Source organism: Pseudonocardia kongjuensis, from assembly GCF_039526905.1.
GTDB classification, from domain to species: domain Bacteria; phylum Actinomycetota; class Actinomycetes; order Mycobacteriales; family Pseudonocardiaceae; genus Pseudonocardia; species Pseudonocardia kongjuensis.
Genome location: NZ_BAAAJK010000034.1, coordinates 1 through 53315 on the forward strand (window position 1 = coordinate 1; position 53315 = coordinate 53315).

Here is a 53315-nt window from a genome sequence, read left to right on the forward strand (position 1 = left end):
GCCGGGCGGCCGGGCGGGCCGGCGGAGCGCTCAGCTCAGCAGGGCGGCCACGACGAGCAGCACCGGCACCGCGACGACGGTCGTGGCCAGCGCGGTGTCCCGGGCCAGGGTGACGCCGCGCTCGTAGCGCACCGCGTAGCCGAAGACGTTCTGCGCGGTCGGCAGCGCGGCCAGCACGACGACCGCCAGCAGGGCCGGGCCGGTCAGTCCGAGCACGCCGGCGGCGAACGCCCAGGCGATCGCCGGATGCACCACGTTCTTGATCAGCACGGCGGTCCACACCGAGAGCGCGGTGTCGCCCACGCCGGGGCGGCGGGCGCCGTGCAGGGACAGCCCGAAGGCCAGCAGCATCGCCGGGACCGCGAGCGCGGCCAGCAGCTCCACCGGCGCCATCACCGGCTCCGGCAGCTGCACCCCGGCCCCGGAGACCGTGAGGCCGGCGGCGGTGGCGATCGCGATCGGGTTCCGCAGCGGCGCGAGTGCGACGCGGAGCGGGCCCGGCCGCTCGCCCCGGCCGTCGCCGGGCAGGACGTCGAGCAGCGTCGTGAACAGCGGCGTCAGCACCGCGAGCTGGAACAGCAGCACCGGTGCGACGGCCGCGGGATCGCCGAGCACGTAGGTCGCGATCGGGATGCCGAGGTTGCCCGCGTTGACATAGCCCGACGCCATCGACCCGACGACGGTCTCGCCGGCCGGCCGGCGGCGCAGCAGCGCCACCGGCACGAAGAGCAGGCAGGCCAGCGAGCTGGTCACCGCCGTCACCAGGAGGCCCGACGAGAAGACCGCGGCGATGTCGGCCCGGGCCAGTGTGGTGAACAGCAGCGCGGGCGTCCCGACGAAGAACGCGGCGCGGGCCAGCACCCGGGAACCCTGGTCGCCGAGCAGGTGGTAGCGCCCGAGGACGTATCCGACACCGACGACCACGCCGATGACCAGGAATCCCTCGAACACACCCGTCACACGCCGTCACCTTACGTAGGACAACGCTCCTGCGGCGTGCCGAGCGCGCGGGCTCACACGCAGAACACGCCGGTCAGGCGGCGCCGGGCATCGCGGCCAGGATCCGTGCGACGGCGTCGTCCATGTGTGCGGCCAGCCGGTCGAGCAGCAGCTCGGTCCGGCCGTCGCGCAGCGCGTCCCGCAGCAGCTCGTGCTCGGCGACGAGATCGGGGGCCGGCGGCGCCGTCTGCTGGAACGCGGCCAGGCACATCCGGGTCTCCACCAGGAGCCCGTCGGTCATCCGGCGCAGCCGGGGACTGCCGGACGCGGCGACCAGCGCGGCATGGAAGTCGTGGTCGGCGTCGGCCAGCCCCACCGCGTCCCCGGCAGCCGCGGCCGCCCGCATCGCGCCCAGCGGGATCTCCAGCGCGACGACGGCGGCGGCCCGGTCCGCGGCCAGGACCTGCAGCGCGGCCGCCCGCTCGACGGCGGTCCGGGCCAGGTAGACGTCCCGCACGTCGTCCGGGCCGAGCTCGCGCACGAACAGCCCGCGATGCCGCTCGCTGCGCAGCAGTCCCTCCGCGACCAGGCGTTGCATCGCCTCGCGCAGCGGGCCGCGGCTCACCCCGAGCCGCCCGGCGAGGTCCACCTCGCCGAGCTGGGCCCCGGGCGCGAAGGTGCCGCGCATGATCGCCGTGCGGATCCGGTCCGCGACGATCTCCGCGGTGGACCGCCTGCTGACCGGCTCCAGTTCCGGGACCTCGATGCTCACCGTGTCATCCCTTCCGGAACAGCGTCCCCAGGCCGGGGCGGACGATGTCGGCACCGGCCAGGCGCAGGCCCTGCCAGATGCTGACCTGGTTCGCCGTCAGCACCGGCTTGCCCACCCGGGCGTCGAGCGCGTCGAGCAGTTCGACGGTGTGCAGCGCGGTGTCGGGCAGCAGCACCGCGTCGGCCTCCGGGGCGTCCGCCGAGACCGCCGAGGCGAAGTCCAGCACGGTCTGTGCGGGCAGCGTCCCGACCTCGGCGGCGGTGATGATGTCGCGCGCCGAGACGGTCAGCACCGTGATGCCGTGATGGGCGAGGAAGGCGACGAACGCGTCCGCCACGTCGGGCGGGTAGGTCGCGCCGAGCGCGACGGTCGAGATCCCGAGCCGTCGGCAGGCGTCCACGAACGCGAACGACGTGCTCGACGCCGGCACCCCGGCGACGCCCTCCAGCGCCGCGACCTGACGCGCAGCACCCTCCGGACCGAAGATGAAGCTGCCCGACGTGCAGGCCCAGACGATCGCGTCCAACGGCCCCGCCTCGGCCGCGACCCGCCGGGCGCCGTCGGCCAGCACCTCGTCACCGCCGATGTCGAGCAGCGCGTCCGGCCGGTGCGCGTCGACCTTCATCTCGGTGTGCACCAGCGGGAGCAGGCTGCCGTCGTCCAGCCGCTTCTCGGCGCGCGGGTAGTCGTCCTCGGCCGAGTGACCGGGATACAGGATTCCGACCGTGCTCATGTTGTCGACAATCCTACAGAGGCCCCCGGGCCCGCAAGGGTCACCCGATCCGCGAGTAGACGAGCCGCTCGCCGACGCTGCCCGAGCGCCACACGTCGTGGCAGGCCGTCGCCATCGCGTCCAGGCCGTCCACGATGGTGGCGAAGACGTTGCCCGGGACCCAGCCGACGTCGCCGTTGAGCAGCAGGTTGTTGCGTCCGTAGAAGATCGCGAGATCGATGCCGCCCGCCTCGGCGTCGATGCCCTGGTCGTCCTTGAACGACGCGTCGAGCATGCCGCCGTGGAAGTCGAAGTAGCACACGTCACCCGGGATCGGGGTGACCGTCGGGTTCTCCTGCCCGATCCGCGGCCCGAACCGCGGGACGATCGTGTAGACCTCGTTGCGCGCGTACTTGGCGTGCTGCGCGTCGCCACCCACCGGGCCGCCGGCGAGCGACTCCCAGACGGCGGCCGCCGTCCGCGGCGCGTCCTTCTCCAGCAGCTCCGCGGTGCAGGCGACGCCGCGCTTCGCGAGCTCGATCCTGATCAGCTTGGTCACGGTTCCCCCAGGAACGATCGTGGGTGCGGGGAGACCTCCGCCGAATCGGCGGATTGTTGACAATCGTAGGTGCGCTTCCTAGCGTGTCAACGCCGCCCGACCTCACCACCGACAGGATCTTGCTTTGCCGGTTTCCGCTGGTCAGGACCCCATTACCGTTGCCGTGCTGCACGCCGGCGAGACCCCGCCCGGGCTGGAGGCCCGCGCGGGTGACGCACGTCTCCGGTTCGCCGCGGACGCCGACGAGCTGGTCGGTGCCCTCCCCGGCAGCGACGTGCTGCTGACCTGGGACTTCACCTCCGACGCCGTCAAGAAGGTGTGGCACGACGACCTGGCACGGTCCCTGCGCTGGGTGCACACCGCCAGCGCCGGCGTCGACCGGGTCGCCTTCCCGGAGCTGCTCGCGGCCCCGCTCACCCTCACCAACTCGCGCGGCGTCTTCGACCGGCCGATCGCCGAGTTCGTGCTCGGCGCCGTGCTGGCGTTCGCGAAGGACACCGCCCGGTCGCTCGCCCTGCAGCGGGACCGGACCTGGCGGCACCGGGAGACCGAGACGATCGCGGGCCGGATCGCCACCGTCGTCGGCAGCGGGCCGATCGGGCAGGCGATCGCGCAGCTGCTCGCCGCCGCCGGGCTCGACGTGCGGCTGGTCGGCCGGCGGGCCGCGGACGGCGTGCACGCCTTCGACGAGCTCCCCGGCCTGCTCCCGGACTCCGACTTCCTGGTGCTGGCGGCGCCGCTCACCGGCGCGACCCGCGGCATGCTGCACAGCGGGACGATCGCGCTGCTCCCGGAGCGCGCCCGCGTGATCAACATCGGCCGGGGGCCGCTCGTCGTGCAGGACGACCTCACCGCCGCGCTCGCCTCGGGCCGGATCGCCGGGGCCGCGCTGGACGTGTTCGAGGTCGAGCCGCTGCCCGCCGACTCGCCGCTGTGGACGATGGAGAACGTGCTGATCTCCCCGCACATGTCCGGCGACGTCGTCGGCTGGAAGGACATGCTCGTCGAGCTGTTCGTGGACAACCTGGAGCGCTACCGGACGGGCCGGGAGCTGCGCAACGTGGTGGACAAGGAACGTGGGTACGTGAGCTCCTCCGGGGGAAGGGCGTGACGTCAGTGAGCAGGGACAGGGACACCACCGGGGACACCACCGGCACGGCGGACCTCAGCGCGACCGAGCTGCTGGCCGGTTACCGCAGCGGGGAGATCTCCCCGGTGCAGGCGACCCGGGACGCGCTGGAGCGGATCGAGGAGCACGACGGCGCGGTGAACGCGTTCTGCCTCGTCGACGCCGACTCGGCGCTGGCGGCGGCGAAGGACTCCGAGGCGCGCTGGCAGGCCGGCGAGCCGATCGGCCCGCTCGACGGCGTCCCCACCTCGATCAAGGACATGCTGCTCACCATCGGCTGGCCGACCCGGCGCGGCTCGACCACCACCCCGTCCGAGGGGCCGTTCGAGGTGGACGGCCCGCCGGTGGCCAGGGTCCGGGAGGCCGGGGCGGTGCTGCTCGGCAAGAACACCACCCCCGAGCTGGCCTGGAAGGGCGTGACCGACTCGCCGCTGACCGGCGTCACCACCAACCCGTGGGACCCGTCGCGCACCGCGGGCGGCTCGTCCGGCGGGAGCGCCTCCGCGGTCGGGCTGGGCATGGGCCCGCTGTCGCTGGGCACCGACGCCGGCGGCTCGGTCCGCATCCCGGCCGCGTTCACCGGGACCGTCGCGCACAAGCCCACCTACGGCCGGATCGCGCACTACCCCGGCTCGGCGTTCGGCACGCTCGCCAACGTCGGCCCGATGACCCGCACCGTCGCCGACGCGGCCCTGCTGTTCGACGTCGTCGCCCGTCCCGACACCCGCGACCCGTGGGTGCTCGACGTGCCCCGCGAGTCCGCCGTCGACCGGCTCGCCGGCGGCGCGCAGGGACTGCGGATCGCCTTCTCCCCGACCCTCGGGTTCGTCGACGTCGATCCCGAGGTCGCCGCACTGGTCGCCGCCGCGGTCGAGGTCTTCAGCTCGCTGGGGGCGACCGTGCAGAGCGCCGATCCCGGGTTCGCCGATCCGGTCGAGCCGTTCCACACCCTGTGGTTCGCGGCGGCGGCGAAGTCCCTCGAGCCGATCGACGCCCGGGCCCGCGAGCGGATGGACCCGGCGCTGGTCGAGATCGCCGAGCAGGGCACGTCGGTGACGGCGCTCGACTACCTGGGTGCGATGGCCGTCCGCAACGAGCTCGGCACCCTGATGAGCGCCTTCCACGACGAGTACGACCTGCTGCTCACCCCGACGCTGCCGATCACCGCGTTCGAGGGCGGCCGGGAGGTCCCGGAGGGCTGGCCGGACCCGCGCTGGACGTCCTGGACGCCGTTCACCTACCCGTTCAACATGACCCAGCAGCCGGCGACCAGCGTGCCGTGCGGGTTCACCTCGGCCGGGCTGCCGGTCGGGCTGCAGGTGGTCGGGCCGCGGCACGCCGACGCGACGGTGCTCGCCGCCGCGCACGCGTACCAGCAGGCGACCGACCACCACCTCCGGCGCCCGCCGCTGCTGGGCTGATCCGGCACCCGGTGTGCGGGCCCGCGGGTCCGCGCACCGGGTCACGTGCCGGTCGGCCGTGCCGGGTCGGCCGTGCTGGTCGGCGGAGCGGCGTGCCTAGGTGGCGTCGGGATCGACCGGGGGACGCTCGTCCGCCGCGAGCGGCTGCTGCGGGACCGGTCCGGCCGGTGCGGTGGCCGTCGTGCCGGTCTGCGGGGTGCCGGCCGCGGTCGTGCCGCCGGACGCAGAACTCTGGGACGCCGTGCCACCGGACGTGCTGGCACCGGACGTGCTGCCGGGTGCGGTGCTCCCGGACGTCGCGGCGCCACCCGCCGCGGCGGCCGCCGCACCACCCGCGGCGGCGGCGCCGAGCCCGCCGGCCGTGCCGCGGGCGCCGGGGCTGTGCCCGTTGCGCTTCACCGGCTCGTCGTCGGAGAACAGGCTGCGGGTGATAGCGGTCCGCGGGTTGAACGACCGCAGGCTGCGCAGGTCGTTCAGCGGCTGCTGGATCTTGTCGAACTCCGGGCCGAGCTCACGCTTCAGATGGTCCTGGGCACCGGTGGCGTACTCCTTGACCTGGCGCACGGCGCTGCCCAGCCAGCGGGCAGCCTCGGGGAGCCGCTCCGGGCCGAGGATGAACAACCCCGCGACCACCAGGATGAGGATCTCCCACATGCCGATGTTCTCGAACACCCCACCAGGGTACGGACACCGGCTGTGTGCCGGGTGTGCAGGCCGGTGATCAGCGCCGGGACGTCGCCCGGGATCAGCGCTCGCCGAGCGTCGCCGTCACCGTGAGCGGCCTGCCCTGACGCACCAGCTCGATCGGCACCTGCTCCCCCGGCGCGTGCTCCCGCACCGCGACGACGAGCTCGTCGGCCCCGGCGATCGAGCGTCCACCCACCCGCACGACGACGTCCCCCTCGAGCAGTCCGGCCGCCGACGCCGGTCCGCCGGCGGTGACGTTCTGGACCTGGGCGCCGTCGGTGGCGCCGTCGGTGACCGAGCGCGCGTTCACCCCCAGATCGGCGTGCGCGACCCGGCCGGTGCGGATCAGCTCCTCGGCGATCGTCCGGGCGTCGTCGATCGGCACCGCGAAACCCAGCCCGATCGACCCGCCCTGTCCGCCGGCCTCGGTCCCGGCACTGCGGATCGCGGTGTTGATCCCGACGACGGCGCCGGTCGCGTCGACCAGCGGGCCGCCCGAGTTGCCCGGGTTGATCGCGGCGTCGGTCTGCACGGCGTCGATCACCGCGTCCCCGGCGCTGCCCTCCGGATCGAGCCGCAGCGGCCGGTCCACCGCCGACACGATGCCGGTGGTGACGGTGCCCGCCAGCCCGAACGGCGAGCCGATCGCGATCACCGCGTCACCGACCGCGAGCTCCGACGAACGGCCGATCGCGGCCACCGTCGGGTTCGCGACCGGGACCCGGAGCACCGCCAGGTCGGTCAGCGGGTCGGTGCCGACGACCGCCGCCGGGACCCGGGACCCGTCGGAGAAGACCGCCTCGATCGAGCCCTCGCCGGGCCCGGTGGCCGGGGCGACGACGTGGTCGTTGGTGAGCACGTAGCCGTCCGGGTCGATGACCACCCCGGAACCGTTGCCCGCCTGGTTGCCGACCGTCACCTCCAGCGAGACGACCGACGGCAGCACCCGGGCCGCGACGTCCGGCACCGAGCCGGGCGGGCGCTCCTTCGCCTCCTCGGCGGTCGCGAGCACCGCGCCCGGGCTGGTCAGCGCGCTCGCCCCGGACGCCGTCCAGTGCCCGGCGAGCCCCCCGATCGCACCGATGCCGAGCGCCAGCACCCCGAGCAGCGCCAGCGCCCGCGGCTGGACGCGGTCGCCGAAGAGCACCTCGCGCACACTCAGCCGGGGCCCGTCCGGGCGGTCCGGGGCCGGTTCCGGATCGGCGTCGCCGTGCGGGGGCGCGGCGACCACCGGCGCACCGGGGTTGCGCCACGGGTCGTCGGCGGAGCCACCGGGCCAGAACGCGTCCTTGCTCTGCTCACCATCGCCGCCGGGGGTGCCGGGAGCCGCACCCGACGGCGGCCGCTGCAGACCGGTCCCACCACCGTCCGGCCTGCCGAACGCGCGGGCGACGGCCGCGGTCGGCGGCGGCGCGACCGGGACCGACCCGTTCGAGACGGCGTGCGCAGGCGGCGCGAACGACGACCCGACACCGTCCGGTCTGCCGAACGCCGCGCGGTCCGCCGGATCGGGGTCCGGCCGCTCCAGCGGCCTCGGCTCCAGCCGTGGCGGGGCCGAACCGTCGCCGACCGGCGTCCCGGGGCCTCCGGACGGACCGGGGTCCGGGGTCTCGCTCATCGGCGGTCCATCACGGTCGGCACCGGGCCAGCCTGCCGGTCAGCCGGTGAAGTTCCTGTTTCGGGTACCTGCCCGGGCCCGGCCTCAGCCGGACGGGGGCAGGCCCGCGTTCCGCATCGGCGCCCCGGGATCCGGAGCACGCGTGACACCGGTCACCTCCGGCGCGCCGGAGCCGCCCGGAGCGGGCGTCGCCGACGCCGAACGCTGCCGCGGCGCCTGCGTGGGGGTGGTCGCGAACCGGGCCACCGCGGCCGTCGCCGGGCCCTGTCCACCCTGGCCGGGGGCCGGCGCCGAGGTCGTCGCCGCGGGCATCCCGAAGGCCAGCGCGCCGAGCGCGATCCCGGAGACGGCGGCGCCGGTACCCAGCTTCACCCGCCGGGAACGGCTGGACCGGCGCGGCGGCTCGGCCAGCGGCGCCGGACGCAGGACCGCCACCAGCTCGCCCTCGGGGGTGAGCGACAGCCCGGCCGGCGGCGGGGGCAGCTCGGTGTCCTGCGGGATCGACCGCAACGCACTCATCAACGACGGCGGCAGGGTCGGCGCGTCCGCACCGCGCAGCGCGGACCGGGCCCGCCGCTGCTCCGCGACCTCGGCCGCACAGTCGGCGCACCGCTGCAGATGCCGGGTGGCCCGCTCGTGCGGACCGGAGGCCAGCTCGTCGTCCACGTAGGCGACGACGGCCTCCAGCGTCAGGTGGGCCTCCCCCCAGTTCGGGGGGACGACCTGGAAACGCCGCCGATCGGTCACGGCACCAACTCTGCCACCGGGCCGCGGTCGGGTGCCACCGCCTCCTGCATGTCGGTTCCGGTGCGCCGCTCCGCAGGCTCCGCGTCGGCTGCCCGGTGGCGCTCCAGCGACGCCCGCAGCGCCGTCCGCCCACGGTGGATCCGGCTGCGGACGGTGCCGAGCTTCACCCCGAGCGTCGCGCCGATCTCCTCGTAGGACAGTCCCTCGACGTCGCACAGGACGACCGCGACCCGGAAGTCCGGCGGCAGCTCGTCGAGCGCGGCCTGCAGGTGCGGGTCCAGGTGGTTGATCGCGAACACCGTCTCCGGCTCCGGGCCGCCACCGGGGAGCCGGTCGGTGTCGTCGGGCAGCCCCTCCATCCGCAGCCGGGCGCGGCGGCGGACCATGTCGAGGAACAGGTTCGTGGTGATGCGGTGCAGCCACCCCTCGAACGTCCCCGGCTTGTAGGACGCCAGCGACCGGAACACCCGGATGAACGTCTCCTGGGTGAGGTCCTCGGCGTCGTGCTGGTTGCCGGACAGCCGGTAGGCGAGACGGTAGACACGGTCGGCGTGCTCCCGGACGACCTCGTCCCAGCTGGGCGGGGTCCAGTCGGCACCCTCGCCGGGGCGGGTGCCGTCGGCGGCGTCCCGGACCGGGGCGTCGTCGTGATCACGAGGAGCGGGCATCGGGGCGGGGCACCTCCGGTGTGGCGAGCTCACACGATCCCGTCCGTGTCCGTGCGACGGATGCGTGCGACCAGCGCGGTGTCGTTCGTTGCGATACAGAGTGCCCTCGCCCGATGAGGAAGATGTGAAACCCGTCTGAGAGAAGTCTGTGAAATCTCGCCCGCGGGGTCGCACCGATAATCTTGCGCCATGAGCACACCCGCGGGCGCGACCGCGTACGCCGAGGGCTACCTCGCCGAGGACGACGCGCTCGGCGCCGCGCGCTCGCTCGGCGCCACCGCCGGGGCACACCCGATCAGCCCGGCCGGTGGTGCGGCGCTGTCCGTGCTGGCCGCGACGATCTCCGCGCGGGCGGTCGTCGAGGTCGGGACCGGGGCCGGGGTCAGCGGGCTGTACCTGTTGCGCGGCATGGCCGGCGACGGCGTGCTGACCACCATCGACGTCGATCCGGAACTGCAACGATCGGCCCGTCGCACGTTCCTGGACGCCGGGTACGGGCCGGGCCGGCTGCGGCTGATCAACGGGATGGCGCTGGACGTGCTCCCCCGGCTCACCGACGGCGGGTACGACCTGGTCGTCGCCGACGCCGTCCCCGGTGAGTACCCGGGCTACCTCGCGGAGGCGATCCGGCTGCTGCGGCCCGGTGGCGTGCTCGTCCTGGAGGGGGTGCTCGACGGCGGCCGGGTCGCCGGCGACGGCAGCGGCGACGGGCCGGGCACGGCGGCGCTGCGCGAGACCGCCGGGCTGGTCCGCGACGACGAGCGGCTGCTCTCGGCGCTCCTGCCGGTCGCCGACGGCATGCTGTGCGCGGTCCGGCGCTGAGCCCGGTCCGCCCTGCGGAAGGCCCCGCGCCTAGTGGGCGGTGACGCCCTTGCCGAGCACGACCACGCCGCCGTTGGAGACCGTGTAGCGGCTGCGGTCCAGGTTCATGTCGACGCCGATCAGCGCACCGTCCGGGACGACGACGTTCTTGTCCAGGATCGCCCGGCGCACCACCGCGCCGCGGCCAATCCGGGCCCCCGGGAGCACCACCGAGTCCGAGACCTCGGCGCCGCCCTGGACGCTCACGTTCGGGCTGATCACCGACCGCCGGACGATCGCCCCCGAGATGATCGTCCCGGCGCCGACCACCGAGTCCTGGGCGATCCCGCCCTCGACGAACTTCGCGGGCGGCAGCGCCGGCGTCGCGCTGCGGATCGGCCAGCGCGCGTTGTACAGGTTGAAGATCGGGTGCACCGAGACGAGATCGGTGTGCGCGTCGTAGTACGCGTCGATCGTCCCGACGTCGCGCCAGTAGCCGGCGTCCCGGTCGGTCGCGCCCGGGACGATGTTGTCGGCGAAGTCGTAGACGTTCGCCTCGCCGCGCTCGACCAGCGCCGGGATGATGTCGCCGCCCATGTCGTGGTCGGAGTCCGCGTTCGAGGCGTCGGCCCGCAGCGCGTCGAGCAGGGCCTGGGTGGTGAAGACGTAGTTTCCCATCGAGGCGAACGTCACGTCCGGGTCGTCCGGCACGTGCGGCGGGTCGGACGGCTTCTCCAGGAACTCGGTGATCCGCCCGGTCTCGTCGGAGGCGATGCAGCCGAACGCCTTCGCCTCGGCCCGCGGCACCCGGATCCCGGCGACCGTGACCCCGGCACCGGACTCGGCGTGCTCGGCGATCATCTGCGCCGGGTCCATCCGGTAGACGTGGTCCGCGCCGAACACCGCGATGTACTCGGGCTCGTCGTCGTAGACGAGATTGAGGCTCTGGAAGATCGCGTCGGCGCTGCCGGTGTACCAGCGGCGGCCGAGCCGCTGCTGGGCCGGGACGGTGGTGATGTACTGGTCGAGGACGCTGGACAGCCGCCAGGTCGTCGAGATGTGCCGGTCCAGCGAGTGCGACTTGTACTGGGTCAGCACGCACAGCCGGTCCATACCGGCGTTGACCAGGTTCGACAGCACGAAGTCGATCAGCCGGTAGTTCCCGCCGAACGGGACGGCCGGCTTCGCACGGTCCGCGGTGAGCGGCCACAGACGCTTGCCCTCGCCACCCGCCAGCACGATTCCCAAGACCCTGCCGGGCAGCCGTCCGGACGACGTCGGTCGCATGGGGTGAACCCTAGTGCCCGCACGGTGAAGGGGCCATACGTCCGGCGCGCCCTGCGGCCGCGGGCCGGGGAGCACTCGATCACTGCTCGCGACGCCCGGCCCGGATCCCGTACGGTCAGCCGCCGTGCGCGTCGGCCTCCTCACCCGTGAGTACCCCCCTGCCGTCTACGGCGGTGCCGGGGTCCATGTCGGACACCTCGTACCCGCCCTGCGGGAGCTCGTCGACGTCGACGTGCACTGCTTCGCCGAGCCGGGGAGCGACGCCCCGCCGGACGCCCGCACCCACTCCGCGCCGCCGCTGCCGGACGGGGCGAACGCGGCGCTGTCCACGCTCGGGGTGGACCTGTCGATGGCGGCCGAGCTGGAACGCTGCGACATCCTGCACTCGCACACCTGGTACGCGAACATGGCCGGGCACCTCGGCGGGCTGCTGCACGGCCGCCCGCACGTGGTCACGGCGCACTCGCTGGAGCCGCTGCGGCCGTGGAAGGCCGAGCAGCTGGGCGGCGGGTACCGGCTGTCGTCCTGGGTCGAGCGGACCGCCTACGAGGCCGCGGACGCCGTCATCGCCGTCTCGCACGGCATGCGCCGCGACGTGCTGGCCGCCTACCCGGCGATCGACCCCGAGCTGGTGCACGTGGTGCACAACGGGATCGACACCGAGTTCTACCGGCCCGACCCGGCCCGCGACGCGCTCGTCGAGAACGGGATCGACCCGGACCGGCCGAGCGTGGTGTTCGTCGGGCGGATCACCCGGCAGAAGGGGCTCGCCCACCTGATCGCCGCCGCGCACCGGTTCGACCCGTCGGCCCAGGTCGTGCTGTGCGCCGGCGCACCGGACACGCCGGAGATCGCCGCCGAGACCGAACGGGCGGTGGCCGAGCTGTCGGCGTCCCGGTCCGGGGTGGTGTGGATCCAGCGGATGCTGCGCACCACCGAGGTCCGCCAGCTGCTGTCCGCCGCGACCGTGTTCGTGTGCCCGTCGGTGTACGAGCCGCTCGGCATCGTCAACCTGGAGGCGATGGCCTGCGGGACGGCCGTGGTCGCCTCGGACGTCGGGGGCATCCCGGAGGTCGTCGCGGACGGCGAGACGGGACTGCTGGCGCACTACGACGCGGGCGACACCGCGGCCTTCGAGACCGCGGTCGCGGACCGGGTGAACGAGCTCGTCGCGGACCCGGAACGGGCGGCCCGGATGGGAGAGCGTGGGCGGGAGCGCGCGGTCGGCGACTTCGCCTGGGCCGAGATGGCCCGGCGGACGCTGGACGTCTACGAGAGCGTGGTGTGACGGGCGGGTGGCGGCACCGCGCACGGTGCCGCCACCCGGAGGGGTCAGCCGACGGTCGCCTTCAGCGCCTCGCTGAGGTCGGCGGCCTCGTCGGGGGTCATCTCGACCACCAGGCGGCCACCACCCTCGAGCGGGACGCGCATCACGATGCCCCGGCCCTCCTTGGTCACTTCCAGGGGCCCGTCGCCGGTGCGGGGCTTCATCGCGGCCATTCGTCCGTCCTCCGTCAAGGTCCACACACACTGTCGTCCCGCGTGGACGCGTTCGGGGCACGCGCCGCGGCGGGAACACCATTGTCCCTCATCACCGGTGCCGGGGTGCAACCGAGGCGATCACGGCGCGGCGGCGGCCGTCCGGAGCCGATCCGGCATCGACGCAGCGCAACGGCCCGGCGACGTTCCGGTCAGCTCATCCGGGCCGCCCGGAGGGCTCCGCGCCGCCGCCGGCCCGCCAGCAGTACGCCACGTGATCGTCGACCAGTCCGGTCGCCTGCATGAGTGCGTAGCAGGTGGTCGGCCCGACGAACCGGAACCCGCGCTTCTTCAGCGCCCGCGACAGCGCGGTGGATCCGGGCGTGCTCGCCGGGACGTCGGCGAGGGTCGCCGGCCGGGGCCGGGTCGCCGGATCGGGTGCGAACGACGCCAGGAACCCGCCGAGATCGTCACCGGCGTCGATCAGGTCGAGCACCGCGCGGGCGTTCGACACCGTCGCCTCGATCTTCTGCCGGTTGCGGACGATCCGGGCGTCGGTGAGCAGCCGGGCCACGTCGTCGTCGCCGAAGCGCGCCACCCGCTCCGGGTCGAACCCGGCGAACACCTCGCGGAACGCCGGACGCTTGCGCAGGATGACGATCCAGGACAGCCCGGACTGGAAGCCCTCCAGCGTCATCCGCTCGAACCACGCGGCGGTGCCGTGCACCGGCCTGCCCCACTCGTCGTCGTGGTAGGCGACGTAGTCGGGCGCGGAGAGCGCCCAGTCGCAGCGGCCGCGACCGTCCGGCCCGGTCGTCGGCCCGGTCGTCGGCCCGCTCACCGGCCCGCCCGGTAGCGGTCCTCGGTGCGTTCGGCCATCGTGCGCAGCGAACGGGCGACGCCGGCCCGCAGTGCCGGGCGCACCACCGGCCAGCCGGTCCGGCCGAGCGCCCCCAGCGGCAGGTCGAGCAGCTCGGTCCACAGGAACCGGCTGCGGCGCGGACCGAGCTCCTCGACGGCGAAGATCCCGTCGCCACGGATCAGCCTGCCGGTGTGGGTGACGACGATCCGCCGGACACCCGGTTCGCCCGCCGGTGGCTCGGTCCACCCGGTGACGCGCATCGTGTCGGCGACGCCCAGCGGGCCGAACCCGGTGACGGCGCGCAGCTCGGTGCCCACCGAGCGGCCGTCGCCGGCGACGACCTCGACGGTGGTGGCGAGCATCCAGTCGGACTGGCCCTCGAGATCGGAGACGACCTCCCAGAGCAGGTCGGCGGGGACGTTCACGTCGACGGTGACGGTCAGCTCCGCCGCTCTGCTCTGCTCACCGGTACTGCTCTGCTCACCGGTACTGCTCTGCTCACTGTTCCGGCCGGTTCCCGTCATCCGGACCCTCCTCGGCGCGCATCCGCGCGATCGTCGCCTCCAGCCGGACGACCCGCTCGGCCAGCTCGTGCCGCTCGACCCGGATCCGGTCCAGCTCCCCCGCCAGCCGGTCCAGCGCCCAGTCGACCTCGGCCATCCGGTACCCGCGCAGGACCTGCTGGAACCGCAGGTCACGCACATCGGCGCCGGACACCTCGCGGGCGGGCAATCTCGTCGGCGTCGCGTCCGGGGCGAGCGGGGCGAGCTCCTCGCCACGGCCGAACACCGCGGCGGCCAGCACGAACACCAGCCCCGCCACGACCGCGAGGACGAGCACGTACACCAGCGCGGTCCCCATGGCGCCATCTCATCACGTGCCGGCGATACCGACATCCCGCCCCGCTGGGCCGTTCGCCACCGCGCGCCGGGCGGCCGAACGGCTAGCTGACGGGACGGGCGCAGGCCGCGAGCGCCTCCTCGACCGGGTCGGCCACGGACACCGCGACGGCCGCCGAGCCCGGGTCCGCGGCGGATCCGCCACCACGCACGACCTGCAACCGCTCCATCGGCGCCGACGAGGTGAAGCCGCCCGCGGCGAGACCGGCGACCCAGGTGAGCAGTCCGTCCCAGTGCCCACCCGGGTCGAGCAGCACGACGGGCTTGCCGTGCAGTCCGAGGACCGCCGAGGACCACACCTCGAACAGCTCCTCACAGGTGCCGATGCCGCCGGGCAGTGCGAGGAATGCGTCGGACCGTTCCTCCATCAGCTGCTTGCGTTCCCGCATGCTGCCGGTGATGACGAGCTCGTCGCTGTCGTGGTCGGCCCACTCCCGCTCGACCATCGACCGCGGGATGATCCCGACGGTGCGACCGCCCGCGGCGCGCGCACCGGCCGCGACCGCGCCCATCATCGACTTCCGGCCGCCCCCGGAGACCAGCGTCCACCCCCGTGCCGCGATGCCGCGGCCGACGGCCTCGGCGAGATCGAGGTGGTGCGCGGCGACGCCGTCCGAGCTGGCGCAGTAGACGCAGACCGCGAAACCCCGTTCGCCGCCGTCCATCAGTGCGTCTCCTCCCAGGCGTGGTACGCCTCGTTCACCACATCGACGGCGTCGTCGATGTCGTCGGTGACGTGCAGCAGGTCGAGATCCCGCGGCGAGATCTTGCCGTCACGCTGGACGGTCGTCGCGATCCAGTCGTAGAGGCCGCCCCAGTACTCGGTGCCGAGCAGGACGACCGGGAACTTCGTGACCTTCTTCGTCTGGACCAGCACGAGGGCCTCGAACAGCTCGTCCAGGGTGCCGAACCCGCCGGGCAGGCAGACGAACGCCTGCGAGTACTTCACGAACATCGTCTTGCGCGCGAAGAAGTACCGGAAGTTGATCCCGAGATCGACCCAGGGGTTGAGGCCCTGCTCGAAAGGCAGCTCGATCCCCAGGCCGACCGACAGCCCGCCGGCCTCGGAGGCCCCGCGGTTGGCGGCCTCCATCGCACCCGGTCCGCCCCCGGTGATCACCGCGAACCCGGCTCCTGCGAGCCGGGCGCCGAGCTCGCGTCCCAGCTCGTACTCGGCCGAACCGGGGGGCGTCCGCGCCGAACCGAACACGGTCGCGGCGCGCGGCAGCTCGGCGAGCATGCCGAAGCCCTCGACGAACTCGGCCTGGATCCGCAGCACCCGCCACGGGTCGGTGTGCACCCAGTCCGCCGGGCCCCGCGAGTCGAGCAGCCGCTGGTCGGTGGTCGTGGGCTCGATGCTGCGGCTGCGGCGGAGCACCACGGGGCCGCGCTGCTTCTCCGGCAGCCTCTGGGGGTCGGCGTTCTGGTCGGCCATGCGGAGCACGGTATTCCGGGGTCCGGACGGCCGATCGGCCGGATGGCTCAGGGCGCGAGATACCGCCGCAGCACGGCCGTGCAGGCCGTGATCGCGGCCTCGGCGACGTGCTCGTCGCGGGTGTGCGCGAGGTTCGGGTCGCCCGGGCCGTAGTTGACGGCCGGGATCCCCAGCGCGGCGAAGCGCGACACGTCGGTCCAGCCGTACTTCGCACGCGGCACGGCGCCACTGACCTCGACGAACTCGGCTGCGGCCGGCGCCGACAGTCCCGGCAGTGCACCCGGCGAGAGATCGGTGACGGTCAGCGGGAAGCCGTCGAACACCTCACGGACGTGCTCGACGGCCTGGTCCGCGGACCGGTCGGGCGCGAACCGGAAGTTCACGGTGACGGTGCACTCGTCGGGGACGACGTTGCCCGCGACCCCGCCGGAGATCCGGACGGCCTGCAGGCCCTCGCGGTACCGGCAGCCGTCGATGTCGACGTCGCGGGCCTGGTACGACGCCAGCCGGGAGAGGATCTCCCCGGCCCGGTGGATCGCGTTGTCACCGAGCCAGGAGCGCGCCGAATGTGCGCGCCGGCCGCCGGTGCGGAGCTCGACCCGCAGTGTGCCCTGGCATCCGGCCTCCAGCGCGCCGTCGGTCGGCTCGCCGAGGATCGCGAGATCGGCGTCGAGCCACTCGCGGTGCTCCCGCTCGATCCGGCCGAGCCCGTTGCGCTCGGCCTCGATCTCCTCGCAGTCGTAGAAGACGTAGGTGACGTCGTGCCGCGGCTCGGGCAACGTCGCCGCGAGATGGGCGAAGACGGCATCGCCTGCCTTCATGTCCGAGGTGCCGCAGCCGTGCACGATCCCGCCGGACCGCCGGGACGGCACGTTGTCCGCGATCGGCACCGTGTCGAGGTGGCCCGCGAGCAGCACCCGGTGCGGCCGGCCGAGCCGGGTGCGCGCCAGGACCGCGTTCCCGGACCGCAGCACCTCCAGATGCGGGGCCTGGTCCCGCAGGGCCCGCTCGAGCAGGTCGGCGAGCTGCTGTTCCTCGCCGGACACGCTCGCGACGTCGACCATCGCCGCGGTCAGCGCGACCGGATCGGCGGTCAGGTCCAGGGCGGGGATCGTGCTCGTCACCGCGACGACGGTACCGACCCCGCGGAGGTCTCCCGCCGCCGACCGCGCTCCGGACCCGAAGGCGTCCGTGGAGCGGGGCCGGACCGGCGGCCGGGGCCCGGAGGGGTGGGGACCCTGCGTGTCGCTTTGCTCTGCTCACCTCGGCTGTCCGCCGGCTCCACACCGGCCCGGAGCCCTGCCGGGGGCTACCGCCCGTGCCCGTCGCGGTGCCGCGTACCGCGGGCCACCGCCGTAGGCCGCGGCCCCATCGCCACCTGCCCCGGACACGGGCCGGCGCCTGCCTCCCGGCTCGGCCGGTCGGCTCGGTGGTGGCCGGGCGCCACCGCTCCGCTCGCGCACCGACCCCGGCCGGGTGAGCAGAGCAAAGCGGGACACACCCCCACCCACCTCCCGTCCGGTGCCGCCCGGCAGGGCGCGCCCGTACCGGCGGCCGGGCAGGCAGTTGTCCACAGGGGGTCGAACGATCCACAGGCACGGAGATCGCCGGTCCGTCCGGCCGGATCCCGCTCACGATCGAGGCATGAACAGGCCGGCGGACGACGATCGTCCACCCGAGGATCCGCGACCCCCCACCCCGGTCGGGGTGGTGCCCGACGTCTCCGGGATCGTGCGCTCGGTGCGGCGCCGGGCCGATCTCTCCCAGCGGGAGCTGGCGGAGCGCACGGGCCTGTCACCGGCCACGATCGGCCGGATCGAGAGCCGGTCGCTGGTCCCCGCCCTCACCACGCTCGCGGCCATCCTCGCCGTCGGCGGCATCCGGCTGGTCGCGGTCGACGAGGAGAACCGGCGGGTCACGCCGATGGAGGATCCGTCCGGCGACGAGCTCCGCGACGGCGCAGGCCGGCGTTTCCCGTCCCATCTCGACGTCATCCTCGATCCGGAGCCCGGCGAGTGGTGGGCCGACCGCTACGGCTTCGCCCGGCCACCGGAGACGTTCCGGCGGGATCGGACGATGCGCGACGTGATGCGCCGTCGCAGCGTCTGGGAGGTCCGGGTGAAGGACTACCAGTGGGCGGATCCGCCGCCCACGATCGAGCGGTGGATCCAGCTGCAGGCTCGGTGCGAACAGTGCGGGCGGATCCCACCGCCGGTTCCGCCGCCGTTCACCGTCGAGCGGGTCCATCGCTACCTCGACGCGGCCGCCCGCATCGCGAGCGCTCAGGTGGCGGGCACGAGGGTGGCCGGGCGCACCCACGGCGGCGCGCCGCGACCGTCACCGGACCGGTAGGTTCGTGGTCCGTGAGTACCGAGTACCGCCGCGAAGGCGCTTCCGGCACCGGCCTGGCCACCGTCACGACCGATGGCACCGTCCTGGACGTGTGGTACCCGGCCCCGGCGCTCGCCGGGACCGAGGTGACCGATCCCGCTGACGATCTCGCCGCGCTCGTCACCTCCGACGAGCTGCGCGGGGTCCGCTCCGAGGTCGTCCGCACCGAGATCGCGTCACTGGCCGACGCTCCCGCCGACGCCGCCGACGTCTACCTGCGCCTGCACCTGCTCAGCCACCGTCTCGTCCAGCCGCACCAGGTGAACCTGGAGGGCCAGTTCGGCCTCCTGGCCAACGTCGTCTGGACCAACCACGGACCGTGCCCGGTCGCCGGTTTCGAGCTGACCCGCGCGAAGCTGCGGGCGCGCGGCCCGGTGACCGTCAGCCACGTCGACAAGTTCCCGCGGATGGTCGACTACGTGGTGCCCTCCGGTGTCCGCATCGGTGACGCCGACCGCGTCCGCCTGGGAGCGCACCTGGCCGAGGGCACGACCGTGATGCACGAGGGGTTCGTCAACTTCAACGCCGGCACCCTGGGCACCTCGATGGTGGAGGGGCGGATCTCGGCCGGCGTCGTCGTCGGCGACGGGTCCGACCTCGGCGGGTCCGCCTCGGTCATGGGCACCCTGTCCGGCGGCGGCAAGGAGGTCATCTCGATCGGGCGGCGCTGCCTGCTCGGCGCCAACGCGGGCCTCGGCATCTCGCTCGGCGACGACTGCGTGGTCGAGGCCGGCCTCTATGTCACCGCCGGAACGAAGGTGACGCTTCCCGACGGGACGACGGCCGCCGCGCACACCCTGTCCGGGCAGGACGGGGTGCTGTTCCGCCGCAACTCCGTGACCGGTGCGGTCGAGGCGCTGCCGCGCACCGGCGACGGCATCGCCCTCAACGCCGCGCTGCACGCCAACTAGGCCGTGAGCATGGACGGGGCCCCGCAGCCTCCCTCGAACCTGTACGGCGCCGCGGATCTCGGTGAGCCGTTGGCGGCCGGCCCCGGGGAGCCGGCGGTGAACCACGTGCGGGCGCTGCTGGACAAGCGACTGCGCGCGATGCTGCACCACGAACCGGGCGTCCGGGACGGCTCCGATCCCGAGGAGCTGCACCAGATGCGGGTCGCCGTCCGGCGGATGCGCGCCGCGCTGAAGTCCGCGCGGCCGCTCCTCGACGGCGCCTGGGCCGACGAGCTGCGTGCCGAGCTGGGCAGGCTCGGCCGGGCGCTGGGCCCCGTCCGCGATCTCGACGTGATGATCGAACGGCTGCGCGGTGCGGTGGCGACGCTGCCGCCCGCCGAGCAGGCCGCCGGGCAGCGCCTGGTGTCGGTGCTGGAGGCCGACCGGATCGGGGCGCGGTCGGAGATGCTCGACGAGCTCGACGCCGACCGGCACGCCGCGCTGCGCCGCCGTCTCGTGGAGGCGGTGTCGGCGCCGCTGCCGGAGCCGCCCGACGACGGGTCGCGACCGGCGCTGATCGACCTGGTCCGGACCGAGACCCGCAAGCTGACCAGGGCGGTGCGCCGGGCCGGGCCGAACCCGCCGGACATGATCCTGCACGACCTGCGGATCCGGACGAAGCGGCTGCGCTACACCGGCGAGCTCGTCGAACCGGCGATGCGCACGTCGAAGGGCAAGCGCACCTCGGACGCCAAGCGGGTCCGGAAGATGCTCAAGGCCGCGGAGGGCCTGCAGGAGGTCCTCGGCGACCATCAGGACGCCTGCGTCGCCGAGCACCGCATCCGTGTGCTGCTCGACGAGCTGGGCGACTCCCCGGACGCCCACGAGGTCTTCGTCGGTGGCCGGCTCGTGGAACGTGAGCGGGCGCGCGCCGAGCAGCTCCGCGGCTGCTGGTGGGAGGCGTGGGAGTCGCTCTCCGCGCGGGCCGACCGGCTCTGAGCTGCGCCGTTCCCGCTACGCCGGGCGATCGCCGATCCGGACGACGGCGATCCCCTGGACCAGCCCGGCCGCGACGAGCAGGCCGATGGCCGGTCCGAAGCCGCCCACGTCGATGAGCAGGCCCATCACCAGGGGGCCGAGGCCGGCCGCGAGGTAGCCGATCCCCATCGCGAACCCGCTGATCCCCGCGCTCCGGGCCGGGGTCGGGGTGCGCCAGGCGATCACGGTCAGCCCCAGCGGGAGACCGGACCCGACGCCGAAGCCGATCAGCACCGTCCACAGCCACGGCAGGGCCGTCTCCGGCGCCGGTGCCAGCAGGGCCCCGGCGGTCCCGGCGACGGTGCTCAGCACGGACAGCGAGGCCCAGAACCGCCAGCGCCGCCGTCGTTCCGCCGCGGCGGGCACCAGCAACGCGACCGGGATCTGCGCGACGCTCCAGACCGCCAGGAGCAGCCCCGCCGCCTGCGGGCTCCAGCCCTGCGACTCGTAGTACGGCGACAGCCAGGTCAGCCAGCCGTAGAACGCGGTCGACGAGCCGGCGAGGTAGCAGGCGGTCCAGCGGGCGAACGGGTCCCGCCAGGTGCGCACCTCCGGCGTACCGGCACCAGCCGGCTCGGAACCGGCGGTCACCGAACCGGCAGTCACGGAACCAGCAGTCACCGAACCGGCGGTCACGGGCCGGGACCGGCTGATCCGGGCGGCGACCGGCAGCCACACGGTGAGGGCCAGCAGCGCGGGGACGGTCCACAGGGCCAGCGAGAGCGACCAGCCGCCGAGCAGCACCGCCAGCGGGACCGCGACCGCGGACGCGACCGTCGCCCCCACCATCATCGCGACGACGTAGGCGCCGGTCACCGCACCGGCCCGGTCGGCGAGGTGCTCCTTCACCACCCCGGTCAGCTGGGCACCGGCGATGCCGATCCCCAGCCCGACCAGCACGCTGCCGCCGACGAGGGCGGGCAGTGCGGCGACCGACCGCAGCGCGCTGCCGAGCGCGATCGTCGCCACGGCGATCCCGAGCAGCCGCTCCCGCCCGATGCGGGCGGTCAGCGCCGCCGCACCGAACGATCCGGCCGACATCATCAGCACCGAACCGGCCTGGACCAGGCCGGCCACACCGGAGCCGACGCCGAGATCGGCCCGGATCGTCTCCAGCAGCGGCGGATAGCCGGCCAGCGCGGCACGCAGGTTCACCGCCACCGCCAGCACTCCGAGCAGGACCAGCGCGGGCCGGACCGTTCGCAGCGCGGGCGACGGGCTCGCCGGGGACGACATCAGGCTCCTTCGCCTCGCTGGACCAGGACCCGGCGCACCGGCCCGCAGCAGCCCCTCAGCGGGGACGTGCGGACACCGGCGGACGGGCTCAGGTGCCGCCGAGCCGCTCCACGGCGGCGTCGATCCGCTCGTCCGGCGCGGTCAGCGCGACCCGGACGTGACGCGCTCCGGCCGGTCCGTAGAACTCGCCCGGCGCGACCAGGATCCCGAGCCCGGCGAGCCGGTCGACGGTCGTCCTGCACTGCTCACCATCGGTGGCCCACAGGTACAGCCCGGCCTGGGAGTGCTCGATCTGCAGGCCGGCCTTCTCCAGACCGGCCCGCAGGCGGGTCCGGCGGGCGTCGTAGCGGGCGGCCTGCTCGGCGACGTGGGCGTCGTCGGAGACGGCGGCCTGCAGTGCCGCCTGCACCGGCCGCGGCACGATCATGCCGGCGTGCTTGCGCACCTCCAGCAGGCCCGAGACGAGCGCCAGGTCACCGGTCACGAACCCGGCCCGGTAGCCGGCGAGGTTCGACACCTTCGACAGCGAGTGCACCGCCAGCAGGCCGGTGTGGTCGCCGTCCGAGACGTCGGGATGCAGCACCGACCGTGGCGCGGGATCGGCGTCGCCGGGCAGTCCGAGGTAGCACTCGTCGGACGCGACGACGGCGCCGCGCTCGCGTGCCCAGGCGACCACCTTGCGCAGGTGCTCGACGGGCAGCACCCGTCCGGTCGGGTTGGACGGCGAGTTCAGCCACACCAGCCGCACCCGCGCCGGACCGGCCGCGGTCAGCCCGTCCGACCGGATGTGTTCGGCCCCCGCCAGCCGGGCCCCGACCTCGTAGGTCGGGTACGCCAGCTCCGGGATGACGACGGTGTCGCCGGACCCGAGCCCGAGCAGCGTCGGCAGCCAGGCCACCAGCTCCTTGGAACCGATGGTCGGCAGGACGGCGGCCGGATCGACGCCGGTCACCCCGAAGCGCCGCTGCAGCGAGGCCGCGATCGCCTCGCGCAGCGGAGCCGGGCCGTGCGTCGTCGGGTAGCCCGGCTCCGCGGCGGCCGGGCCGGCCAGCGCATCGCGCAGCAGCCCGGGGACGCCGTCGACCGGGGTGCCGACGGACAGGTCGACGATACCGCCGGGGTGCCCGCCGGCCCGCTCACGCGCCGGGACCAGCGAGTCCCACGGGAAGTCGGGAAGGTCCAGCCTGGTCACTCGTCGTGTTCCTGCGGGGGCAGGCTCTTCGCGGGCTCCACGTCGTGGTCGACCTTGCCGACCTTGGAGGCACCGCCGGGCGAGCCCAGCTCGTCGAAGAAGTCGACGTTCGCCTTGGTGTAGGCGGCCCACTGCTCGGGCACGTCGTCCTCGTAGTAGATGGCCTCCACGGGGCAGACCGGCTCGCACGCACCGCAGTCGACGCACTCGTCGGGGTGGATGTAGAGCATCCGGCCGCCCTCGTAGATGCAGTCCACCGGGCATTCCTCGATACACGCCTTGTCGAGCAGGTCGACGCAGGGCTCGGCGATCACGTAGGTCACTTCGGTGGTCCTCCACTCGGGGCGCGGGCCCCCGGAGATCGTGTGGTGGCGGGGGGCCCGGTCAAACTGGGACTCCCGCAGGTTAACCCGCGACCCCGGCAGGGGCAGGAGTGAGGTGGTCGGCGCCATGCCGGAGAAGTTCCTCGGACGCCGGGTGGCGCTGCGCCACCGGATCGCCGACGACGGGGCGGAGGGCCCCCGCTTCACCGACGCGGTCGGCGAGCTCGCCCCCGACGGGCCGGACGCGGTGATCGTGCACACCCGCGGCGGACCGGTCCGGGTGGAGCGGGACGCCGTCGTCGCGATCCGGGCCGTGCCGCCCGCCCCGCCGCGCCGGGCGTCCCGCGCCGCCGTGGCCCGCCTGGAACGGCTCCGCGCCGACGCCTGGCCCGCGCCGGTGCGGGAACAGCTCGGCGGCTGGCTGCTGCGCGCCGCGGGTGGGTACACGAAACGGGCGAACTCCGCGCTCGCGCCGGCGGACCCGGGTGTGCCGGTGGAGCAGGCCCTGGACCGGGTCCGGGAGTTCGCGACCCGGCACGGCATCGCCCCCGTCGTGCAGGCCCCGGCCGGTTCGCCCTGGTCGAACCGGGTGCTCGACGCCGGATGGCGGGTGCTGCCCGAATGGGGCGGGGAATGCCTGGTGCTGGTCGCACCCGCCGGGGCCGCCGACGGCGCACCGGACTGGCCGGCGATCCCGTCGGCTGCGTGGTGGGCCGCGTCCGGTGAGGAGCCGCCGTCCCCCGGCTCACCGGCCTGGGCGGTGCTGACCGGCGCGGGCGGGCCGGTGCGCGGAGGAGGTGAGCAGAGCAAGGAGGGCGGGCCGGCCGGGCAGACCGGGCAGACCGGGCAGACCGGCCCGCCGCCGCATGGTGAGCAGAGCAGAGCGACACCGCAGGTGGGGTTCGGCGTGGCCGAGACCGACGACGGGGTGCCGGCGGCGGCGATCCGCGCCGCCGTCGTCGAGGATCATGTGTACGTCGCGCGGCTGCAGGTCGCCGAGCCCTTCCGCCGGCGCGGCCTCGCCACCCGGCTCACCCGGGACGCGCTCGCCTGGGGCGCGGCGCGGGGCGCGCGGTTCGCGCTGCTCGACGTCGCGGTCGACAACCCGGCGGGCCGCGCGCTGTACGCCCGCGAAGGGTGGACCGAGCACCATCGGTACCACTATCTGGTGCCCGGATCGGGCTGATCCGGCGGCGGCCCGCCGCTCAGCCGGTCGCGGCGAGGCCGTGCCGGTCCAGCCAGCTGCGGCCCTGCTTGGCCGCCCGCTTCAGCCCGGACCACTCACCGAGGTACTTCCCGACCGCCCCGACGACCGGCAGCAGCCCCAGCCACTGGTGGTAGAAGCGCCCGTGCGGGCGCTTGTCCAGCTCGTCCTCGACCGACCAGAGGGCGCGGCCGAGCCGCCAGACCGCCCCGCCGACCTTCTTCAGGGTGGCCCGGGTGCCGGAGCCGGCCAGCTCGCCGGTGAGCTCGCGGGCCCGGGCGTCGGCCGCCGCGTCCTCCTCGGCGGTGAGCGCCAGGTCCGCGACCGTCAGCTCCCGCTGGAACAGCACCGAGGCGAGCAGCTCCACCAGCCGGTCCTCGTCGCGGACGCCGTGCTCGCCGGCGATGGCGACCAGCAGCAGGCCCTCGCCGGCGGCGCCGACGGCGTCGGACACCGGCAGCGTCCGCGCCAGCGCACCGCCGAGGCCGGGGATCGCCGCGATCAGCGTGGTGAACCGGCCGACCCGGTAGATCCACCAGTGCGCGCGACCGTCGACGTCCATCCGGGCCCAGGCCGCCGTGCCCGGGACCTGCACCGACGCGAGCGTGTCCAGGATCTTCTCGGACAGCCGCCGCTCCTCCGGCGCCGCACCGGTGGCGCCGGGCGTCGCCCGGGAGCGCAGCCCGAACGGGTCCGACTCCCGCAGCCCGTCGAGCACCGGCCGGGTGGCCCGGACGAACGGGCGCAGCACGGTCACCAGGTGATGGTCGGTCATCCCGCTCATCGCAGGGTCCTTCCGGAGTCGGCTGCCGCGATGTTCTCCACGGCCCTGCGGAACGCGATCAGCCCGGCCGCCGCCCCGGCCACCAGCAGCAGCAGGGACTGCCAGGTCGCCGGGAGCAGGATGTCGCCGCCGGGACCGAACATGCCCAGCACCAGGACGGAGGCGAACCACACCAGGACCGGGGCCGCGGCCCCGGCCGTCGTCGGGGAGATCTCGGTCACCGTGGCGTGCACCAGCCACGGCAGCGACACCAGCACGATCACGGTGCCGATCGGCACCGGGACCGGTCCGATGTAGAGCATCTGGAACATCAGCTGGAACGCGACCAGCAGCACCGAGATGACGAACAGCAGCGCCGCGAGCGGTGCCCGGGCCAGGACGGTCACGGGTCCACCCCCTCGAACAGGTCGGTCTCCGCGCATCCGGGTTCGGCCCCGGCCAGCACGAACTCCTCCACCCCGAGCAGCGGCTGCACGATCCCGTTGCTCATCGCGAACGCCGTCCAGCCGGGCCCGGTGCGGACGTCGATCTGGGTGGCGTGCGCGCGCATCGCGGCGATCCGCTCGGCGTCGTACTTGCCGACGTCGATCCGGGTGGTCACGGCACCGGCGTCGTGGCCGGGGTGCTCGTCGGGTTCCGGCCAGCGCAGCCCGGTCCCGCCGGTGTCACCGCAGGCCGCCAGCAGCCGGTCCAGGCCGTCCTCCAGCAGCGCCCCGGACCGGACGGCGAAGTACAGCTTGGCGACGACGTCCGGGCGGGCGGCCGCGGCGGCCACCGTCAGCTCGTGCGCGCGGACGTGATCGGGATGGCCGTAGGTCCCGTCGGCGGCGTAGGACACCAGGACCTGCGGCCGCACCTCGTCGACGATCTCCAGCAGCTGGGCGAGCTGGGCGCCGAACGGATCGGCGGCGGCGAACGCCCGCGGGTGCAGGTCCGGTGGCAGCGCGGCCCGGGTGCCGTGCCCGGCCAGCACCATGCCGGTGTCCCGCCAGCGCCCGGCCCCGCCCAGGAAGCGGTGCTCCGGCCCGCCGAGCGCGGCCAGCGCCGTCTCCAGCTCGCGGATCCGGTAACCACCCAGCTGGTCGCCCCGGTCGGGGGCGAGCTCGGCCAGCTCCGGCCCGATCACCTCGCCCTCCTCGCCGAGCGTGCAGGTCACCACGGTGACCCCGGTACCGGGCTCGGCGGCGTAGCGGGCGATGGTGCCGCCGGTGGTCAGGGTCTCGTCGTCCGGATGGGCGTGGACGAGCAGCAGGCGGCGGTCGGGAGACACCCGTGGAGCTTACGAGGCGATGATCCGTCCCGCCGTCGCGGTGGTGGGCAGCGGGTGCGCCGCGGCCTCCCCCTCCGCGGGCGGGACCGGGACCGACGCACCGGTCAGCGGCACGGTCGGCACCGCCGTCGTCGCCAGCCCGGCCGGTCCGATCCCGGACCGCACCAGCAGGTCGCCCAGTGCGGCGATCATCGCGCCGTTGTCGGTGCACAGCCGGGGCGCGGGCACCCGCAGGGTGATCCCGGCGGCGGCGCAGGCCCGCTCCATCTCCGCGCGCAGCACCCGGTTGGCGGCGACCCCGCCGACCATCAGCAGGGTGTCCGCCCCGCGCTCGGCGCACGCCCGCAGCGCCTTGCGCACCAGCACGTCGACCACGGCCATCTGGAACGAGGCCGCCACGTCCGGCACCGGCACCGGCCGGCCGGCGTCCTGGGCCGCCTCGACGTGCCGGGCGACGGCGGTCTTCAGGCCGGAGAAGGAGAAGCCGAACGCGGCGTCGCGCGGCCCGGTCATCGGCCGCGGGAAGGCGACGGCGGCCGGATCGCCGTCGAGCGCGGCCGCCGACACCGACGGCCCGCCCGGGTAGGGCAGCCCGAGCAGCCGGGCGACCTTGTCGAACGCCTCCCCCGCCGCGTCGTCGACGGTGTCGCCGAGGTGCTCGACCGGGTCGCGGGCCAGGTCGCCGAGCGAGAGCAGCGAGGTGTGCCCGCCGGACACGATCAGGCAGATGCAGCGGGCCGGCAGCGGACCGTGCTCCAGGACGTCGACGGCGGCGTGCCCGGCGAGATGGTGCACGCCGTACAGCGGGACGTCCAGCGCCGTCGCGTACGCCTTCGCCGCCGCCACCCCGACGTGCAGCGCCGGGGACAGCCCGGGGCCCGCGGTGACCGCGACAGCGTCCACGTCGGACAGCGACACCCCGGCCGCGGCGACGGCGGCCCGCACCGTCGGCACCACCGCGCTCACGTGCGCGCGGGCGGCGACCTCGGGCACCACACCGCCGAACCGGGCGTGCTCGTCGGCGGACGACGCCAATCCCTCGCCCAGCAGCGTCCCGTCCCGGACGAGCCCGGCGCCGGTCTCGTCGCAGGACGTCTCGATTCCCAGCACCAGCGACACGCCGTCCAGTCTCGCACCGGGCAGCGTGTCGCCGGCGGCGCCCCGGCCTACAGCAGCGCGCGGGCCTGCGCGTAGTGGCACGCCACCGGGTGCCCGCTGCCCCGGTCGACGAGCGCGGGCTCCTCCTCGACGCACCTGCTCTGCTCACCTGTGGTGAGCGCGTCGGCGAAGGTCGGGCAGCGGGTGCGGAACCGGCAGCCCGACGGCGGATCGGCCGGGCTGGGCAGGTCACCGACCACGGTGATCCGCTCCCGGGCCCGCTCGCGGCGCGGATCGGGCAGCGGGATCGCCGAGATCAACGCGTGCGTGTACGGGTGCGCCGGCGCCTCGAACAGCGACGCCGCCGGCCCGGTCTCGACGATCTTCCCCAGGTACATGACGGCGATCCGGTCGGCGATGTGCCGCACCACCGACAGGTCGTGCGAGACGAACAGGTAGGACAGCCCGCGCTCGGCCTGCAGCTCCTGCAGCAGGTTGAGCACGCCGGCCTGGATGGACACGTCGAGCGCGGAGACCGGCTCGTCGAGCACGATCAGCCGGGGCTGCAGCGCGAGCGCGCGGGCGATCCCGATCCGCTGCCGCTGGCCGCCGGAGAACTCGTGCGGGTACCGGTTGCCGTGCTCGGGGCGCAGCCCGACGGTGCTCATCAGGTCGCGGACCTGGCGGCGGCCGTCGTCGCCGTAACGGCCGTGGATGCGCAGCGGCTCGGCGATCAGCTCGTTGACCGGCATCCGCGGGTCGAGCGAGGCGTACGGGTCCTGGAAGACGAGCTGCATCTCGCGGCGCAGCGCCCGCATCCGCCCGCCGGACAGCCCGGTGATCTCCCGGTCGTCGAACCGGACCTCGCCGGACGTCGCCGGGATCAGGTTCAGCGCGACCCGGGCCAGCGTCGACTTCCCGCAGCCGGACTCGCCGACCAGGCCGAGCGTCTCGCCGCCGGCGATGTCGAACGACACGTCGCTGACCGCCTGCACCGCCCCGACCTGCCTGCGGAACAGGCCGCCGGAACGGATCGGGAAGTTCTTCACCAGGTTGCGCGCCGACAGCAGCGCCGGAGTGGTCACCGTGTCGCTCATCGGGCCCCCTCCGTGGTCGCCGGGCTCTCCGGGTCGAGCGGGTCGGCGGAGCCGACCGGGCCGACGGCCAGGTCGCCGTCGGCGACCGCGGCCGGGTCGAACACGTCCTCCGCCGCCACCCCGGACACCTGCGACGAGTGGTGGCAGGCGGCGTGGTGGTCGGCCGAGCCGTCGCCCACCGCCACCAGCTCCGGCTCGCTGTCCCGGCACACGTCGGTGGACAGCGGGCAGCGCGGCGAGAACGGGCAGCCGGGCGGCATGTTCACCACCGACGGCGGCGACCCGGGGATCGGGGTCAGTCGCTCGGTGGGCCGGTCCAGCCGGGGCAGGCTCCCGAGCAGGCCCAGCGTGTAGGGCATCCGCGGCTCGTAGAAGATCGGCTCGACGTCGCCGACCTCGACCAGCTTGCCCGCGTACATCACCATCACCCGGTCGGCCTGCCCGGCGATCACGCCGAGATCGTGGGTGATCAGCACCATCGCGGCGCCGGTCGCCTGCTGCGCGGCCTGCAACGCCTGCATCACCTGGGCCTGGACGGTCACGTCGAGGGCGGTGGTCGGCTCGTCGGCGATGATCACGTCCGGGTCGTTGGCCATCGCGATCGCGATCACCACCCGCTGCCGCATCCCGCCGGAGAGCTCGTGCGGGTACGACGAGACGCGCTGCTCCGGGTTCGGGATCCGAACCAGGCCGAGCAGCTCGACGGCCCGTTCCCGGGCCTGTGCTCTGCTCACGTCGCGATGCGCGAGCACCGCCTCCTCGACCTGGTAGCCGACCGTGTAGACCGGGTTCAGCGAGGTCATCGGGTCCTGGAAGATCATCGCGACGCGCTCGCCGCGGATCCCGTTGAGCTCGTTCTCCGACAGCGTGAGCAGGTCCCGGCCGTCGAAGACGATCGAGCCGGTCACCTGCGCGGTGCGCGGCAGCAGGCCCATCACGGCGAGCGAGGTGACCGACTTGCCCGAGCCGGACTCGCCGACGATGCCGAGGACCTCGCCGCGGCGCAGCCGGTAGTCGACCCCGCGGACGGCGCGGACCGGGCCGTCGGCGCTGGGGAAAGTGACGGTCAAACCCGAGACGTCCAGCACCGCCGGGTCCGTTGCTCTGCTCACTGATGCACCTTGCTCACTGACGCACCTTCGTCTGTTGCGGGTCGAACGCGTCACGCAGGCCGTCGCCGATGAAGTTGATCGTGAGCGCGATGACGATGATGAAGATTCCCGGGAAGTAGAACAACCACGGGCGGGTGGTGAGTGCCGTCTGCGCCTCGGAGACGAGCAGCCCGAGCGAGGTGTCCGGCGTCTGCACGCCGAAACCCAGGTAGGACAGCGCCGTCTCGAGCAGGATGGCGAGCGCCACCAGGATGGTCAGGTTGACCAGGATCGAGCCGAGTGCGTTCGGCACGAGATGGCGCAGGATGATCCGGGTGTCGGACGCGCCGAGCGCCCGGGCGGCCTCGACGAACTCCTTCTCGCGCAGCGAGAGCACCACCCCGCGGGCGACCCGGGACACGTACGCCCAGTACAGCCCGGCGATGACGATCGCGATCAGGTACCAGGTGCCGCCGAAGTTGTGCGCGAGCATCGCGGCGACGGCGACCAGCGGGAGGGTGAGCACCAGGTCGGCGATCCGCATCATGAGGCTGTCCACCCAGCCGCCGAAGTAGCCGGCGACCGACCCCCACAGGGTGCCGACGAACGTCGCGACGAGCGCGACCAGTACCGACACCTGCAGCGAGATGCGGGTGCCGCCGAGCACCTGGGCGAACTGGTCCTTGCCGACCGAGTCGGTGCCGAACGGGTGTTGCAGCGACGGCGGCTGCGAGTTCGACGGCGTGATCTCGCCGACGTCGTAGCGCCACAGCCAGCCGCCGACGTAGGCCAGCAGCACCAGTGCGACGAGCACGACCAGGCTGACCATCGCGGCCCGGTGCCGGACGAAGCGGCGCAGCACCAGCTGCGCCTGGCTGCGCTCGGCGACGGTGAACTCGCGCTCGGTCACGGCGTCCGGCTTCGTTCCGGTCGCGTCAGGCATAGCGGATCCTGGGGTCGAGGACGCCGTAGAGCAGATCGGCGACCAGGTTGAAGGCGATGACGATGACCGCGGTGACGAGCAGCCAGGATGCGACCGCGTAGGTGTCGTAGAGCTTGATCGACTCGAGCAGGAAGTCGCCGAGGCCGCGCCACTGGAAGACCCGCTCGGTGACCACGGCGCCGCCGAGGATGGCCGCCATGTCCAGCGCCGTCACCGTCGTCAGCGGGATCAGCGCGGTGCGCAGCGCGTGCCGGACCATCACCGTGCGCCGGGGCAGCCCCTTCGCCCGGGCCAGCCGGACGTAGTCCGAGTTCAGGGTCTCCAGCATCGACGCCCGGGTGAACCGGCTCCACGAGGCGTAGGAGATCAGCGCCAGCGCGATCGTCGGCAGCACGAGATGGCCGGCGATGTCGACGACCCGGGCGAGGCCCTGCTCGGGCGGGATCGACTCGGCGCCGATCGTGGAGATCAGCTGGACGCCGAGGATGTTGTTGACGTCGATGCCACCCTGCTTGAGCAGGATGGCCAGCCAGAACGACGGCATCGCCAGGAACAGGAAGCCCAGGAAGGTCGCCGCGTAGTCCGACCTGGAGTACTGCCGCACGGCCGTCCAGACGCCGACCGCGACGGCCAGCACGAGTGCGATCACCATCGCCAGGATGACCAGCCGCATGGTCACCCAGAACCGGGCGGCGAGCTCGTCGCCGATCACCTGGGTGGAGACGACCGACGGCCCGAAGTCACCGCGCAGCACCCCGCCCAGCCAGGACAGATAGCGCGGGAGCAGCGGCTGGTCCAGGTTGAGCCGGGCCGCCTCGGCGTCGAGCACGTTCTGCGGTGGTGGTGGGTTGCGCAGCAGCAGCGGGGTGAGCGGGTTGCCGGACAGCGTGCCCAGCCAGAAGACGATGAACGACGAGACGAGCAGGATCGGGATCGAGATCACGACCCGGCGCACTGCGTACATGAGCATGAAGGGGTCTCTCCGCCGTGGTGGGAGCGGTCGTCGGTGTGGCCCCGGCCGTGCCAGCACCCGTCAGGGGTGCCGGCACGGCCGGGGCGCCCGGCTCGCGGGTACGGATCAGCCCTCGGCGCGCAGTGCCCACTCGGCGACGTTGTACATCGGACCGTCCAGGGTGGCGTTGCCGCGCACGTTGGCGACGTTGTCGCGGGTCGCCAGCAGGGTCGGCTTCTGGTAGATCGGCAGCACGTAGGCGTCCCCGAGGATGATCTTGTCGGCCTCGTTGAGCTGCTGCGCGGCGGCCGCCTTGTCGGTGCTGGACGCGGCGGCGTTGATCAGCTCGTCGGTCCTCGGGTTCTTGTACTGGCCGAAGTTCGATCCGGAGTCCGACAGCCACAGCTGCTGCGCGCCGCCGAACGGGAACGGTGACTGCACCCAGGCGAACACCATGATGTCGTACTCACCGGCGGTGAGCGTGGTGCCGAGGTCGTCGGTCGGCTCGACCGTGATCCCGATACCCAGCTGCTGCATGTACTGCGCGAACAGCTCGGACTGGCTCTGCCGGATCGCGTTGCCGACGGTGTAGCGGATCCGCAGGTCCGGGACGGCCTGGCCGTCCGGCGCGACCAGGTCCTGGCCGACGCCGGTGTAGCCGGCCTCGGTGAGGATCTGCCGGGCCCGCTCGACGTTGCCGCTGCCGAGGTCGGTGCCCGCGAGGTTGTCGGTGTACTCCTCCTGCTGCGGGAGGAACATCAGGCTGTTCAGCGGGACGACCTCGGGATTGAACTGGCCGACCGTCTTGTCGATGATGTCCTGCCGGTTGACCGCGGTGAACATCGCCTGGCGCAGCGCGGTGTCCTGCAGGGCCGGGTTGCGCAGGTTCAGGTCGAAGTGCTCCCAGGTCAGGCCGAGCTGCTGGACCTGCGAGACACCGGGGATCTGCTGGATCTGGGTCACGATGTCCACCTGCGGCTGCGGGTAGAGCACCTGCACCTCGTTGTTCTGCAGTGCGATCGGCTCCTGGGTGGCGTCGGTGACGACGCGCAGGATCAGCGTGTCCACCCGGGGCTGCGTCGCGCCGTACCAGCGCTCGTTCGGCACCAGGGTCAGCGCCTGGTTGTTCTCCCAGCTCTGGATCGTGAACGGGCCGCCGGAGTAGGTCGGGGTGTTCGCCCCGAGCCACTCGAACGACGACGCGAGACCGGCCGGGGTGTTGATGTCGCCCTGCTGCGCGGCGATGTGCGCCGGGTAGAGCGGGGCGTTGGACCCGAAGAACGACTGCCAGTCGGTGTAGGGCCGCTCCAGGGTCAGCGTGACGGTCTTGCCCCCGTCCGACCCGACGACGTCGGCGATCTGGTCGTAGCCGCCGTTGCCGGCGCTCGCGCAGTCCGGGCACTCCCGTGCGTCCTGGGTCTTCCAGGCGTAGACGAAGTCGGCCGCGCCGATCGGCGTGCCGTCGCTCCAGGTCGCCTCGGGCTTGATCTTGTAGACGGCGGTCGTCGGGTTCGTCAGCTCCGCCGAGACCATCAGGTCGGTGTTCAGCTCGGTGGTCAGCTCGGGCGTCGAGTTGAAGGCGTACGGCAGGAACGCCTTGGTCGCCATCCCGGTCTCGAACACGTTCCCCTCGGCCGAGTTGACGTTCCAGTTCGCGATGTTCTTCTCGATCGCGAACGTGATCGTCCCGCCGTCCTGCAGCTGGTCCGCCGGGACCTCGTTGCAGGTGTTGATGTTCTCCGGGCAGTCGGCGAAGTTGCCGCTGGCGGTGGCATCGCCACCGCCTCCCCCCACGCCGCACGCGCTCAGCAGCAGGGCCCCCACGCCCGCCACCGCGACCGCAGCCGCCGCCTTCATCCGCATCGTCGAATGTGCCTCTCGAGATCAGCGGGCGCACGCCGGTGCGGCGCCCGATCCGGGATGGCAGGGCACCGGATGTACCGCCGGGTAACCCGCCGGGAGGGACGCTAGGAATCGCGTCCCCTGCTCGCGATGGGCGCGGTGGATCGTGACCAAACAGAGACCGTGAAAAGGGATAACGAGGTCAGGGGCGGCATCGACCGCTCATAACGGGAGATCCTCGCCACTCGGCATCTACCACACACCGAGGACTGTTTGGTACACATGTACCACTCATCGTCAGGCACGTTGGCTGTCGCGGCTGACCGCCCGGAACGTCCTGATGATGCCGCCCGTCCCGTGCAACCGATTTGTAACCTACTTGACGGTTCGCGGCGGTTACTGTCCCAAGCCACAGTCGCCCGTACGGCCGTGCCCCCACCCCCGCCCGGCCCACTGCACAGAAACCGGAACCCGATGCGATCACGCCGAGCTGCTGCGCTCCTCGCGCTCTCCCTCTCCACCACACTGGTACTCAGCGCCTGCGGCGGAGGCGGGGACGCCACCGGTGACGCCCAGGCCGACGCACCGACGATCTCGGTCTTCGGCACCGAGCCGCAGAACCCGCTGCTCCCCGGCAACACCCGCGAGACCGGCGGCAGCAAGATCATCGACTCGCTCTGGGTCGGCCTCGTCGGCTACACCCCCGATGGCGAGACCGAGAACATCGTCGCCGAGTCGATCGAGTCCACCGACTCGCAGAACTACACGATCACCATCGGCGAGGGCTGGACCTTCCACGACGGCACGCCGGTCACCGCGCAGAGCTTCGTGGACGCCTGGAACTACGTGGCCTACGCGCCCAACGGGCAGTCCAGCACCGGGTTCTTCGCCCCGATCGCCGGGTACGACGACGTCGCGCCGGCCGAGGGCGAGCCGACCGCCGAGACCATGTCCGGCCTGCAGGTCGTCGACGACCGCACCTTCACGGTCGCCCTCACCTCGCCGTCGCCGGTCTTCGAGACCACCCTCGGTGACATCTCGTTCTTCCCGATGCCGGAGTCGTTCTTCGCCGACCCGCAGGCGTTCGAGGAGAACCCGATCGGCAACGGTCCGTTCCGCTTCGAGTCCCGGGTGCCGGACCAGAACGTGACCGTCACCCGCTACGACGAGTACGGCGGCGCCGCCCCGGCCAACGTCGGCGGCGTCGAGTTCCGGTTCTACGCCGACAGCGAGGCCGCCTACCAGGACGTCGTCAGCGGCAACCTCGACTTCCTCGAGTCGATCCCCGGCTCGTTCCTGATCGACAACCTGTACCAGCAGGACCTGCCGGAGCGGAACGGCAACCAGCCCTACGCCGGCATCAACACGATGGCGTTCCCGATCTACGAGGAGCGCTACGCCGACCCGCAGGTCCGCCAGGCCATCTCGATGGCGGTCGACCGCGAGGCGATCATCGACAACGTCTACAACGGCCTGGTCCAGCCGGCCACCGGCTTCATCCCCGAGGGCGTGCCCGGCTACGTCGCCGACCAGTGCGGCGAGCTGTGCACCTTCCAGCCCGAGCGGGCCCAGGAGCTCTTCGCCGCGTCCGGCTTCGAGGGCACCATCGAGCTGATCTCCAACGTCGACTCGGCGATCAACCGCGAGTGGATGCAGGCCGCCTGCATCAGCATCTCCAACACCCTCGGCGTGGAGTGCAACTTCGTGCCGGTGCCGACCTTCGCCGAGTTCCTCACCCAGCGCCAGGCGCAGGAGCTGACCGGGATCTGGCGCTCCGGCTGGATCGCCGCGCAGCCGACCATGGAGTACGTCCTGCAGCCGCAGTACGTCACCGGCGCCGAGAACAACGACGGCCAGTACACCAACCCGGCCTTCGACGCGCTGGTCGCGCAGGGCAGCAGCGCCGCCTCGATCGAGGAGGCGCAGGAGCTGTGGGCCGAGGCCGAGCGGGTGCTGATCCAGGACATGCCGGCCGTGCCGATCAACGACCAGTCCGCGCAGTTCGGCTGGTCCGAGCGGCTGGACAACGTGTCGATGACCTACGACCGTGAGCTCGACCTGATGTCGGTCACCGTCCAGGAGTAGTCCGCACCACCACGCACGCCACCACCACACGCACAGCCGCCGACGGCCGGGTGATCCCCGGCCGTCGGCGCACGTGTCCGGCGCGGTCCGCCGGGCGTGTCCCGAACCCGGAGGTGACCCGTGGGGCGCTATGTCCTGCGACGACTCCTGCAGCTGGTGCCGGTCTTCATCGGCACCACCTTCCTCATCTACTTCATGGTCTGGGCGCTGCCCGGCGACCCGCTGGCCGGCAAGTGCGGCGACCAGGCCTGTCCTCCCGCCTTCATCGAACGCATGCGCGTGGAGTACGGCCTCGACCAGCCGATCCTGGTCCAGTACTTCTCGTACCTCGGCGGACTGCTGCAGGGCGACTTCGGGCAGAACTTCCGCGGCCAGGACGTCGGCACGCTGATCGCGAACACCTACCCGGTGACGATCAAGCTGGCCGTGGTCGCGCTGCTCATCCAGGCGGTCATCGGTCTCACCGCGGGCGTCCTGACCGGACTGCGGCCCGGCGGCTTCCTGGACAACGTCGTGCTCACCGCGACGCTGTTCCTGGTCGCCGTCCCGGTGTTCGTCACCGGCTACGTGCTGCAGGCCGTCCTGGGGCTGCGGCTGGGGCTGATCCCGCCGACCGTCCCGGCGAACCCGGGCTTCCTCGACCTGATCGTGCCCGGCTACGTGCTCGGCAGTCTGTCCCTGGCCTACGTGGCCCGGCTGACCCGGACCTCGATCGCGGAGAACTCGCGGGCCGACTACGTGCGGACGGCGACCGCGAAGGGCCTGAGCCGTAATCGCGTCGTCGGGGTGCACCTGACCCGCAACTCGGCGATCCCGGTGATCACCTTCCTCGGCGCGGACTTCGGCAGCCTGATGGGCGGCGCGATCGTCACCGAGGGCATCTTCAACATCCGCGGGATCGGCGGGCTCATCTTCGAGTCGATCCAGCGGCTCGACGGGGTGGTCGTCACCGGGGTGGTCGTGCTCCTGGTGATGGTGTACCTCCTCGCGAACCTGCTCGTGGACGTCACCTACGCGCTGCTCGACCCGAGGATCCGCCTTGACTGACCCCACCACCGTCACCTCGGACAAGCCGGTCGCGTCGCCGGCGGCCGCGGAGGCCGCCGTCACCCGCTCCCGGAGCCTCGGCGCCGACGCCTGGTACGACCTGCGGCGCAGGCCGCTGTTCATCGTCGCCGCGACGCTGATCGGGGCGCTGCTCGTGCTGGCCGCGTTCCCGCAGCTGTTCACCTCGGTCGATCCGACCGTCGGCGACCTCTCGCGGGCCCGGCAGGGGCCGTCGGCGGAGGCCTGGTTCGGCTACGACAACCTCGGCCGCGACGTGTTCGCCCGCACCATCTACGGCACCCGGGTCTCGATCGTCGTCGGCGTGCTGGCGACCACCTTCGTGGTGCTGCTCGGCGCCGTCATGGGTCTGATCGCCGGCTTCGTCGGCGGCTGGCTCGACTCGCTGCTGGCCCGGATCGCGGACGTGTTCTTCGGCGTCCCGTTCGTGCTCGGCGCCATCGTGGTGCTCTCCACGTTCCGCCAGTCCGTCGGGCAGAGCGTGATCGGGATCAGCGGCCTGGTGATCGGCACGATCGGCCTGCTGTCCTGGCCGGTCACCATGCGGATCATGCGGTCGGCGGCGATCGCGGCCCGCAGCCAGGACTACGTGAAGGCGGCCCGCGCGCTGGGCGCCGGGCCGTGGCGGATCATCGTGCGGCACATGCTGCCGAACACGATCGCGCCGGTGATGGTCTACGCCACCATCGCGCTCGGCGCCTTCATCGGCGCCGAGGCGACGCTGTCGTTCCTGGGTGTCGGCCTGCGCGATCCCGTCGTCTCCTGGGGCGTGATGATCAGCGAGGCGCAGAGCTATCTGCGGACCTCGCCGCACCTGCTGCTGTTCCCGGGCGGCTTCCTGGTCGTCACCGTGCTCGCCTTCGTGCTGCTCGGTGACGCCGTCCGTGACGCGTTCGACCCGAAGGGCCGCTCATGAGCACCCCACCCGCAGGGCCGCTCGTCCACACCGAGACGAGTGCGGCGCCCGGGCCCACCGGCCTCGCCGACGCACCGCTGCTGGAGGTCGAGGACCTGCGCGTCGAGTTCCACACCCGGGACGGGGTGGCCTCGGTGCTCAACGGCGTCAGCTACCACGTCCGGGCCGGCGAGACCCTCGCCGTGCTGGGCGAGTCCGGCTCCGGCAAGTCGGTCACCGCGAACACGGTGATGGGCATCCTGCCGGTGCCGCCGGCCCGGATCACCGGCGGCGCGATCCGCTACCGCGGCGAGGAGCTGCTGACCGCCGACGAGGAGCGGCGCCGGGAGCTGCGCGGCGAGCACGTCGCGATGATCTTCCAGGACGCGCTGTCCGCGCTGAACCCGGTGTTCACCGTCGGGTTCCAGATCGGCGAGCAGCTGCGCACCCGGCGCGGGATGAGCCGCCGGGACGCCCGGGCCCGGGCCGTCGAGCTGCTCGACATGGTCGGCATCCCGGGCGCGAAGCAGCGCGTCACCAGCTTCCCGCACGAGTTCTCCGGCGGGATGCGGCAGCGCGCGATGATCGCGATGTCGCTGGCGCTCGATCCGGACGTGCTGATCGCCGACGAGCCGACCACCGCACTGGACGTCACGGTGCAGGCCCAGATCATGGACCTGCTCGCCGACATCCAGCGCGAGCGGGAGATGGGCCTGATCCTGATCACCCACGATCTCGGCGTCGTCGCCGAGGTCGCGGACCGGATCGCGGTGATGTACGCGGGCCGGATCGTGGAGCAGGGCGACGTGCACCAGCTGTTCGCGCAGCCCCGCCACCCGTACACCGAGGCCCTGCTGGCGTCGATCCCGCGGCTGGACAGCAAGGGCACCGAGCTGCAGGCGATCCGCGGGCTGCCGCCGACGCTGACCCGGATCCCGTCCGGCTGCCCGTTCCACCCGCGCTGCCCGCGGGTCAGGGACGTCTGCCGGGAGACCGACCCGCCGCTGCTGGCACTGCCCGGCGGGCGTGCCTCGGCGTGCCTGTTCGCCGAGGAGCTGGCGCAGTCATGAGCACATCCGAACAGATCCTCGAGGTCGACGGCCTCGTCAAGCACTTCCCGGTCAAGATCGGCGCGGTGATCAAGCGGACGGTCGGCCACGTCCGCGCCGTCGACGGGGTGTCGTTCACCCTGAACAAGGGCGAGACGCTCGGCATCGTCGGCGAGTCGGGCTGCGGCAAGTCGACGCTGGCCCAGGTGCTGATGCGGCTGGAACCGCCGACCGCGGGCGCCGTGCGCTTCCACGGTGAGGACATCTTCACCAAGCGCGGCGCCGCGCTGAAGGCGCTGCGCCGGCAGGTCCAGATCGTGCTGCAGGACCCGTACACCTCGCTGAACCCGCGGATGACGGTCGCCGACATCGTCGGGGAGCCCTTCGAGATCCATCCGGAGGTGGCCCCGAAGGGCGACCGGCGGCGGAAGGTGCAGGAGCTGCTCGACGTCGTCGGGCTGAACCCGGACTTCGTGAACCGCTACCCGCACCAGTTCTCCGGCGGGCAGCGGCAGCGGATCGGGATCGCCAGGGCGCTCGCGCTGCGCCCCGAGGTGATCATCTGCGACGAGCCGGTGTCCGCGCTGGACGTGTCGATCCAGGCGCAGGTGATGAACCTGCTGGGCGAGCTGCAGCGCGAGTTCGGGCTGTCCTACATCTTCATCGCGCACGACCTGTCGGTGGTGCGGCACCTGTCGGACCGGGTCGGCGTCATGTACCTGGGCAAGATGGTGGAGCTCGGCACCGAGGCCGAGATCTACACCCGGGCCGCGCACCCGTACACCCAGGCGCTGCTGTCCGCGGTGCCGGTGCCCGACCCGTCGGTGCGCGAGGGACGGTCGCGGATCCGGCTGACCGGCGACGTCCCCAGCCCGGTGGACCCGCCGAGCGGCTGCCGGTTCCGGACGCGCTGCTGGAAGGCCACCGAGATCTGCTCGACCGAGGAGCCGGAGCTGACCGTCCGCTCCGGCGGGCACCATCTCAGCGCCTGCCACCATGCGCACGAGGAGAACCTGCTGCCCGGCTGATCCGCCCGCGGTGGCCGTGCCGTGCGGCGCGGCCACCGCGGTGGACCGGATGCCGGATCAGTTGTCGGCGTCCGGCTCCTCGGTGCCGGTGTCGTCCTCCCGGGAGCCCTCCGGCTCGGACCAGGTCTGCGCGCCGGTCATCGGGCCGGTCGCGATCGGGCCGGGGGTGACGCCGGTCGACGCGTCGGTCTCCCGGTTGCTGATCACGAGCCCCTGCGCCTGGTAGAGCGGCAGCGCGGGGAGCTGGCGCCACAGCACCCGCTCGGCCTCGGCGACGACCGCCGGATCGGCCACCGAGCCGGTCAGCTCGTCCAGCAGCGGCTGCAGGACCGGGAAGCAGGACGTGCCGGGCAGGTCCTCGCCGACGTCGTCCGGCGGGCAGCCGTACACCGAGTCCAGCCGCGGCCCGATCGCGCCGTAGGCCGGCCGGGGCGCGACGAGCACGTCCACCGCGACCGGTGCGCCGCCGCCCGCGGCGGTGGTCGGGGACGTGGTCGGCGGACTCGTCGGCTCGGCGGGGTCCGTCGGCCCGGCGGCCGGCGGTGGCGTGCCTGCCCCGTCGCCGGGGGCGGGGCCCGCCCCGGGCGCCGGGGTGGTGGTCGGGCTCGGCGTCGTCGGGGCGACGCTGGCGCTGGTCAGCAGCTCCGGTGCGGACGGCGCGACGATCGTCGCCTGGATGCCGCCCGCCGTCAGCTGCTCGGCCACGATCCGGGCGACCTCGACGTCCTCGCTCCGTTCGGCGCCGGCCCCGATGACGACGCTGAGCGGCCGTCCGCCGAGCGTCCAGCGTCCGTTCCCGCCGCGCACGTACCCGGCCTCGGTGAAGGCCGCCTCGGCGACGGCCGGGTCCGGCCGGCCGGGCGCCCCGGGCGGTGCGGTCGGCTGGTAGCCGGGATCGGAGGGGGCGGCGCCGAACGCGTCGGCGGGGACGGCCTCCGGGCTGACCCGCTCGCGGATCGCGGCCCGGTCCAGCGTCGCCGCGATGCCCTCGCGGACCCGCGGATCGGCCAGCGGGCCGTCCTGGGTGCGGAACTCCAGCTGCTGCACGGCCGGGCGCGGGCCGCGCTGCACGGTCGGTGGCTCCGGGGACCCGGCGAGCACGTCGAGCGCCTGCCCGATCTCCGGCCGGGCGTCCGGCAGCGCCAGGTCGATGCCCTGGCTCTCCAGCGCGGTCGGCAGCGTGTTCGGCGGGATCCGGCGCAGCACGATCTCGTCGATCACCGCGGAGGTGTCCCAGTACGGGTCGTTGCGGACCAGCAGCACCTCGCCGCGCAGCCGGTCGACCTGCATCAGCCGGAACGGGCCGCCCGAGGCGGGCACGCCGTTCGCGAACGGGGCCGTCCAGCCGCCGGGCGCATCCTTGAGCAGGTGCGCGGGGAGCAGGTTGTCGAACAGCTCCTGCCAGTGCGGGTAGGGCCGGTCGAAGACGACGTCGACGGCCTTGCCGGCGGCCCGCGACCGGACGTCGGTGATCTCCCGGTAGCCGGCGGCGCCGATCGTGTTCGGCTGGGTGCGCATCTGCTGCCAGAGGTAGACGAAGTCCTCCGCGGCGATCGGCGCGCCGGTCGACCAGCCTGCCTCCACGTTCAGCTCGTAGCTGACCGTGAACGGCTCCTGCGAGGTGACCTTCGCGTCGGTCGCGACGGTCCGGTCCAGCTGCAGGTTCCCGTCGGCGTCCGGGCGGAACACCGACGGCAGCGCCATCGTGGCGATCGCCGTCGTCACCGCCGACTGGTCGGAGCGCAGGTGCGGGTTGAACCCGGGCCCCAGCTCGTCGACGCCGGCCACCACCCGGGTCGGGGTGGTGATCGGCTCGGTGGGTGCGTCGATGTCCGGCGGCGGGGCGGGCTGGGGATCGGCGCTGCACGCGGTCAGCGCCAGCAGGCCGGCCAGCAGCAGCGCGGGGAGCGCTCGGAACGGTCGCCGTGCTCTCACGTCCGCAGTATCCCCGCCGGGCTCCGCCGGCCCACCGGACGGGGTGGGTCGGCGGGTCGCTCTGCTCTGCTCACCTGGGCGCGCCGGGGTGCCTCTGCTCTGCTCACCTGGGCGCGCCGGGGTGCCTCTGCTCTGCTCACCAGGGCGTTCCCGGGTGGCTCTGCTCTGCTCACCAGGGCACGCCGGCGGTCACCCCGCCCGCGGCCGACCGCCGGGCTCACTTGGCGGCGTTCGCCGCCGCCTTGGCCCGGGACCGGGCGCGGGCCCGCAGGTTCGGGTCCAGCTCGGTCTTGCGGATCCGCACGTTCTCCGGCGTGACCTCGACGCACTCGTCGGTCGCGCAGAACTCGAGCGACTGCTCGAGCGAGAGGAACGTCGGCGGAATCAGCTTGACCAGCACGTCGCTCGTCGAGGAGCGGATGTTGGTCAGCTTCTTCTCCCGGGTGATGTTCACCTCGAGGTCCTCGTTGCGCGTGTACTCGCCGACGACCATGCCGCCGTAGACGAGGGTGGTCGGCCCGACGAACAGGGTGCCGCGGTCAGCGAGCTGGTCGATCGCGTACGGCGTGACCGGCCCGGACCGGTCGGAGATCAGGGAGCCCTTGTTGCGGGTGCGGATCTCGCCGACCCAGGGGCCGTAGCCGTCGAAGACGTGACTGGCGATGCCGGCGCCGCGGGTGATCGTCAGGAACTCGGTGCGGAAGCCGATCAGGCCCCGCGACGGGACCCGGAACTCCATCCGCACCCGGCCCTCGCCGTGCACCATGTCGCCCATCTCGCCCTTGCGGGCGGCGAGCAGCTGGGTCACCGCGCCGAGGGCGTCCTCCGGGACGTCCACCGACAGCTGCTCGAACGGCTCGTGCAGCTTGCCGTCGATGGTCTTCGTGACCACCTGCGGCTTGCCGACGGTGAGCTCGAAGCCCTCCCGGCGCATCGTCTCGACCAGCACGGCCAGCGCCAGCTCGCCGCGGCCCTGGACCTCCCAGGTGTCCGGGCGCTCGGTGGGCAGCACCCGGACCGAGACGTTGCCGACGAGCTCGGCGTCGAGCCGGTTCTTCACCAGCCGCGCGGTGAGCTTCTTGCCGGGGACCGGGTCGCGGCCGGCCAGCGGCGAGGTGTTGGTGCCGATCGTCATCGAGATCGCGGGCTCGTCGACGTCGATCCGGGGCAGCGCGACCGGCCGCTCCGGGTCGGCGAGGGTGTCGCCGATGGTCACCTCGGCGATGCCGGCGACGGCGACCAGGTCACCGGCGCGGGCCTCGTCGGCCGGGACGCGGGTGAGCGCCTCGGTCATCATCAGCTCGGTGATCTTGACCCGCGGCGTGCTGCCGTCCTCCCGGCACCAGGCGACCTGCTGGCCGCGGCGCACCACGCCCGCGCGGACCCGGCAGAGCGCGATCCGGCCCAGGAAGCTGGACGCGTCGAGGTTGGTGACGTGCATCTGCAGCGGGGCGTCCGGGTCGTCGGACGGCGGCGGCACGGTCGCCAGCAGCGTCTCGAACAGCGCGGTGAGGTCCTCGGCGTCGGGCAGCTCGCCGTCGCCGGGACGGATCCGGGACGCCTTGCCGGCGCGGCCGGAGGCGTAGACGACCGGGAGGTCGAGCAGGTGGCCGGTGACGGACTCGTCCAGGTCCAGCTCGTCGGCCAGCTCGAGCAGCAGCTCCAGGGACTCGTCGACGACCTCGGCGATCCGGGCGTCGCCGCGGTCGGTCTTGTTGACGACGAGCATCACCGGCAGGCCGGCGGTGAGGGTCTTGCGGAGCACGAACCGGGTCTGCGGCAGCGGGCCCTCGGAGGCGTCGACGAGCAGCACCACGCCGTCGACCATGGACAGGCCGCGCTCGACCTCGCCGCCGAAGTCGGCGTGGCCCGGGGTGTCGACGACGTTGATCGTGTAGCCCTGCCAGCTCACCGCGGTGTGCTTGGCGAGGATCGTGATCCCCTTCTCGCGCTCCAGGTCGCCGGAGTCCATCACGCGGTCGACGAGCTCGGCGCGCTCGCCGAAGGCGCCGGACTGGCGCAGCATCGCATCGACGAGGGTGGTCTTGCCGTGGTCGACGTGCGCGACGATCGCGACGTTGCGCAGCTCGGGACGGCCGGCCTGATCGGGCACGGCGTCGCTCTCGAGCGCGGAGCGAGCATCGAGGGCCGAGGCGGAACGAGGGATGGTCACACCTCCACGGTATCCGGGGCAACCCCTGGTCCCTGCGCCGGGCGCAGGTTAGCCTGGCCTCCTCATGGGCAAGGTGAAGAAGAAGTGCTGCCGGTCCAAGCCGAAGCGCTGCAAGAGCTGTCCGGTCGTCGCGATGCGGTTGCGCAAGGCAGGTGCGGACGATCTGAGCGGCAAGGCCTTCGAGCGCGCACTGAAGATCGCGCGCATCTACTGACCCGTCCCTCAGGGCGCTGACCGGCCACGACACCGTTCGCGCGGGCACCGCAGTGCGCCGCGGAACGGTCCGGCCGCGGCGCCTGCGCGGACGCGTGGGCGCCCGCCCGGGCGACCCGCAGATCCGCCGCGAACGTCCTCGACGGGGCCGCCGGCCGGGCTCTGCGAGTCCCGTCCGGCCATGGCCGGAATCACATCGTCGTCCCGGTCACTCCGGGCCGGCGGCACCGCCCGTCCGGGTCCCGGCCGGCCGCCGTGCACCGGTCCGGCACATCCCGTCCGTCCGGTGTTCACACCGCCGCCCAGGCCGCTGCTGTTCATGCCGCTGTTCATGCTGCGCGCCCGGCCGCGCCGCCGCCGGGGCCGCCGGGGCGGCGGGTCAGCGCGAGCCGCAGCGCCGTCAGCGTGGCCGCCGGACGCAGCCACGGTTCGGCCGGATCGAGCACGAACACCCGCCAGCCGTGCCGTCGCAGCACGGCCTGCCGCCAGCCGCTGCCCGCGCGCGCCCCGGCGTGCCCGTCGATCTCCACGGCGAGCCCGGCGCCGGGGAACGCCAGCGGCAGCACGATCCCGGCCACCGGATGCGCGCACCGCCAGCCGCGGATCCGGTCCCGCAGCAGCAGGACGCGCAGCCGGTGCACCGCCCGGTCGGCCGCCCGCCGCGACGTCTCGGCCAGCAGCCTGCCGCTCTCCGCCGACCCGTGCGCGCCCAGGTTGCGGGCGTGCGCGGCGGTGAGCGCCGCCAGATCCGGGCCGGCCCCGCACAGGACGCGTTCCAGGAGTTCGGCGCCGGGCACCCCGGGATCGAGCACGGTCTCCAGCACGGCGAGCGCCGGAGCGGCGACGGCCATGCCGGCGTGCCCGGCGACGTCGGCCGGGTCGAGATCGCGTCTGCGAACCCGGATCCCGGCGCGCGACCGGGGTGCCCGGCAGCGCGGGACCGTCACGGTGACCTCGGCGGGTGCGGTCGCGAGCAGGCCCCAGCACCAGGCGGCCGCCGCCCCGGTCAGCACCGCGTCGTCGCCCGCCCACAGCACCGCGGCGCGGATCCGGGCCCGCTCCGAGGTGGGGCCCGCGGGATCGCGGTAGACCCGGGGATGGACCGGCTCCCAGCGCCGGGCCGCGAGCCGCCGGTCGACGACGTCGCGGGACAGGCCGTGCGCGAGGGCCTGGGCCCGGGTCACCAGTCCGTCCTGCGCGGTGACGAGCCGGGCGAGCGGCGCCGGGAGCGGCCGGGCGGCGTTCGTCGGGGTCGGGGTCGGGGTCGGGACTCTGGTGACGGGATTCCGGTTCATGTGGCTTGGACGACGCCGGGGCCCTCGCGGTTCCGGCCCGTCCCGGATGATCTCCACTTCGGCACCGGCGACCGCGCCGGGCCGGCACCGGGCCGGCACCGGATCAGCACCGAATCAGCACCGGGCCAGCACCGGGCCAGCACCGAATCAGCGCCGGACCAGCGCCGGACCAGCGCCGGACCAGCGCCGGATCAGCCGGATCAGGGCCGCAGCAGCCCGAGCAGCTCCGCGACGACCGCGCGATCGGCGTCCAGCCAGCCCAGCGCCGCGATCTCACGCACCCCGACCCAGCGCAGCGCCCGGTGCTCCCGCGGCTGCGGCTCCGGGGATCCGGGCAGCAGCCGGGCGGTGTGGATCCGCAGCACGCGACGGCCGATCGGCAGATCGGTACCCAGCCGCTCGCCGATCTCCACCCGGGCGTCCAGCTCCTCGGCGCACTCCCGGACCAGCGCTCCGGCCTCGGACTCCCCCGGCTCCACCCCGCCGCCCGGGAGCTCCCAGCGGCCGGCCAGCGCGGCCGGGTAGGACCGCTGGGCGGCCAGCAGCCTCCCGTCCCGCACGATCGCCGCACCGACGACGACCGGTGCCACGCTCAGCTCGCCGGCCCGCTCGGCCAGCACGTCGCGGCGGGCGTCGAGCAGCCGGTGTCCGTAGCGTCGCAGTACCGGGTCGGTGAGCCGGCCGAGCCCGCCGAGCGGCGCCGTCCAGGCGAGCTCGTCCCGCACCAGGGTCCCGCCGGTGCCGTCCGCGACGATCCGGGTCGCGTGCCGCAGCGCGGCCGCCGGGCCGGCCGCGAGCTCGGACCACAGGCCGTCCCGGCCGGCCCGGGTGATCCGGGTCCGGCAGCCGACGAGCCCGCCCGGGAGCGTCACCCGGACCTCGTCGCCCGCGACGAGCAGCGCCGCCTGCGCGGTCAGCCGGGCACCGGCCCGGGCGACGGCGGCCGCGGCCGGCGCCGTCTCCCGCAGCACGCCCGCCACCAGCTCGGGCGGGCCGGCCACGCGATGGTCGAGACTGATCACCGGCACGGCACCGATCCTCGCAGGGCGGTGCGGACGGGTGCGCGGCGCCGGTGGGTGCCGGGAGTGGACGTCACCGGTGGATGTTGCCGAAACGGCCCGCCCACGGTCCCGGACGGCCACCCTGTCCCGGTGCACCCGACCGTCACCCTTCCGCCCGGCCGCCCACCCGCCGTCCGCGCCGTCGGCCTCGGCCGTGGCTTCCGCGGGGTCCGGGCCGTCGACCGCGTCGATCTCGACGTCCCGATGGGCTCCGTCCTCGGCCTGCTCGGTCCGAACGGGGCGGGCAAGACGACGTTGATGCGGATGCTGCTCGGGTTGCTCGCGCCGACCGAGGGCACGGTCGAGCTGCTCGGCAGGCGGTTGCCCGGGCGGGCTGCCGAGGTTCTGCCGCACGTCGGCGCGCTGATCGAGCTGCCCGCCGTGCACCCGCACCGGACGGGCAGGCAGAACCTGCTCCGCTACGCCGCCGCCGAGCCGCTGCTGGACACCGCCCGGATCCCGTCCGCGGTCGCTGCGGTGCTGCACCGGGTCGGGTTGTCCGGGGCCGCCGACCGCCGGGTGCGCGAGTACTCGCTCGGCATGCGCCAGCGGCTCGGCCTGGCGGTCCCGCTGCTCACCCGGCGCCGCCTGGTGGTGCTCGACGAGCCGACCAACGGTCTCGATCCGGCGGGCACCCGCGACGTCCGGCGGCTGATCGGCGAGATGCACGCGGCCGGGGCGACCGTCGTGATCAGCTCGCACCTGCTCGGGGAGATCGAGGCGACCTGCACCCACGTCGCCGTGCTCCGGGCCGGCCGGCTGCTCACCGCCGGGCCGCTGGACGAGCTGCTGGGCGGCGCCCCGGACCTGCTCGTGATCACCACCCCGGACGGCGGCCGGGCCGTGCAGGCGCTGCGGCAGCGCGGGTTCGACGCCGTCGCCGCGGCCGACGGCCGGGTGCACGTGCCGGGGGCGCGGGCCCCCGAGGTGGTGGCGCTGCTGGTGCACGCCGGCGTCGCGGTGCACGAGGTCACCCGGCCCTCCGCCCGGCTGGAGGACGTGTTCGCCCGGCTCACCGGCGACACCGGCGGGCCCGGGTCCCCCGCGGTGCCGGTCGGGGCGTACCGGTGAACCCGCCCGCCCGTCCCGGCCGGCCGGGGTGCCCGGCGGTGCCGGCCGGGTCGCACCGGGTGAACGCGTCAGTCCGTCCCGGCCGGCCGGACTGCCCGGCGGTACCGGCCGGGGTGCACCGGGTGAACGCGTCAGTCCGTCCCGGCCGGCCGGACTGCCCGGCGGTACCGGCCGGGGTGCACCGATGAGCGCGCCCGCCCGGCCCGGTGCCGGCCGGTTCCCGCAGTCCGGCCCGACGGCGGACCGTCCGGCCCGCACCCGGCGCCGGACGGCGGCGCCGCTGTCCCGGCTGCTGCGCTCGGAGATCGAGCTGGCGCTGGCCCGCCCGCGGACCGCGGTCGCCCTGGCGGCCGCCGCGCTCGTCCCGATCCTGGGGGCGGCCGCGCTCGCGGCGAGCGGCCCGGAGCGCTACGCCTACGTCCTCGGCGTGCTGATGGTCGCGCTGGCCGAGCCCGCCGCGTTCTCGCTCGGCATGCCGGTGGTGCTCGTCGCGGCGGACGCGTTCGCCACCGAGCGGGCCCGCGGCACCCTGGACGGGCTGCGGCTGTCCCCGGTCGGGCCCGGCCGGCTGGTGCTGCTGAAGGCGTCCGCCGTCGCCGCCGCCGCGGTGCTGGCCTCGGTCGTGGTGGTCGGCACCTCGCTGCTCGCCGGCTGGGCGGCGCTCGGGGTGGGACCGTTCGGGACCGGCCCGACGCTGGCCAGGGCGCTGCTGCTCACGGTCTGGACGGCCGGTCAGCTGACCGGATTCGGCATCCTGCTGCTCGCCGTGTCGGCGGCGGCGCGGCGCCCCTCGGTCGTCGTGGTGGCCGGGCTGGTGGCGCTGGTCGTCGCGCCGCTGGTGGCGGTGCTGTGGGGGCCTGCGGCACCGGCGCTGCCGACCGGGCACTGGCACGAGGTGCTCGCGGGCACGTTCAGCGCGCCGGTGGACACCGCAGCGGCCTGGGCGACGACGCTGCGCGCGGCCGGGTTCGCCGTCGCCGGCGCCGGCGTCGCCGGGTACCTGCTGGGGCGTGGCTCGTGACCGCCCGCGGACCGTGCACGGCGGGCCGCCGGGCCGGATCGGGGCGGTTACGCCACGATGGGGCGATGGCCACCCCCAAGCTGTCCGACGCCGAGATCACCGCATCGCTGCTGAAGCTCCCGGGCTGGGAGCGGGACGGCGACGCGATCGTCCGCACCGCGAAGCTGCCCGACTTCGCCGCCGCGATAGCGGTGGTGGACCGGGTCGCCGACGACGCCGAGGCCGCCGACCACCACCCGGACATCGACATCCGCTACAACACGCTGACCTTCCGGCTGTCCACCCACTCCGAGGGCGGGCTGACCGCGAAGGACACCGACCTCGCCGGGCACATCTCGGACCGGATCACCGCGGCCGGCGGCTGAGCGGCACCCCGGACACCGGCCGGACAGGCCGGACGGCCCCGGGGACCTCTCAGAAGCGCCGGTTGCGCAGCACCGGGACCTGCTCGCGCACCTGCCCGGCCACGGCCGGGTCGAGGTCCACCACGAGCAGACCCGGCTCCGCACCGAGCCCGTCGACGATCTCGCCCCGCGGACCCGCCACCAGGCTGTACCCGATCCCGGTCGGCGCCCGGCCGTGCTCGCCGCCGACGGTGGTCGGGTCGGCCTGGTCGCAGGCGACCACGAACGAGCCGGTGTCCAGCGCGCGGGCCCGCACCAGCAGCTCCCACTGCTCGCGCTTGCCCTCCCCCGCCCCCCAGGACGCCGGGACGACGAGCACCGTGGCGCCGGCGTCGGCGAGCCGCTGGTAGAGGCCGGGGAACCGGACGTCGTAGCAGGTGGACAGGCCCACGGTGACCGGATCGGTGCCGGCGCCGTCCGCCTCCGGGAGGTCCACGGTCACCGGCTCGGTCCCGGCGGCGACCGTGTCGGACTCGGCGAACCCGAAGGCGTCGAACATGTGGATCTTGTCGTAGTGCGTGTCCACGCCGCCGCCGGTGACCAGCAGCGTGTTGCGGACCCGGCCGTCGCCGGACGGGGTGAACATCCCGGCGGCCACCGTCGCCCCGTGCTCGGCGGCGAGTGCGCGCACCCGGCCGGCCCACGGGCCGTCCAGCGGCTCGGCGACCGGGCCGAGCGGCACCCCGAAGCGGCACATCGTGGCCTCCGGGAACAGCACCAGCCGGGCCCCCGCGGCGACCGCCTCGCGGGTGAGCCGGTCGACCTCGGCGAGGTTGGCATCCGGGTCCGGGGTGGAGGAGATCTGGGCGAGCGCGATCCGCATGCGTCGGTGGTACCACGCGGCCGGGCCGGGCACGCGCTCGATCTCCGGACGCCGGGTGGGGTACGGTCGGGTCGTGCACAGCGCCTACTACTGGTTTCGCCAGCCGGCCCGGGATGGGTCGGCCGGTGCTGTAGTGCGCTGACCCTCCATCCCTCGAGCCGGCATCACGGACCGGCTCGGGCGAGGTGATCCGGGGCGGTCCGCCGGGAAAGGACCGCGGTCCCCGATGAGTACCCCCACCGCTCCGCTGCTGGACGCCCCGCTGGACGACCGGCGCATCGAGCGGATCAGCCCGCTGATCTCCCCCGCGCTGCTGCGCCACGACCTGCCGTGCACGCCCGCGGTCGCCGACACGGTCACCCGCGGCCGCGCCGCGGTCACCGGCATCCTCGACGGCGCCGACGACCGGTTGCTGGTCGTCGTCGGCCCCTGCTCGGTGCACGATCCGGACGCCGCGCTGGACTACGCGCGACGGCTGGCCGACCGGGCCGCGGAGCTGTCCGGCGAGCTGTGCGTCGTGATGCGCACCTACTTCGAGAAGCCGCGCACCACCGTCGGCTGGAAGGGCCTGATCAACGACCCGGGCCTGGACGGCACGTTCGACGTGAACCGGGGCCTGCGCACCGCCCGCAAGCTGCTGCTCGACATCTCCGCGCTGGGCCTGCCGGTGGGCTGCGAGTTCCTCGACCCGATCACCCCGCAGTTCATCGCCGACGTCGTCAGCTGGGGCTCGATCGGCGCCCGCACCGCGGAGAGCCAGGTGCACCGGCAGCTGGTCAGCGGCCTCTCGATGCCGGTCGGGATCAAGAACGCCACCGACGGCGACGTCCGCGCCGCGGTCGACGGGATGCGCGCAGCGGCGGCCTCGCACGTGTTCATGGGGGTCAACGCCGACGGGCTCGCCGGCCTGGTGACCACCACCGGCAACCCGGACACCCACGTGATCCTGCGCGGCGGCGCCCGGCCCAACTACTCCGCCGACGACGTCGCCGCGGTCGCGGCCCGGCTGCGGGAGGCCGGCCTGCCGGACCGGGTGGTGGTCGACGCCAGCCACGGCAACAGCGGCAAGGACCACGTGCGGCAGGCCGGCGTGGTCGGCGAGCTGGCCGGCCGGATCGCCGCCGGGGAGCGCGCGGTGACCGGCCTGATGATGGAGAGCTTCCTCGTCGAGGGCCGCCAGGAGCTCGGGCCGGACATGGTGCGCGGCCGGTCGGTGACCGACGCCTGCATGTCCTGGGACACCACCGACGCGCTGCTCGGGACGCTCGCCGACGCCGTCCGGGACGGGCGCCGCTGAGCCCCGGCACGGCGTGGTGCGCCCCCGTGCCGGCCCCGGTGGTGCCAGGCTCTGGACCCGGCCGGTCGGTTCACCGGCCGGGTCGACCGGGAGGGGACGGGCATGTTCAAGGGTTTCAAGGACTTCCTGATGCGCGGGAACGTCGTCGATCTCGCGGTGGCCGTGGTGATCGGCGCGGCCTTCACCGCGGTCGTCACGGCGTTCACCGAGGCGTTCCTGGAGCCGCTGATCCGGCTGGTGTCGGGGGGCGGCGAGCTGGGCGGCACCTTCGTGGTGAACGGCATCGAGTTCAACTGGGCGATGTTCGTGAACGCCGTGATCACCTTCCTGATCACCGCGGCCGTCGTGTACTTCCTGGTGGTGCTGCCGCTGAAGACGGTCCAGGAGCGGCGCAAGCGCGGCGAGGAGGAGGGCCCGGCCGATCCGACGGAGGTCGAGCTGCTGGTGGAGATCCGCGACCTGCTGCGCGAGGGACGCCGGGACGAGGCGGCCGGCCGGCACGCGGCGGGCGGCCCCGCCGACTGACCGCACCGCCCCGGCCGCCGGTCCGGCGGCCGGGCCCGGCTCAGCGGGCGGCACCGGGACCACCGATCCGGGCCAGCACCCGCCGGCGCAGCAGCGCGTACTGGGCCCCGCAGCGCCGCGGCGGCCCGGGCGGGCGGACCACCACCCGGGGCGGCTGCACCGTCTCCCCCGGGGCGAACTGGTCGCCGGTCAGGTCGATCTCGACGCCGCCGGGCAACCGGTTCCACCAGTGGTAGCCCTGCAGCCGGCCGTCCGGATGCCACACCTCGGCGAGCAGCAGATCGCCGCCGAACAGGTCGTGCAGCACCAGGGCGGTGGCCCCGCACTGCCCGCGCGAGGGCAGCCGGGGGCTCCAGCCGGCGCGGTCCGCGTCGTCACAGGTGTCCCGGTCCCAGGACGACCGCACGGCGGCGGCGACCTCGGTCAGGGTGGGCACCGGCCCGGCTGCGGTGGTCATGGGCGCAACGCTAGGACCCACCCCTGACAGTTCCGGCTCCGCCGCAGGTCAGGGCCCGTCCGGGACCGGCAGCGGGAGGGCGCGCTCCATCCGGTGCTCGGTGATCCCGTCCGGCCGTTCGACCACGCCGAGATCGGCGAACCCGTGCCTGCGGTACAGCGCCGCGGCCCGCTCGTTGCCGACGACGACGTGCAGGGCCAGCCGCCGCGCACCCCATCCGACGGCGTGCTCGGAGACGGCCGCGATCAGCGCGTCGGCCACCCCGGTGCCGCGGGCGTGCGGGGCGACCCACAGGGCGACCAGATCGGCGACGCCGTCCGGATCCGGCGGCACCGCCACCACCTGCGCGCACGGCCGGCCGTCCAGCTCGGCGACCAGGTAGCGGCCGGGGGCGTGCAGCCGGTCCCGCCACTCGTGCTCACCGGCACCCACCCAGTCCGCGAGCCGGCTGTGGAACGCCTGCGGCGCCTCGGCCAGCGCGGCCAGCCGCAGGTCGCGCCAGGTCCGCCAGTCGTCGGGACCCAGCGCCCGCACGGTGATCAACGAGCGCCTCCCGGGTACGGACGGACGCCGAACCTAGCAGCGCTGCGTCCGTCCACGGTCGTGCGACCGGCGTGCCATCGAGCCGGTGACGGCGAGGCAGCCGCAGGCGACCACGGCCGTCGTCTGGAGCACCGGATCGCCGTGCACCAGCAGCGTCACGACCAGGGCGGCGACCAGAGCCGCGCCGGTGCCGCCGGCGGCCGGCGGCCGGGCGGCGGCCGGCAGGGCGGCGCGGAACCCGGCCGCGGCGGTGCCGAGCGCGGCCGCGAGCAGCAGCGCCACCACCGCGTCCCACCAGGTCCACCCGGTCGTCACCCGGCGCTCCGTCCCGGCGCCCGGCGGCGCCCCGCGGACCAGCATGCCGGGACCGGCCGCGCCGGGCCTCGGCAATCCTGATGATCCACAGCCGGTCCGGGCGCGGACGGACGGCGCGCCGGGAGCCGAGCTGCGAGGATGCCGCGGTGGATCCCAGGGTGGTGCGGACACGCCGGCGGCTGCAGGACGCGCTGCTGGCGCTCGCCCGCGAGCGCCTGCTGGAGGCGATCACCGTCGCCGACGTCGCCGAGCGCGCCGGGGTGAACCGCAGCAGCTTCTACCAGCACTACACCGACAAGGAGTCGCTGCTCGCGGACGCGCTGAGCGCGCAGGCCACGCTCGCCGGGGCGGACCTGTCCGACCTGGTCCTGGCCGAGATCGGGGCGCAGCCGCCGGCCGCGCTGCTGCGCTGGTTCGCGCACGTGTCCGATCACGCGACGCTCTACCGGCAGGCGCTCGGCGGTGCGGCCGCACCGGACGCGGCCGCGGTGATGCGGCGCTGGATGCAGGGCTTCGTCGCCGACACCGCCCAGCGGATGGGCTTCGCCGAGTCCGACGCCGGGATCCCGCTGGACGTGTTCGCGGCCGGGATGACCTGGTCGTTGCTCGGGGTGGCGGCGAGCTGGCTGGAACGCGATCCGCTGCCCGCCCCGGAGGTGGCCGCCGGGTGGGCGTGGCGGATGCTGGTGCGCCG

Annotated in this window: 56 protein-coding genes; 20 read left to right on the forward strand and 36 right to left on the reverse strand. The window is 74.1% G+C overall.

Annotation, left to right across the window (positions count from 1 at the left end; all coding sequences use genetic code 11):
- Positions 1 to 30 precede the first annotated feature (30 nt).
- From ABD160_RS24275 to ABD160_RS24290, 4 genes are all read right to left on the reverse strand, one after another.
- A complete protein-coding gene (locus ABD160_RS24275; protein WP_344026379.1) occupies positions 31 to 960 on the reverse strand; it encodes an AEC family transporter in 930 nt (309 codons plus the stop codon).
- 73 nt (positions 961 to 1033) lie between these two features.
- A complete protein-coding gene (locus tag ABD160_RS24280; protein ID WP_344026821.1) occupies positions 1034 to 1705 on the reverse strand; it encodes a GntR family transcriptional regulator in 672 nt (223 codons plus the stop codon).
- A gap of 10 nt (positions 1706 to 1715) precedes the next feature.
- Positions 1716 to 2444 carry a maleate cis-trans isomerase family protein gene (locus ABD160_RS24285; protein WP_344026381.1) on the reverse strand — a complete coding sequence of 243 codons (729 nt, stop codon included), beginning with the start codon at positions 2442 to 2444 and terminating at the stop codon, positions 1716 to 1718.
- A gap of 40 nt (positions 2445 to 2484) precedes the next feature.
- Positions 2485 to 2982, reverse strand: coding sequence for a DUF3830 family protein (locus ABD160_RS24290; RefSeq protein WP_344026383.1), 498 nt, complete (start codon positions 2980 to 2982; stop codon positions 2485 to 2487).
- Between the two features lie 163 nt (positions 2983 to 3145).
- On the opposite strand from ABD160_RS24290, the gene ABD160_RS24295 reads away from it, so the two are divergent.
- Entirely contained in the window at positions 3146 to 4093 is a 948-nt protein-coding gene (locus ABD160_RS24295) for a D-2-hydroxyacid dehydrogenase (RefSeq protein WP_344026385.1), read from the forward strand.
- Positions 4094 to 4098: 5 nt separating this feature from the next.
- Positions 4099 to 5532, forward strand: coding sequence for an amidase (locus ABD160_RS24300; protein WP_344026387.1), 1434 nt, complete (start codon positions 4099 to 4101; stop codon positions 5530 to 5532).
- Between the two features lie 96 nt (positions 5533 to 5628).
- Here the strand turns inward: ABD160_RS24300 and tatB are convergent, their stop codons facing one another.
- The 4 genes from tatB to sigE form a co-directional block, all read right to left on the reverse strand.
- Positions 5629 to 6204, reverse strand: coding sequence for a Sec-independent protein translocase protein TatB (gene tatB, locus ABD160_RS33385; protein WP_425563657.1), 576 nt, complete (start codon positions 6202 to 6204; stop codon positions 5629 to 5631).
- Between the two features lie 73 nt (positions 6205 to 6277).
- Positions 6278 to 7837, reverse strand: coding sequence for a trypsin-like peptidase domain-containing protein (locus tag ABD160_RS24310; protein WP_344026389.1), 1560 nt, complete (start codon positions 7835 to 7837; stop codon positions 6278 to 6280).
- 84 nt (positions 7838 to 7921) lie between these two features.
- On the reverse strand, positions 7922 to 8584 hold the full coding sequence (locus ABD160_RS24315; protein ID WP_344026391.1) for an anti-sigma factor family protein: 663 nt from the start codon (positions 8582 to 8584) through the stop codon (positions 7922 to 7924).
- Positions 8581 to 9252 (reverse strand): RNA polymerase sigma factor SigE, encoded by a 672-nt coding sequence (gene sigE / locus ABD160_RS24320; RefSeq protein WP_344026393.1) that lies wholly within the window; start codon positions 9250 to 9252, stop codon positions 8581 to 8583. The genes ABD160_RS24315 and sigE overlap by 4 nt, the downstream gene beginning before the upstream one ends.
- Before the next feature lie 189 nt (positions 9253 to 9441).
- On the opposite strand from sigE, the gene ABD160_RS24325 reads away from it, so the two are divergent.
- Positions 9442 to 10074 carry an O-methyltransferase gene (locus tag ABD160_RS24325; protein ID WP_344026394.1) on the forward strand — a complete coding sequence of 211 codons (633 nt, stop codon included), beginning with the start codon at positions 9442 to 9444 and terminating at the stop codon, positions 10072 to 10074.
- Positions 10075 to 10104: 30 nt separating this feature from the next.
- On the opposite strand, the gene glgC is transcribed toward ABD160_RS24325, so the two are convergent.
- Positions 10105 to 11340, reverse strand: coding sequence for a glucose-1-phosphate adenylyltransferase (glgC, locus tag ABD160_RS24330; RefSeq protein WP_344026396.1), 1236 nt, complete (start codon positions 11338 to 11340; stop codon positions 10105 to 10107).
- A 124-nt stretch (positions 11341 to 11464) separates the two neighbouring features.
- Between glgC and glgA the strand changes: the two genes are divergently transcribed.
- The gene (gene glgA / locus ABD160_RS24335) at positions 11465 to 12628 is read left to right on the forward strand and encodes a glycogen synthase (protein WP_344026398.1); all 1164 of its coding nucleotides are present in this window, start codon (positions 11465 to 11467) and stop codon (positions 12626 to 12628) included.
- A gap of 44 nt (positions 12629 to 12672) precedes the next feature.
- Here glgA and ABD160_RS24340 read toward each other — a convergent pair whose 3' ends face one another.
- The 7 genes from ABD160_RS24340 to dapE form a co-directional block, all read right to left on the reverse strand.
- Positions 12673 to 12840, reverse strand: coding sequence for a DUF3117 domain-containing protein (locus ABD160_RS24340; protein WP_344026400.1), 168 nt, complete (start codon positions 12838 to 12840; stop codon positions 12673 to 12675).
- A 196-nt stretch (positions 12841 to 13036) separates the two neighbouring features.
- A complete protein-coding gene (locus ABD160_RS24345; protein WP_344026402.1) occupies positions 13037 to 13660 on the reverse strand; it encodes a DNA-3-methyladenine glycosylase I in 624 nt (207 codons plus the stop codon).
- Positions 13657 to 14205 (reverse strand): SRPBCC family protein, encoded by a 549-nt coding sequence (locus ABD160_RS24350; RefSeq protein WP_344026404.1) that lies wholly within the window; start codon positions 14203 to 14205, stop codon positions 13657 to 13659. Before ABD160_RS24350 ends, ABD160_RS24345 begins: the two co-directional genes overlap by 4 nt.
- Entirely contained in the window at positions 14180 to 14542 is a 363-nt protein-coding gene (locus ABD160_RS24355) for a DivIVA domain-containing protein (RefSeq protein WP_344026406.1), read from the reverse strand. Before ABD160_RS24355 ends, ABD160_RS24350 begins: the two co-directional genes overlap by 26 nt.
- Before the next feature lie 82 nt (positions 14543 to 14624).
- Complete coding sequence (locus ABD160_RS24360) at positions 14625 to 15245, reverse strand: LOG family protein (protein WP_344026408.1); 621 nt, start codon at positions 15243 to 15245, stop codon at positions 14625 to 14627.
- A complete protein-coding gene (locus tag ABD160_RS24365; protein WP_344026410.1) occupies positions 15245 to 16015 on the reverse strand; it encodes an LOG family protein in 771 nt (256 codons plus the stop codon). The genes ABD160_RS24360 and ABD160_RS24365 overlap by 1 nt, the downstream gene beginning before the upstream one ends.
- 47 nt (positions 16016 to 16062) lie before the next feature.
- Positions 16063 to 17127, reverse strand: a complete 1065-nt coding sequence (dapE, locus tag ABD160_RS24370; protein WP_344026823.1) for a succinyl-diaminopimelate desuccinylase — start codon at positions 17125 to 17127, stop codon at positions 16063 to 16065.
- Positions 17128 to 17659: 532 nt separating this feature from the next.
- On the opposite strand from dapE, the gene ABD160_RS24375 reads away from it, so the two are divergent.
- The 3 genes from ABD160_RS24375 (at position 17660) to ABD160_RS24385 (ending at position 20295) form a co-directional block, all read left to right on the forward strand.
- Entirely contained in the window at positions 17660 to 18367 is a 708-nt protein-coding gene (locus ABD160_RS24375; RefSeq protein WP_344026412.1) for a helix-turn-helix domain-containing protein, read from the forward strand.
- A gap of 11 nt (positions 18368 to 18378) precedes the next feature.
- Positions 18379 to 19317, forward strand: coding sequence for a 2,3,4,5-tetrahydropyridine-2,6-dicarboxylate N-succinyltransferase (dapD, locus tag ABD160_RS24380; RefSeq protein WP_344026415.1), 939 nt, complete (start codon positions 18379 to 18381; stop codon positions 19315 to 19317).
- Between the two features lie 96 nt (positions 19318 to 19413).
- On the forward strand, positions 19414 to 20295 hold the full coding sequence (locus ABD160_RS24385; RefSeq protein WP_344026418.1) for a CHAD domain-containing protein: 882 nt from the start codon (positions 19414 to 19416) through the stop codon (positions 20293 to 20295).
- Between the two features lie 15 nt (positions 20296 to 20310).
- Here the strand turns inward: ABD160_RS24385 and ABD160_RS24390 are convergent, their stop codons facing one another.
- The 3 genes from ABD160_RS24390 to fdxA all read right to left on the reverse strand — a co-directional run bounded on the left by ABD160_RS24390 (position 20311) and on the right by fdxA (position 23085).
- Entirely contained in the window at positions 20311 to 21570 is a 1260-nt protein-coding gene (locus ABD160_RS24390) for an MFS transporter (RefSeq protein ID WP_344026420.1), read from the reverse strand.
- An 88-nt stretch (positions 21571 to 21658) separates the two neighbouring features.
- Positions 21659 to 22762, reverse strand: coding sequence for a succinyldiaminopimelate transaminase (gene dapC / locus ABD160_RS24395; RefSeq protein ID WP_344026422.1), 1104 nt, complete (start codon positions 22760 to 22762; stop codon positions 21659 to 21661).
- The gene (gene fdxA, locus ABD160_RS24400; protein WP_344026424.1) at positions 22759 to 23085 is read right to left on the reverse strand and encodes a ferredoxin; all 327 of its coding nucleotides are present in this window, start codon (positions 23083 to 23085) and stop codon (positions 22759 to 22761) included. The genes dapC and fdxA overlap by 4 nt, the downstream gene beginning before the upstream one ends.
- Before the next feature lie 127 nt (positions 23086 to 23212).
- Here fdxA and ABD160_RS24405 point away from each other — a divergent pair, with 127 nt between their 5' ends.
- Positions 23213 to 24271: a GNAT family N-acetyltransferase gene (locus tag ABD160_RS24405; RefSeq protein WP_344026427.1), complete on the forward strand. Its 1059-nt coding sequence runs from the start codon at positions 23213 to 23215 to the stop codon at positions 24269 to 24271.
- A gap of 19 nt (positions 24272 to 24290) precedes the next feature.
- Here ABD160_RS24405 and ABD160_RS24410 read toward each other — a convergent pair whose 3' ends face one another.
- The 9 genes from ABD160_RS24410 to ABD160_RS24450 all read right to left on the reverse strand — a co-directional run bounded on the left by ABD160_RS24410 (position 24291) and on the right by ABD160_RS24450 (position 33381).
- Positions 24291 to 25073, reverse strand: a complete 783-nt coding sequence (locus tag ABD160_RS24410) for a hypothetical protein (protein ID WP_344026430.1) — start codon at positions 25071 to 25073, stop codon at positions 24291 to 24293.
- Positions 25070 to 25459, reverse strand: a complete 390-nt coding sequence (locus tag ABD160_RS24415; protein ID WP_344026433.1) for a hypothetical protein — start codon at positions 25457 to 25459, stop codon at positions 25070 to 25072. The genes ABD160_RS24410 and ABD160_RS24415 overlap by 4 nt, the downstream gene beginning before the upstream one ends.
- Positions 25456 to 26343 (reverse strand): N-acetyl-1-D-myo-inositol-2-amino-2-deoxy-alpha-D-glucopyranoside deacetylase, encoded by an 888-nt coding sequence (mshB, locus tag ABD160_RS24420; RefSeq protein WP_344026436.1) that lies wholly within the window; start codon positions 26341 to 26343, stop codon positions 25456 to 25458. The genes ABD160_RS24415 and mshB overlap by 4 nt, the downstream gene beginning before the upstream one ends.
- Before the next feature lie 9 nt (positions 26344 to 26352).
- Positions 26353 to 27462: a tRNA (adenosine(37)-N6)-threonylcarbamoyltransferase complex transferase subunit TsaD gene (gene tsaD / locus ABD160_RS24425; protein ID WP_344026438.1), complete on the reverse strand. Its 1110-nt coding sequence runs from the start codon at positions 27460 to 27462 to the stop codon at positions 26353 to 26355.
- A 47-nt stretch (positions 27463 to 27509) separates the two neighbouring features.
- Entirely contained in the window at positions 27510 to 28538 is a 1029-nt protein-coding gene (locus ABD160_RS24430; RefSeq protein ID WP_344026440.1) for an ABC transporter ATP-binding protein, read from the reverse strand.
- The gene (locus ABD160_RS24435; RefSeq protein ID WP_344026443.1) at positions 28535 to 29650 is read right to left on the reverse strand and encodes an ABC transporter ATP-binding protein; all 1116 of its coding nucleotides are present in this window, start codon (positions 29648 to 29650) and stop codon (positions 28535 to 28537) included. Before ABD160_RS24435 ends, ABD160_RS24430 begins: the two co-directional genes overlap by 4 nt.
- A gap of 13 nt (positions 29651 to 29663) precedes the next feature.
- Entirely contained in the window at positions 29664 to 30572 is a 909-nt protein-coding gene (locus tag ABD160_RS24440; RefSeq protein ID WP_344026446.1) for an ABC transporter permease, read from the reverse strand.
- On the reverse strand, positions 30565 to 31542 hold the full coding sequence (locus ABD160_RS24445) for an ABC transporter permease (RefSeq protein WP_344026448.1): 978 nt from the start codon (positions 31540 to 31542) through the stop codon (positions 30565 to 30567). Before ABD160_RS24445 ends, ABD160_RS24440 begins: the two co-directional genes overlap by 8 nt.
- A 108-nt stretch (positions 31543 to 31650) precedes the next feature.
- Positions 31651 to 33381: an ABC transporter family substrate-binding protein gene (locus ABD160_RS24450; protein ID WP_344026450.1), complete on the reverse strand. Its 1731-nt coding sequence runs from the start codon at positions 33379 to 33381 to the stop codon at positions 31651 to 31653.
- A 459-nt stretch (positions 33382 to 33840) separates the two neighbouring features.
- Here ABD160_RS24450 and ABD160_RS24455 point away from each other — a divergent pair, with 459 nt between their 5' ends.
- From ABD160_RS24455 to ABD160_RS24475, 5 genes are all read left to right on the forward strand, one after another.
- Complete coding sequence (locus tag ABD160_RS24455) at positions 33841 to 35451, forward strand: peptide ABC transporter substrate-binding protein (RefSeq protein ID WP_344026452.1); 1611 nt, start codon at positions 33841 to 33843, stop codon at positions 35449 to 35451.
- A 120-nt stretch (positions 35452 to 35571) separates the two neighbouring features.
- Complete coding sequence (locus tag ABD160_RS24460; RefSeq protein ID WP_344026455.1) at positions 35572 to 36498, forward strand: ABC transporter permease; 927 nt, start codon at positions 35572 to 35574, stop codon at positions 36496 to 36498.
- Complete coding sequence (locus tag ABD160_RS24465) at positions 36491 to 37432, forward strand: ABC transporter permease (RefSeq protein ID WP_344026457.1); 942 nt, start codon at positions 36491 to 36493, stop codon at positions 37430 to 37432. Before ABD160_RS24460 ends, ABD160_RS24465 begins: the two co-directional genes overlap by 8 nt.
- Complete coding sequence (locus ABD160_RS24470; RefSeq protein ID WP_344026459.1) at positions 37429 to 38481, forward strand: ABC transporter ATP-binding protein; 1053 nt, start codon at positions 37429 to 37431, stop codon at positions 38479 to 38481. Before ABD160_RS24465 ends, ABD160_RS24470 begins: the two co-directional genes overlap by 4 nt.
- Complete coding sequence (locus ABD160_RS24475; RefSeq protein ID WP_344026461.1) at positions 38478 to 39488, forward strand: ABC transporter ATP-binding protein; 1011 nt, start codon at positions 38478 to 38480, stop codon at positions 39486 to 39488. The genes ABD160_RS24470 and ABD160_RS24475 overlap by 4 nt, the downstream gene beginning before the upstream one ends.
- A gap of 57 nt (positions 39489 to 39545) precedes the next feature.
- Here ABD160_RS24475 and ABD160_RS24480 read toward each other — a convergent pair whose 3' ends face one another.
- Together ABD160_RS24480 and typA are read right to left on the reverse strand one after the other, a co-directional pair.
- A complete protein-coding gene (locus ABD160_RS24480) occupies positions 39546 to 41423 on the reverse strand; it encodes an ABC transporter family substrate-binding protein (RefSeq protein ID WP_344026463.1) in 1878 nt (625 codons plus the stop codon).
- Between the two features lie 217 nt (positions 41424 to 41640).
- Positions 41641 to 43536: a translational GTPase TypA gene (gene typA / locus ABD160_RS24485; RefSeq protein ID WP_344026825.1), complete on the reverse strand. Its 1896-nt coding sequence runs from the start codon at positions 43534 to 43536 to the stop codon at positions 41641 to 41643.
- A gap of 124 nt (positions 43537 to 43660) precedes the next feature.
- Between typA and ABD160_RS24490 the strand changes: the two genes are divergently transcribed.
- Complete coding sequence (locus ABD160_RS24490) at positions 43661 to 43810, forward strand: hypothetical protein (protein ID WP_344026465.1); 150 nt, start codon at positions 43661 to 43663, stop codon at positions 43808 to 43810.
- A gap of 328 nt (positions 43811 to 44138) precedes the next feature.
- Here ABD160_RS24490 and ABD160_RS24495 read toward each other — a convergent pair whose 3' ends face one another.
- On the reverse strand, positions 44139 to 45104 hold the full coding sequence (locus ABD160_RS24495; protein ID WP_344026466.1) for a hypothetical protein: 966 nt from the start codon (positions 45102 to 45104) through the stop codon (positions 44139 to 44141).
- A gap of 200 nt (positions 45105 to 45304) precedes the next feature.
- Positions 45305 to 46132: an NUDIX domain-containing protein gene (locus tag ABD160_RS24500; protein ID WP_344026468.1), complete on the reverse strand. Its 828-nt coding sequence runs from the start codon at positions 46130 to 46132 to the stop codon at positions 45305 to 45307.
- Positions 46133 to 46255: 123 nt separating this feature from the next.
- On the opposite strand from ABD160_RS24500, the gene ABD160_RS24505 reads away from it, so the two are divergent.
- From ABD160_RS24505 to ABD160_RS24515, 3 genes are all read left to right on the forward strand, one after another.
- Complete coding sequence (locus tag ABD160_RS24505; protein ID WP_344026470.1) at positions 46256 to 47236, forward strand: ABC transporter ATP-binding protein; 981 nt, start codon at positions 46256 to 46258, stop codon at positions 47234 to 47236.
- A gap of 184 nt (positions 47237 to 47420) precedes the next feature.
- Positions 47421 to 48257 (forward strand): ABC transporter permease, encoded by an 837-nt coding sequence (locus tag ABD160_RS24510; protein ID WP_344026472.1) that lies wholly within the window; start codon positions 47421 to 47423, stop codon positions 48255 to 48257.
- A gap of 65 nt (positions 48258 to 48322) precedes the next feature.
- A complete protein-coding gene (locus ABD160_RS24515) occupies positions 48323 to 48622 on the forward strand; it encodes a 4a-hydroxytetrahydrobiopterin dehydratase (protein WP_344026474.1) in 300 nt (99 codons plus the stop codon).
- A gap of 49 nt (positions 48623 to 48671) precedes the next feature.
- On the opposite strand, the gene ABD160_RS24520 is transcribed toward ABD160_RS24515, so the two are convergent.
- Positions 48672 to 49484 (reverse strand): carbon-nitrogen hydrolase family protein, encoded by an 813-nt coding sequence (locus tag ABD160_RS24520; RefSeq protein ID WP_344026476.1) that lies wholly within the window; start codon positions 49482 to 49484, stop codon positions 48672 to 48674.
- 226 nt (positions 49485 to 49710) lie between these two features.
- Between ABD160_RS24520 and ABD160_RS24525 the strand changes: the two genes are divergently transcribed.
- Both ABD160_RS24525 and mscL read left to right on the forward strand, forming a co-directional pair.
- The gene (locus ABD160_RS24525) at positions 49711 to 50781 is read left to right on the forward strand and encodes a 3-deoxy-7-phosphoheptulonate synthase (RefSeq protein WP_344026478.1); all 1071 of its coding nucleotides are present in this window, start codon (positions 49711 to 49713) and stop codon (positions 50779 to 50781) included.
- A 102-nt stretch (positions 50782 to 50883) separates the two neighbouring features.
- Positions 50884 to 51306, forward strand: a complete 423-nt coding sequence (mscL, locus tag ABD160_RS24530) for a large conductance mechanosensitive channel protein MscL (protein WP_344026480.1) — start codon at positions 50884 to 50886, stop codon at positions 51304 to 51306.
- A gap of 40 nt (positions 51307 to 51346) precedes the next feature.
- Here mscL and ABD160_RS24535 read toward each other — a convergent pair whose 3' ends face one another.
- Genes ABD160_RS24535 through ABD160_RS24545 form a run of 3 tightly spaced genes read right to left on the reverse strand, consistent with a single transcriptional unit; the run spans position 51347 to position 52621 of the window.
- Entirely contained in the window at positions 51347 to 51763 is a 417-nt protein-coding gene (locus ABD160_RS24535; RefSeq protein WP_344026482.1) for a YunG family protein, read from the reverse strand.
- Positions 51764 to 51811: 48 nt separating this feature from the next.
- Entirely contained in the window at positions 51812 to 52297 is a 486-nt protein-coding gene (locus tag ABD160_RS24540) for a GNAT family N-acetyltransferase (RefSeq protein ID WP_344026827.1), read from the reverse strand.
- A 42-nt stretch (positions 52298 to 52339) separates the two neighbouring features.
- Complete coding sequence (locus ABD160_RS24545) at positions 52340 to 52621, reverse strand: hypothetical protein (RefSeq protein ID WP_344026484.1); 282 nt, start codon at positions 52619 to 52621, stop codon at positions 52340 to 52342.
- Between the two features lie 146 nt (positions 52622 to 52767).
- Here ABD160_RS24545 and ABD160_RS24550 point away from each other — a divergent pair.
- The coding region (locus ABD160_RS24550; RefSeq protein WP_344026486.1) for a TetR/AcrR family transcriptional regulator at positions 52768 to 53315 on the forward strand (548 nt) is incomplete at its 3' end.

Bases quoted from the DNA above. Each gene is read 5' to 3' on its own strand.
- ABD160_RS24285 (WP_344026381.1), bottom strand. From the start codon at position 2,444: ATGAGCACGGTCGGAATCCTGTATCCCGGTCACTCGGCCGAGGACGAC.
- ABD160_RS24310 (WP_344026389.1), bottom strand. From the start codon at position 7,837: ATGAGCGAGACCCCGGACCCCGGTCCGTCCGGAGGCCCCGGGACGCCG.
- sigE (WP_344026393.1), bottom strand. From the start codon at position 9,252: ATGCCCGCTCCTCGTGATCACGACGACGCCCCGGTCCGGGACGCCGCC.
- ABD160_RS24325 (WP_344026394.1), top strand. From the start codon at position 9,442: ATGAGCACACCCGCGGGCGCGACCGCGTACGCCGAGGGCTACCTCGCC.
- glgC (WP_344026396.1), bottom strand. From the start codon at position 11,340: ATGCGACCGACGTCGTCCGGACGGCTGCCCGGCAGGGTCTTGGGAATC.
- ABD160_RS24340 (WP_344026400.1), bottom strand. From the start codon at position 12,840: ATGGCCGCGATGAAGCCCCGCACCGGCGACGGGCCCCTGGAAGTGACC.
- ABD160_RS24350 (WP_344026404.1), bottom strand. From the start codon at position 14,205: ATGACGGGAACCGGCCGGAACAGTGAGCAGAGCAGTACCGGTGAGCAG.
- ABD160_RS24355 (WP_344026406.1), bottom strand. From the start codon at position 14,542: ATGGGGACCGCGCTGGTGTACGTGCTCGTCCTCGCGGTCGTGGCGGGG.
- ABD160_RS24360 (WP_344026408.1), bottom strand. From the start codon at position 15,245: ATGGACGGCGGCGAACGGGGTTTCGCGGTCTGCGTCTACTGCGCCAGC.
- ABD160_RS24365 (WP_344026410.1), bottom strand. From the start codon at position 16,015: ATGGCCGACCAGAACGCCGACCCCCAGAGGCTGCCGGAGAAGCAGCGC.
- ABD160_RS24375 (WP_344026412.1), top strand. From the start codon at position 17,660: ATGAACAGGCCGGCGGACGACGATCGTCCACCCGAGGATCCGCGACCC.
- ABD160_RS24390 (WP_344026420.1), bottom strand. From the start codon at position 21,570: ATGTCGTCCCCGGCGAGCCCGTCGCCCGCGCTGCGAACGGTCCGGCCC.
- ABD160_RS24405 (WP_344026427.1), top strand. From the start codon at position 23,213: ATGCCGGAGAAGTTCCTCGGACGCCGGGTGGCGCTGCGCCACCGGATC.
- ABD160_RS24410 (WP_344026430.1), bottom strand. From the start codon at position 25,073: ATGAGCGGGATGACCGACCATCACCTGGTGACCGTGCTGCGCCCGTTC.
- ABD160_RS24430 (WP_344026440.1), bottom strand. From the start codon at position 28,538: ATGAGCGACACGGTGACCACTCCGGCGCTGCTGTCGGCGCGCAACCTG.
- ABD160_RS24440 (WP_344026446.1), bottom strand. From the start codon at position 30,572: ATGCCTGACGCGACCGGAACGAAGCCGGACGCCGTGACCGAGCGCGAG.
- ABD160_RS24445 (WP_344026448.1), bottom strand. From the start codon at position 31,542: ATGCTCATGTACGCAGTGCGCCGGGTCGTGATCTCGATCCCGATCCTG.
- ABD160_RS24450 (WP_344026450.1), bottom strand. From the start codon at position 33,381: ATGAAGGCGGCGGCTGCGGTCGCGGTGGCGGGCGTGGGGGCCCTGCTG.
- ABD160_RS24455 (WP_344026452.1), top strand. From the start codon at position 33,841: ATGCGATCACGCCGAGCTGCTGCGCTCCTCGCGCTCTCCCTCTCCACC.
- ABD160_RS24470 (WP_344026459.1), top strand. From the start codon at position 37,429: ATGAGCACCCCACCCGCAGGGCCGCTCGTCCACACCGAGACGAGTGCG.
- ABD160_RS24475 (WP_344026461.1), top strand. From the start codon at position 38,478: ATGAGCACATCCGAACAGATCCTCGAGGTCGACGGCCTCGTCAAGCAC.
- ABD160_RS24490 (WP_344026465.1), top strand. From the start codon at position 43,661: ATGGGCAAGGTGAAGAAGAAGTGCTGCCGGTCCAAGCCGAAGCGCTGC.
- ABD160_RS24495 (WP_344026466.1), bottom strand. From the start codon at position 45,104: ATGAACCGGAATCCCGTCACCAGAGTCCCGACCCCGACCCCGACCCCG.
- ABD160_RS24510 (WP_344026472.1), top strand. From the start codon at position 47,421: ATGAGCGCGCCCGCCCGGCCCGGTGCCGGCCGGTTCCCGCAGTCCGGC.
- ABD160_RS24515 (WP_344026474.1), top strand. From the start codon at position 48,323: ATGGCCACCCCCAAGCTGTCCGACGCCGAGATCACCGCATCGCTGCTG.
- ABD160_RS24520 (WP_344026476.1), bottom strand. From the start codon at position 49,484: ATGCGGATCGCGCTCGCCCAGATCTCCTCCACCCCGGACCCGGATGCC.
- ABD160_RS24525 (WP_344026478.1), top strand. From the start codon at position 49,711: ATGAGTACCCCCACCGCTCCGCTGCTGGACGCCCCGCTGGACGACCGG.
- mscL (WP_344026480.1), top strand. From the start codon at position 50,884: ATGTTCAAGGGTTTCAAGGACTTCCTGATGCGCGGGAACGTCGTCGAT.
- ABD160_RS24535 (WP_344026482.1), bottom strand. From the start codon at position 51,763: ATGACCACCGCAGCCGGGCCGGTGCCCACCCTGACCGAGGTCGCCGCC.